44 protein-coding genes and 11 tRNA genes (2 of these 55 cut by a window edge) are annotated in these 57,671 nt (G+C 40.7%); 9 read left to right on the plus strand and 46 right to left on the minus strand.

Going from position 1 to position 57,671, the window contains the following annotated elements; translation table 11 throughout:
* The 5 genes from ACGHEH_RS00275 to ACGHEH_RS00295 form a co-directional block, all read right to left on the minus strand.
* A protein-coding gene (locus tag ACGHEH_RS00275) for a YeaC family protein (protein WP_390440719.1) crosses the window boundary here: on the minus strand, positions 1 to 9 show its start. Its footprint begins 273 nt before the window's first position; the window shows 9 of its 282 coding nt (coding positions 1–9); the start codon lies at positions 7 to 9; the stop codon falls past the left edge of the window.
* A gap of 1 nt (position 10) precedes the next feature.
* A complete protein-coding gene (locus ACGHEH_RS00280; RefSeq protein WP_390440721.1) occupies positions 11 to 337 on the minus strand; it encodes a hypothetical protein in 327 nt (108 codons plus the stop codon).
* Between the two features lie 98 nt (positions 338 to 435).
* A complete protein-coding gene (locus tag ACGHEH_RS00285) occupies positions 436 to 2,112 on the minus strand; it encodes an alanine/glycine:cation symporter family protein (RefSeq protein WP_390440723.1) in 1,677 nt (558 codons plus the stop codon).
* 71 nt (positions 2,113 to 2,183) lie between these two features.
* Complete coding sequence (locus tag ACGHEH_RS00290; RefSeq protein ID WP_390440725.1) at positions 2,184 to 3,311, minus strand: M14-type cytosolic carboxypeptidase; 1,128 nt, start codon at positions 3,309 to 3,311, stop codon at positions 2,184 to 2,186.
* Positions 3,312 to 3,489: 178 nt separating this feature from the next.
* On the minus strand, positions 3,490 to 4,935 hold the full coding sequence (locus ACGHEH_RS00295; protein ID WP_390440728.1) for a glyceraldehyde-3-phosphate dehydrogenase: 1,446 nt from the start codon (positions 4,933 to 4,935) through the stop codon (positions 3,490 to 3,492).
* 243 nt (positions 4,936 to 5,178) lie between these two features.
* Here ACGHEH_RS00295 and ACGHEH_RS00300 point away from each other — a divergent pair, with 243 nt between their 5' ends.
* Complete coding sequence (locus ACGHEH_RS00300) at positions 5,179 to 5,979, plus strand: DUF2989 domain-containing protein (RefSeq protein WP_390440729.1); 801 nt, start codon at positions 5,179 to 5,181, stop codon at positions 5,977 to 5,979.
* 77 nt (positions 5,980 to 6,056) lie between these two features.
* Here ACGHEH_RS00300 and ACGHEH_RS00305 read toward each other — a convergent pair whose 3' ends face one another.
* The 4 genes from ACGHEH_RS00305 to ACGHEH_RS00320 form a co-directional block, all read right to left on the minus strand.
* A complete protein-coding gene (locus ACGHEH_RS00305; protein ID WP_390440731.1) occupies positions 6,057 to 6,899 on the minus strand; it encodes an isopenicillin N synthase family dioxygenase in 843 nt (280 codons plus the stop codon).
* Between the two features lie 234 nt (positions 6,900 to 7,133).
* Positions 7,134 to 7,928, minus strand: coding sequence for a M48 family metallopeptidase (locus tag ACGHEH_RS00310; protein WP_390440733.1), 795 nt, complete (start codon positions 7,926 to 7,928; stop codon positions 7,134 to 7,136).
* Positions 7,929 to 8,057: 129 nt separating this feature from the next.
* The gene (grpE, locus tag ACGHEH_RS00315) at positions 8,058 to 8,648 is read right to left on the minus strand and encodes a nucleotide exchange factor GrpE (protein WP_390440735.1); all 591 of its coding nucleotides are present in this window, start codon (positions 8,646 to 8,648) and stop codon (positions 8,058 to 8,060) included.
* A 54-nt stretch (positions 8,649 to 8,702) separates the two neighbouring features.
* Positions 8,703 to 9,638: an HrcA family transcriptional regulator gene (locus tag ACGHEH_RS00320; protein WP_390440736.1), complete on the minus strand. Its 936-nt coding sequence runs from the start codon at positions 9,636 to 9,638 to the stop codon at positions 8,703 to 8,705.
* A gap of 83 nt (positions 9,639 to 9,721) precedes the next feature.
* On the opposite strand from ACGHEH_RS00320, the gene nadK reads away from it, so the two are divergent.
* The 3 genes from nadK to recN all read left to right on the plus strand — a co-directional run bounded on the left by nadK (position 9,722) and on the right by recN (position 12,973).
* The gene (gene nadK / locus ACGHEH_RS00325; RefSeq protein WP_138480122.1) at positions 9,722 to 10,606 is read left to right on the plus strand and encodes an NAD(+) kinase; all 885 of its coding nucleotides are present in this window, start codon (positions 9,722 to 9,724) and stop codon (positions 10,604 to 10,606) included.
* Positions 10,607 to 10,658: 52 nt separating this feature from the next.
* A complete protein-coding gene (locus ACGHEH_RS00330; protein ID WP_390440738.1) occupies positions 10,659 to 11,228 on the plus strand; it encodes a hypothetical protein in 570 nt (189 codons plus the stop codon).
* 68 nt (positions 11,229 to 11,296) lie between these two features.
* Positions 11,297 to 12,973, plus strand: a complete 1,677-nt coding sequence (recN, locus tag ACGHEH_RS00335) for a DNA repair protein RecN (RefSeq protein WP_390440739.1) — start codon at positions 11,297 to 11,299, stop codon at positions 12,971 to 12,973.
* A gap of 143 nt (positions 12,974 to 13,116) precedes the next feature.
* Here recN and ACGHEH_RS00340 read toward each other — a convergent pair whose 3' ends face one another.
* The 11 genes from ACGHEH_RS00340 to ACGHEH_RS00390 form a co-directional block, all read right to left on the minus strand.
* Complete coding sequence (locus ACGHEH_RS00340) at positions 13,117 to 14,532, minus strand: FAD-dependent oxidoreductase (RefSeq protein WP_390440740.1); 1,416 nt, start codon at positions 14,530 to 14,532, stop codon at positions 13,117 to 13,119.
* Between the two features lie 10 nt (positions 14,533 to 14,542).
* Positions 14,543 to 19,000 carry a glutamate synthase large subunit gene (gltB, locus tag ACGHEH_RS00345; protein ID WP_390440742.1) on the minus strand — a complete coding sequence of 1,486 codons (4,458 nt, stop codon included), beginning with the start codon at positions 18,998 to 19,000 and terminating at the stop codon, positions 14,543 to 14,545.
* A 785-nt stretch (positions 19,001 to 19,785) separates the two neighbouring features.
* A complete protein-coding gene (ruvB, locus tag ACGHEH_RS00350; RefSeq protein WP_138630609.1) occupies positions 19,786 to 20,793 on the minus strand; it encodes a Holliday junction branch migration DNA helicase RuvB in 1,008 nt (335 codons plus the stop codon).
* A gap of 8 nt (positions 20,794 to 20,801) precedes the next feature.
* Complete coding sequence (gene ruvA / locus ACGHEH_RS00355) at positions 20,802 to 21,419, minus strand: Holliday junction branch migration protein RuvA (RefSeq protein WP_130256417.1); 618 nt, start codon at positions 21,417 to 21,419, stop codon at positions 20,802 to 20,804.
* A 5-nt stretch (positions 21,420 to 21,424) separates the two neighbouring features.
* Positions 21,425 to 21,946: a crossover junction endodeoxyribonuclease RuvC gene (gene ruvC / locus ACGHEH_RS00360; RefSeq protein ID WP_390440745.1), complete on the minus strand. Its 522-nt coding sequence runs from the start codon at positions 21,944 to 21,946 to the stop codon at positions 21,425 to 21,427.
* A gap of 56 nt (positions 21,947 to 22,002) precedes the next feature.
* A complete protein-coding gene (locus tag ACGHEH_RS00365) occupies positions 22,003 to 23,358 on the minus strand; it encodes a sensor histidine kinase (protein WP_390440747.1) in 1,356 nt (451 codons plus the stop codon).
* Position 23,359: 1 nt separating this feature from the next.
* Positions 23,360 to 24,763 carry a sigma-54-dependent transcriptional regulator gene (locus ACGHEH_RS00370; RefSeq protein ID WP_390440749.1) on the minus strand — a complete coding sequence of 468 codons (1,404 nt, stop codon included), beginning with the start codon at positions 24,761 to 24,763 and terminating at the stop codon, positions 23,360 to 23,362.
* Positions 24,764 to 24,778: 15 nt separating this feature from the next.
* Positions 24,779 to 27,199, minus strand: coding sequence for an ABC transporter permease (locus ACGHEH_RS00375; protein WP_390440751.1), 2,421 nt, complete (start codon positions 27,197 to 27,199; stop codon positions 24,779 to 24,781).
* Positions 27,200 to 27,209: 10 nt separating this feature from the next.
* Positions 27,210 to 27,917 carry an ABC transporter ATP-binding protein gene (locus ACGHEH_RS00380; RefSeq protein WP_390440753.1) on the minus strand — a complete coding sequence of 236 codons (708 nt, stop codon included), beginning with the start codon at positions 27,915 to 27,917 and terminating at the stop codon, positions 27,210 to 27,212.
* A 27-nt stretch (positions 27,918 to 27,944) separates the two neighbouring features.
* Positions 27,945 to 29,201 carry an efflux RND transporter periplasmic adaptor subunit gene (locus tag ACGHEH_RS00385; protein WP_390440755.1) on the minus strand — a complete coding sequence of 419 codons (1,257 nt, stop codon included), beginning with the start codon at positions 29,199 to 29,201 and terminating at the stop codon, positions 27,945 to 27,947.
* A gap of 185 nt (positions 29,202 to 29,386) precedes the next feature.
* Entirely contained in the window at positions 29,387 to 29,977 is a 591-nt protein-coding gene (locus ACGHEH_RS00390) for a CBS domain-containing protein (protein ID WP_390440757.1), read from the minus strand.
* 282 nt (positions 29,978 to 30,259) lie between these two features.
* Between ACGHEH_RS00390 and ACGHEH_RS00395 the strand changes: the two genes are divergently transcribed.
* On the plus strand, positions 30,260 to 31,219 hold the full coding sequence (locus tag ACGHEH_RS00395) for an FHA domain-containing protein (RefSeq protein WP_390440759.1): 960 nt from the start codon (positions 30,260 to 30,262) through the stop codon (positions 31,217 to 31,219).
* 27 nt (positions 31,220 to 31,246) lie between these two features.
* Here the strand turns inward: ACGHEH_RS00395 and ACGHEH_RS00400 are convergent, their stop codons facing one another.
* The 24 genes from ACGHEH_RS00400 to ACGHEH_RS00515 form a co-directional block, all read right to left on the minus strand.
* A complete protein-coding gene (locus ACGHEH_RS00400; RefSeq protein ID WP_390440761.1) occupies positions 31,247 to 31,759 on the minus strand; it encodes a DUF962 domain-containing protein in 513 nt (170 codons plus the stop codon).
* A gap of 75 nt (positions 31,760 to 31,834) precedes the next feature.
* A complete protein-coding gene (recD, locus tag ACGHEH_RS00405) occupies positions 31,835 to 33,772 on the minus strand; it encodes an exodeoxyribonuclease V subunit alpha (protein ID WP_390440763.1) in 1,938 nt (645 codons plus the stop codon).
* Positions 33,772 to 37,341: an exodeoxyribonuclease V subunit beta gene (gene recB / locus ACGHEH_RS00410; protein WP_390440766.1), complete on the minus strand. Its 3,570-nt coding sequence runs from the start codon at positions 37,339 to 37,341 to the stop codon at positions 33,772 to 33,774. The genes recD and recB overlap by 1 nt, the downstream gene beginning before the upstream one ends.
* Entirely contained in the window at positions 37,328 to 40,612 is a 3,285-nt protein-coding gene (recC, locus tag ACGHEH_RS00415) for an exodeoxyribonuclease V subunit gamma (RefSeq protein WP_390440768.1), read from the minus strand. Before recC ends, recB begins: the two co-directional genes overlap by 14 nt.
* Before the next feature lie 187 nt (positions 40,613 to 40,799).
* A complete protein-coding gene (locus ACGHEH_RS00420) occupies positions 40,800 to 41,831 on the minus strand; it encodes a GGDEF domain-containing protein (RefSeq protein WP_390440771.1) in 1,032 nt (343 codons plus the stop codon).
* A 196-nt stretch (positions 41,832 to 42,027) separates the two neighbouring features.
* A tRNA-Ser gene (locus ACGHEH_RS00425) sits at positions 42,028 to 42,117 on the minus strand.
* Positions 42,118 to 42,218: 101 nt separating this feature from the next.
* Entirely contained in the window at positions 42,219 to 43,262 is a 1,044-nt protein-coding gene (gene nadA, locus ACGHEH_RS00430; RefSeq protein ID WP_390440773.1) for a quinolinate synthase NadA, read from the minus strand.
* Between the two features lie 126 nt (positions 43,263 to 43,388).
* A tRNA-Lys gene (locus ACGHEH_RS00435) sits at positions 43,389 to 43,464 on the minus strand.
* 28 nt (positions 43,465 to 43,492) lie between these two features.
* Positions 43,493 to 43,568 (minus strand) — tRNA-Lys (locus ACGHEH_RS00440).
* Between the two features lie 29 nt (positions 43,569 to 43,597).
* A tRNA-Lys gene (locus tag ACGHEH_RS00445) sits at positions 43,598 to 43,673 on the minus strand.
* 29 nt (positions 43,674 to 43,702) lie between these two features.
* A tRNA-Lys gene (locus tag ACGHEH_RS00450) sits at positions 43,703 to 43,778 on the minus strand.
* A gap of 28 nt (positions 43,779 to 43,806) precedes the next feature.
* Positions 43,807 to 43,882: transfer RNA gene (locus ACGHEH_RS00455), tRNA-Lys, on the minus strand.
* A gap of 26 nt (positions 43,883 to 43,908) precedes the next feature.
* Positions 43,909 to 43,984, minus strand: a tRNA-Lys gene (locus ACGHEH_RS00460).
* Between the two features lie 26 nt (positions 43,985 to 44,010).
* Positions 44,011 to 44,086, minus strand: a tRNA-Lys gene (locus ACGHEH_RS00465).
* A 30-nt stretch (positions 44,087 to 44,116) separates the two neighbouring features.
* A tRNA-Lys gene (locus ACGHEH_RS00470) sits at positions 44,117 to 44,192 on the minus strand.
* Positions 44,193 to 44,220: 28 nt separating this feature from the next.
* Positions 44,221 to 44,296, minus strand: a tRNA-Lys gene (locus ACGHEH_RS00475).
* Between the two features lie 24 nt (positions 44,297 to 44,320).
* Positions 44,321 to 44,396 (minus strand) — tRNA-Lys (locus ACGHEH_RS00480).
* Between the two features lie 150 nt (positions 44,397 to 44,546).
* Entirely contained in the window at positions 44,547 to 45,296 is a 750-nt protein-coding gene (gene ybgF, locus ACGHEH_RS00485; protein ID WP_390440775.1) for a tol-pal system protein YbgF, read from the minus strand.
* Between the two features lie 15 nt (positions 45,297 to 45,311).
* Complete coding sequence (gene pal, locus ACGHEH_RS00490; RefSeq protein WP_390440778.1) at positions 45,312 to 45,848, minus strand: peptidoglycan-associated lipoprotein Pal; 537 nt, start codon at positions 45,846 to 45,848, stop codon at positions 45,312 to 45,314.
* Between the two features lie 38 nt (positions 45,849 to 45,886).
* Complete coding sequence (gene tolB / locus ACGHEH_RS00495) at positions 45,887 to 47,245, minus strand: Tol-Pal system beta propeller repeat protein TolB (RefSeq protein WP_390440781.1); 1,359 nt, start codon at positions 47,243 to 47,245, stop codon at positions 45,887 to 45,889.
* Between the two features lie 8 nt (positions 47,246 to 47,253).
* Positions 47,254 to 48,192: a cell envelope integrity protein TolA gene (gene tolA, locus ACGHEH_RS00500; protein WP_390440783.1), complete on the minus strand. Its 939-nt coding sequence runs from the start codon at positions 48,190 to 48,192 to the stop codon at positions 47,254 to 47,256.
* 2 nt (positions 48,193 to 48,194) lie between these two features.
* The gene (gene tolR / locus ACGHEH_RS00505; protein WP_390440786.1) at positions 48,195 to 48,620 is read right to left on the minus strand and encodes a protein TolR; all 426 of its coding nucleotides are present in this window, start codon (positions 48,618 to 48,620) and stop codon (positions 48,195 to 48,197) included.
* 1 nt (position 48,621) lies between these two features.
* Positions 48,622 to 49,311: a protein TolQ gene (gene tolQ, locus ACGHEH_RS00510; RefSeq protein WP_390440788.1), complete on the minus strand. Its 690-nt coding sequence runs from the start codon at positions 49,309 to 49,311 to the stop codon at positions 48,622 to 48,624.
* Between the two features lie 847 nt (positions 49,312 to 50,158).
* Complete coding sequence (locus ACGHEH_RS00515; protein WP_390440791.1) at positions 50,159 to 50,500, minus strand: Grx4 family monothiol glutaredoxin; 342 nt, start codon at positions 50,498 to 50,500, stop codon at positions 50,159 to 50,161.
* Between the two features lie 240 nt (positions 50,501 to 50,740).
* On the opposite strand from ACGHEH_RS00515, the gene ACGHEH_RS00520 reads away from it, so the two are divergent.
* The 4 genes from ACGHEH_RS00520 (at position 50,741) to ACGHEH_RS00535 (ending at position 56,275) form a co-directional block, all read left to right on the plus strand.
* A complete protein-coding gene (locus ACGHEH_RS00520; RefSeq protein ID WP_390440794.1) occupies positions 50,741 to 51,322 on the plus strand; it encodes a Fe-Mn family superoxide dismutase in 582 nt (193 codons plus the stop codon).
* A gap of 194 nt (positions 51,323 to 51,516) precedes the next feature.
* Positions 51,517 to 53,439 carry a PrkA family serine protein kinase gene (locus ACGHEH_RS00525; RefSeq protein ID WP_390440796.1) on the plus strand — a complete coding sequence of 641 codons (1,923 nt, stop codon included), beginning with the start codon at positions 51,517 to 51,519 and terminating at the stop codon, positions 53,437 to 53,439.
* A gap of 25 nt (positions 53,440 to 53,464) precedes the next feature.
* Entirely contained in the window at positions 53,465 to 54,751 is a 1,287-nt protein-coding gene (locus ACGHEH_RS00530) for a YeaH/YhbH family protein (protein ID WP_390440799.1), read from the plus strand.
* A 15-nt stretch (positions 54,752 to 54,766) separates the two neighbouring features.
* Positions 54,767 to 56,275 (plus strand): SpoVR family protein, encoded by a 1,509-nt coding sequence (locus tag ACGHEH_RS00535; protein WP_390440801.1) that lies wholly within the window; start codon positions 54,767 to 54,769, stop codon positions 56,273 to 56,275.
* 16 nt (positions 56,276 to 56,291) lie between these two features.
* Here ACGHEH_RS00535 and ACGHEH_RS00540 read toward each other — a convergent pair whose 3' ends face one another.
* Together ACGHEH_RS00540 and ACGHEH_RS00545 are read right to left on the minus strand one after the other, a co-directional pair.
* A complete protein-coding gene (locus ACGHEH_RS00540) occupies positions 56,292 to 57,263 on the minus strand; it encodes a diguanylate cyclase (RefSeq protein WP_390440803.1) in 972 nt (323 codons plus the stop codon).
* A gap of 4 nt (positions 57,264 to 57,267) precedes the next feature.
* A protein-coding gene (locus tag ACGHEH_RS00545; RefSeq protein WP_390440805.1) for a response regulator crosses the window boundary here: on the minus strand, positions 57,268 to 57,671 show its 3' portion. 601 nt of this gene lie beyond the right edge of the window; the window shows 404 of its 1,005 coding nt (coding positions 602–1,005); the start codon falls outside the window, past its right edge — the gene reads right to left on this strand; the stop codon is at positions 57,268 to 57,270.

Below are 57,671 nucleotides of genomic sequence, written 5' to 3' on the forward strand. Positions count from 1 at the left end.
TATGTTCATGTCACTTTTTCTTTTTTAAATACACTAAAATAATTCTGTTAACTAAGTACCAAAAACAACCAACTGCGATGGCGGCTCTGGTTAACCACATTTCAATTGAATGTGGTACTGGTTGGCGTGAATAAAGGTATAAGAAACCACCGAGGAAAAGGATCAATGCAAGGAAAGAGTGATTCATAAACATCTGCTGCTTTTTAACTCTTTTACGTGCAGCAATTCGAGCTAATTGCTCTTCGCTGACTTCTCCGAGCTGAAGGTCACAGTGTGGACAAACCTTGTTTTTACTTGAAATAGACTCGTTACAACTTGGACAAGAAACTATTGCCATATTTATGACTCCTGCTGATACAAAAAAGGCGTCTCGAAGACGCCATTTTACTCGTTTTTGTACCAAAAGTCTTTTACTAAGGTACGTTCAAAAACGATTTATTTTTCGTTTGGATGCTCTTTATTGAACTTATCCCAGTATTCAGTGACTGACTCTTTCATTTCTTTACGAAGTAAGAAAATACCGAATAAGTTAGGTAAGGTCATCACAACGATTGCAACTGCTGCTAGTTTCCAAACTAAAGTCGTGTCTGCAAATGATGCCCAGAAAAAGCCTGCAACATAAAATACTCGGTAAGGCATCACTGATTTGCTACCAAGTAGATAAATCATTGCACGGTCGCCATAATAGGACCACGCAATTGCTGTCGAGAAAGCAAATAATAACAAGCCAATTGATACGATATATTTACCATTTTCACCAAAGAAACCTCGGCTAAAAGCTTTAGTTGTCAGCTCAGCAGAATGTACTAAAGATTTACCTGTGATCATAATGTCTTTGTCTACAGGCATACCATCTTTAATCTCAATAGTGCCGGTATAAACATGCTTTTCAGTTAAACCAAAGCGCACATCTTCAGCAATTGAACGAGAGTGAATAATGGTAAAGTCTTTTTCTACCGCTTTACCCTGAATTGAATGAAGTTCACCATTATAAAGCTCAACACCATGGTCTTTTTCATCATTTAGGTAATTGTATAGCGCTAGACGATCTTGTTCGTTATCTTCAGAATACTGACCTTGTAAAATGACCATTGACGAACGTTCAAATTGTGTTTCAAATTTTTCCGTCCACACACCTGAAGAAAGGATTACTAAACCGGTTAAAGTACAGATGATGATGGTATCGATGAAAGGTTCAAGAATTGACACCATACCTTCAGATACTGGCTCATCTGCTTTTGCAGATGCGTGTGCAATTGGTGCAGAACCTTGACCTGCTTCGTTAGAGAATAAACCACGGTTTACACCACGGTTGAAGGCGTAAGCGAATGATGCGCCTAAGAAACCACCCGCTGCGGCAGAACCTGAAAATGCGTCTGTGAACACAGCTGCAAATGAAGGTGCAATGTTTTCAATGTTGTAGAAGATTACCGCCAATGCACCAATGATATAAACCGCTGCCATCAGTGGCACAACACGAGAAGTGATTGCGGCAATGCGCTTAATACCACCTAAAATAACAAGTGCAAGTAAGATAGATAGCACACCACCTGTATGCCAAGGCTCAAAACCAAAGGTAGACTCCATACCCTGAGCAATATTATTAATTTGCGGCAGGCTACCTGTACCAAAAGAACTAATTACAGTGGCAACAGCAAATAATACGGCTAACCACTTCATATTCAAACGACGATCCATGTAATACATTGGACCACCAGCCATCGTACCATCATCAGTTTTAACACGATACTTGTGAGATAGGGTCACCTCTACAAATTTAGTCGTCATACCGAAGAATGCAGTCATCCACATCCAAAATAGCGCTGCTGGACCACCAATTGAGATTGCTAGTGCCACACCACCGATATTACCAGTACCTACGGTGCCTGAAAGTGCAGTCGCAAGCGCTTGGAAGTGCGTTGTATCACCCTCATGACTTTTTTTATCAAACTTGCCGGTTACCACCTTGCAAGCATGTTTGAAATATCTGATCTGTGGGAATTTAAGATAAATGGTGAAGAATAAACCCACACCAAGTAATACGTATGGGAACCAATCTGCCCCCCCCAACATGCCATCTAGAGAATCTAGAAACTGCCCAAATGCATCCATGGAACATCCTCATTATTGTTATACATAAAAGGTAGCACCGTGGCGCTACCTTTTGATTTTATTGTTGATTATTATCTTAGTTTGTCTACAACCGAAACAATTGCAGCAAGCGTATCTTGACCGAATTGATATGAACGTCTGTCAGACCAACCGTAATATGGGTCTGGTAGATTCGCGTTATCTTTAAACGGCATTTCAATTGTGTAAGCCAACGCTTTAAACGACTCACCCACAGCACAAGATGCAACCGTTAAGTTAGCTTCACCTGGCGCATCTTTTGGATAGCCAAACTCATCTTGGAACTCAGGTGTTATAGTAAGTAGTGCTGCCTTAAAATCGTTTTCTAATGACTCTAAACGCGCGTCATAACTTGGAATGCCTTCACTACCAGCAACAAAGTTATAAGGCAATGCTTCGTCACCATGAATATCTAAATACATATCAAGGCCTGCGTCATGCATCTTATTTAACACATGGAAAACCTCAGGTGATTTTTCAAGGCTCGGCTCAGCCCACTCGCGGTTCAGATTAACACCTACTGCGTTTGTACGAAGATGACCTCGTACACTGCCATCAGGGTTCATATTTGGTACAATATAGAAAACCGCTTTAGAAAGTAACGCCGCCGCATGCGGGTCTTCGTCATCTAGAAGCTTGTGAAGTAAGCCTTCTACAAACCACTCTGCCATTGTCTCACCCGGGTGCTGACGGGCAGTGATCCAAATTTTCTTTTTACCTTCTTCAGGTTCGCCAATTGTAAGCAAACTGATATCACGACCGTCTAGCGTTTCGCCAAGTGTTTCAATTTCACATGCATCATGGCTTTGCGCCCAATAGAGTAAATCTAAATGACGCTCATAACTATAAGGAGCGAAATAAGCAAAATAGGTATGACTTTGCTCAGGTTCGAAATCAATCGTAAGAGTACCGTTTTCGTATGCTGTAGGAACACGGAACCAAGTTTGGCGATCATACGATGCTACCGCTTGATAGTCATCCCACCCTTCTGGGTAGGCTGATTTTTCTAACCCACCAATTTGCATTTTATGCTGTAAAAAAGGTGTGCTTTCTAAACGAAAATGAAACCACTGAAAAAACTCAGATTCATTATCATTGTTAATAGCAAGTTGAATATCGAGTGGGTCGTTGTTCGCAAGTACCTTGATATTACCACTGTCAAAATTACTGCTGATTTTCATCCGTAACCTTCTTTTAAAAATTGACGACATAATAGTCGCAGACAAATATTAACCTTTTGTCTTTATCGTTTAGGAAGTGTAATTCACTTGTAAAAATAATTTTTAAAGAGTATCACACCAATTTAAGTTCAAAAACTAAAAAAGCCAGCAAAAGCTGGCTTTTTATTACATTTCGCTATTAGCGAGGTAAGCTTGGGTATTCAACTTCAGCCATATCGTGCATAACACGAATAACCTGACAGCTGTAACCAAACTCATTGTCGTACCATACGTATAATACAACACGATTACCATCAACAATTGTTGCTTGAGAATCAACAACACCTGCGTAACGGCTACCTACTAGGTCTGTAGAAACGATTTCAGTTGACGCTGTGTAATCAATCTGGTCACGAAGATCAGAGTGAAGTGATGTCTCACGTAAGTACTCGTTTAGCTCTTCAACCGTTGTCTCTTTTTCAAGGTTTAGGTTAAGGATCGCCATTGAAACGTTTGGTGTTGGTACACGGATAGCATTACCAGTTAGCTTACCTTCAAGTTCAGGTAGCGCCTTCGAAACTGCTTTAGCTGCACCTGTTGACGTGATAACCATATTCAGAGCTGCTGCACGACCACGACGTTCAGCTTTGTGGTAGTTATCAATCAGGTTCTGGTCATTCGTGTAAGAGTGAACTGTTTCAACGTGACCGTTCTGAATACCGTACTTATCGTTAAGTGCTTTAAGCGTTGGTGTGATCGCATTCGTTGTACAGCTCGCCGCTGAAACGATTGAATCTTCAGAAAGGATGTCTTTATTGTTAACACCATAAACTACGTTTTTGATGTCACCTTTTGCTGGAGCTGTAAGAAGCACTTTAGCAGCACCATTTGACTTAAGGTGAAGACCTAAGCCATCTCTGTCTTTCCAGATACCTGTGTTATCAACGATAAGTGCATTGTTGATACCATATTCATTGTAATCGATTTCATCTGGAGAGTTCGCATAGATAACTTGAATGTAGTTACCGTTAGCTTTAATTGCGTTACGCTCGTTATCAACAGTGATTGAACCATTGAAAGGGCCATGAATTGAATCACGACGTAAAAGACTTGCACGCTTTTCAAGGTCACCGTCACGGCCACCACGGACAACGATTGCACGTAAGCGCAGATCAGTGTGAGAGCCACCACGCTCGATAAGAAGACGTGCTAATAAACGACCGATACGGCCAAAACCGTAAAGAACAACATCGCGAGGCTCTTGATTGTCGCCTTTGTTTACAATGTCAACTAATTCAGCGTTTAGGTATTCTTCAATTGAACGACCTTCGCCTGCATTTTTATGAACATAACCATAAGCTAATTTGCCTAGGTCAATACGCGCAGGTGCTAAATCCATTTTGCTAATAGCTTCTAAGAATGGGAAGCTTTCACGCAAGCGTAATTTACTTTCTTCGAAACGTGCCACAGTCTTGTGAGCTTTGATCACGTCGATTGTGCTTGTATTTACAAGTGGACGACCGTAAACAGCGATTTCAACACCCTTGTTACGGTACAAACGACCAATGATTGGTTGCATGTTTTCTGCATAATCTTGGCGTTCTTGCCAGCTATTTTGATATTCTTGCTCGTGAGATAAGGTCATTTTTTCTGCCTAATTAAACAATTTTTTTGAACGGATAACCCCTTAGGGCAATGCTATTCTAATTTAAACAGCTTCGATTCTCCACTGTTACTGTCTAATTCATTAGGCTAAACTAGGCAGAGTTTTAATTTATGCTGTTTTTTAGTGTAAAAACGTTGAAAACTCATAAAGCATGCATATCAGGCTTATAGATAACAAAGTAAACATGGCCTAACACCATTAAAATAATGAAGAGGAAGCAAGATGGCACTGCGGACGCTGCTCGCACTTAGTATTTTTACCCTTGTAGGTTGTGAACAACCCCTTACCTTGAGTAAAGTGTGCGAAGAAACACCTGGGTTTTGTGAAGATTTAAATAAGGATAGTCACTGTAAAGAACTGCGCTCTGATCTTATATTTGCCAGATATCACGAATACAAATCACCTAATGATGATAACAAATATGACTTACTAAAAAAATTAGAGTCGTATAATTCTTGTGTATCTCTGGCTGCAAAAATAGAACACATAAAGTTAAAGGAAAAGACCACATCTCGTGTTGAAGGTCATTTAACTAGCCTCAAAGAGATGAACCGTATTTTTCAAGATACAAAGCACACTGATCATCCAGGATTACTTTATTACCATTGGTCCAGAAATAATAGTAATTTTGCTATGAATAAGCTTTTGAAAATGCAAGACCAAGACGAAGTTAAGAATGATGCTGAAATACAATTATTTTTAGCAACTTATTTCGCTAAATTTGATGATGAAAAAACAGTAGACTTACTCTATCGAGTACTTGAATTAAACCAAGCTGGTCAACAGCCAAAATTAGAGGTATACAGCAGCCTAGTCAGTATTTTCTTCAAACAAAAGAAATATAAACATGCTTATACGTTTGCAAAAATAGCGCAAATGTCTGGATTTGAAGATATTGATATTTTACCTGTAACACATGAAATCACCAGTCGAGGTCGTCCTCTTGCTCCATTAGATGAACTCGCTATGCAAACCTATGAAGAAATTCAAGCAGGTACGTTCGTTTCACCTCGCGACTTTTAATTGAAAAATATCAGCAAATAAAAAAACCCTAACAAGTGTTAGGGTTTTTTTTATGTCTTGGCTAGTTAAGTACTAGTTTATTTTACACCTAGTTCTTCAAGACGCTCTTGTAAGTAACTATCAGCAGTGTAACGCTCCGATAACACAACTTCAGGTTTTGGGTGTAAGAATAACGGTAAAGAAATACGTGAATTCTTAGACGCTTTACCTGAAGGATTGATTACACGGTGAATCGTTGATGGGAAGTAGCCACCAGATGCTTCTTGAAGCATGTCACCGATATTAATAATCAAGTTACCAAAATCACATGGTACGTCTAACCAGCCACCATCTTGTGTTTGTACTTGTAAACCTGGCTCATTTGAAGCTGGAAGCACAGTAAGTAAATTAATATCACCATGTGCCGCTGCACGAATAGCACCGGGCTCTTCATCACCGGTCATAGGCGGATAGTGAAGCACGCGAAGTAAAGTTTGCTCAGAATCTTTGATCATATCTTTTAGATCTATTGAAAACTTAGCTTTAACGTCTTCTGGTGCCTGTGCTTGAACCCAGCTTAAAAGCTCAGCGGCAAACTCATTCGCAATACGGTAGTACTCACGGATCTCAGCGTCTAATTGTGCAGGAACACGACCTTTTGGATATACATGGAAATATTCTTTGATGTCTTTAACAGTAAAGCCTTTTGCAACTTCTGAAACATCTGGTGGGAAGTAACCATCTTGATTTTCTTTATCGAATAAGAAGTTGTGTTTCTCTTCTGTATAGAAGAACTCTTGCCAATTTTTATAAATTGATTCAACTAATTCTTGTGGGATTGGGTGGTTCTTTAAAACGCCGAATCCTGTATTACGAAGAGATTCAACGAATTGCGCAGCTGCGTCATCTGCGCGGTAATCTACCGTAGGTAATTGTTGCATAATGGTCCACTCAGTTGTGTTTAGTTAAAACAGCTTTTTGATAAGTGTAGCCAATTATTTACTAGCCTTATCAAATAGTGTTGACCCTTGACATAAGAGTGCGGCGAGCATAAGAAAATAGACCGAGCTACATAAGGACTTATGTCCGCCTTTTGCGTAAGTGTTAAACTAAATTGAGATAGATCAATTAATCTAAATACATAAAAAAGGCTGCATAAATGCAACCTTTTCTCTTTATTTACACTCAGGTTTTAGCCCTTTTTGCCATGCTGAACGCTTTAATGTCTCAGCTTCAGGCATTTTACTATTCAAAGTTTGCATACGTGTGTCAGGCGCTGGATGAGTTGATAAAAACTCTGCAGGGCGCTCACCACTGAGTTTATTCATATTTTCCCAAAGTTTCACTGAACCAGTTGGTTCGAATCCCGCTTTTGCCATTAGATCTAAACCAATTACATCGGCTTCACTTTCATGAGAACGGCTAAAAGGTAAAGCGACCCCTACTTGAGCACCAACACCTAAACCTTGCATAATCGCTTGGCGGTATTCCACATTACCCATTTGCAATGCCACATCACTTGCCTGCAAGCCAAACTGCAACAAGCTATTTTGAGAAACTCGTTCATTGGCGTGCTCGGCGATAACGTGACCCACTTCATGGCCCATAACCGCAGCAAGTTGATGTTGATCTTTAGCGACCTTTAATAGCCCTGTATGCACACCAATCTTTCCACCTGGTAAAGCAAAGGCGTTGGCGCTGTCTTCTTTAAAAACGACAACCTCCCAGTCTTGATTTGCATATTGCGTAGGTAACTGAGCTATTAGCTTATCTGCGATACAGCGCACATAAGCATTGGTGTTTTTATCTGTTTCTATGGCTTGCTGCTCTTTCATTTGAGCAAAACTTGCAACCCCCATCTCATTCATCTTTTGTGGTGAGTAAAGCGCAATTTGTGTTCGCCCTGTTGGAGAGGTTTTACAACCTGCAGCCAATAAAGATAAGGCAACTATGCCGATCAGTTTTTTCATAGCGATTCCTTTAAAGGACGTTTTAAGTGTATATGATTATTTTATAATAAAAATTTACGTAAACAATTTAATTCAGGCAACAAAAAACGGGCTAAATGAGCCCGTTTCAATTCAAAAAGCAGAAGCTGATTATTCAGCTGCTTTAGATACCATTACCATCGCAGGGCGAAGTAAACGACCGTTTAAAGTATAACCTTTCTGCATCACAGCTAGCACTGTGTTTGGTGCTACATCATTGCTGGGCTGAATTGACATTGCCTGATGGAAATCTGGATTGAACACTTCGCCTTGTGGATTTACAGTTTCAACACCAAATTTAGCGACAGCGTCTTCAAAACTCTTAAGCGTCATTTCAACACCTTCAAGAACTGGCTTAAGTGTTTCATTCTCTTTATCTGAAAACTCAATAGCACGATGAAGGTTATCGATCACAGGCAAAAGCTCATTAGCAAACTTTTCAAGTGCAAATTTATGTGCTTTTTCTACATCTTGTGCAGCACGGCGACGAATGTTCTCAACATCAGCTGCGGCACGAACAACACTGTCCTTTTGATCTGCAATAGTCTGTTTAGCTGCTTCAAGCTCTGCATATAAGCCTGCAATCTCCTCTTCTGGGCTTAGTTCAGTTTGTACTTCTTCTTGAGCTTGCTCTTGTTCTACTTCTATTTGCTCAAAAGGCTCTACCACTTCTTGCTCTGGGGCATTATTTTGCTCAGACATATTTTTCTCCAAAATCTTACAACTGCGGACATTATGGGGATGGAAAAACCAGTTTCAAGTACTCGCCAACGAAAATTCTTCAATAATTGCTTCGATTGGTGCACAAGTTGAGCAAATCACACAAAATCGGCTCTGATATTCACCATTTTCAAAATAAGGCAGGCTTAAAATCACTGTTTTGCCCAATTGATAACTCGATAACTCATTACCCATGATGAGTGATAAACCATTTTTAAAAGCTAATTTATCTTCAATATCGTGAAGAAACCCAACTCCAAGGTTGAGCTCTTTATTTGACTCTATGGCGTTATATAAATGCCTTTCTCCAAGTAAAATACAGTTATCTGAACCTAGTTGCTGATGAAGTTGAGCAGTCCATTGGGTCAATTGAGCTGTACAAGTTTTAGGTGCGCTATTTGCCATTGCAAACATACGTTGCAAACCTTCTTTCAAAGGCTGTTGACTAAAAACAGTATTCATCCAAGAAGCAAATTGATAACGCTGTGCGTCGGTTTCAAAGTCAGGTTTATCAATCAAAATATTCTGTGACTGCCCAGCTCTATCAATTAACAGTACTAACCATGAACTACTATCAAAACCAAGCACTTCTACCCTAAAAATTATTTGTGAACTCGCTTGTGGTAACCCAACACAACAACACACTTGATATTTTTGACTGAGAGAGTGCGCTAATTCTATGAGTTTAGACTGCTCAGGTTGCCAATAGTGGCCAATATCAGATAAGTTAAAATATTCACTTAGCCAGAACTTAAAACCTGCATCGGTGGGCATTCTTCCTGCTGAAGTGTACGGAGAGCAAAGTAAGCCAATCTTTTCAAGCCGAGCCATGGCGTTTCTTACAGTAGCAGAGCAAACAGCCATGCCTTTTTGTTTCGCTATTTTACTCGACGGCACAGGCTGGCCTTCGCCATTGCAATACATACTCATCACAGCAGTAAAAATTTGCTGATCTCTGGGACTTAATTTCATACTTTATCCACAGGCCATCAAAAAAGTTTTCTCTTAAATGTTTTTCGGTTAGTCTTGCGCTAACTTAATCAAGGAAAATAATCATGACAAGCCCTTTTAAAACCATAGGCTTAATCGGTAAACCTAATCACAAAGGTGCGGCATTGACATTACACCGCCTTTATACCTTTTTGCAAGCATTAGGATACGAGGTACTTGTAGAAGAGCGTGTTGGCGCACAAGTTCAAGAAATCGCACCTGAGGGACTCATTGAACTGGTTGAGCTTGGAAAGCGCTGTGATCTGGCTATTGTTATTGGCGGTGACGGCAATATGCTTGGTGCCGCTAGAGTACTAGCACGGTTTGACGTCGCCGTTATCGGTGTTAACAGGGGTAACTTAGGCTTCTTAACCGATCTTAACCCTGATGGCTTTGAGCCTGCGCTTGAAGAAGTGCTAAGAGGTGAATTCATTGCTGAGTCACGCTTCTTATTAGAAGTCGAAGTCTATCGTCATGATGAATTAAAAAGTGCAAATTCCGCCATGAACGAAGCAGTATTACATGCCGATAAAGTGGCACACATGATTGAGTTTGAAGCATTTATTGATAATCAGTTTGTGTTCTCGCAGCGCTCAGATGGTTTAATAGTCTCAACACCAACAGGCTCAACAGCCTATTCTCTTTCTGGTGGAGGCCCGATCCTTACCCCAGAATTAAATGCCATGGCGCTTGTACCTATGTTTCCTCACACTTTATCAAGTAGGCCGTTAGTTGTAGATGGTGATAAAGAAGTGAGATTAAAACTCAGCTTGGAAAATACAGATAGCTTACAAGTTAGTTGTGACAGCCATGTGGTCTTAGCTGTTTTACCGGGTGATGAAGTGGTTATTAAAAAAGCAGAAAAGTCTTTACGCTTGATTCATCCAAAAAGCTATTCATACTATGATGTCCTTAGACAAAAATTGAATTGGGGCAGTAGACTTTACTAAGCCCATTAAAACATTCAAAATCGGTACATAGCTATCAGGAAGTACACACGTTATGAATTACATTATTATCGCCACAATCGTGCTACTAATCACACTTTTAGGCGTTTATCTTGTTATCGAAAATAATAGAAAAAAAGCAAAAAACGCTGAGAAGCAGGTTTTTAACCAAAGACACAATGAAGTAACACTGCATTTTAAGACTAAAACCTCTGAATTTGTTGCAGCCGGTGCTATAGCCTCAAAATACAGTGGCACAATTAACACCATCGTTAATAACTTTTTTGTTGTGCAAGCACATACAGAAGACAATTTGAATCAACTCGAGCGCATCGTTGAGTTATTTATATTGACTGTGGGTGAGGAAGTGCATAAGCATCGTGAGCATGACACCATGGATACTTTAAAAGACACCATGACTGCTTTTGCAAAAGAGCTTCCGACAAACGGTGTCGCGTATAACAAAGATTTCTACTATGAATCACTGCCTGCAATGATCACTTTATTAAAAACCGCTGACATAGCAGATGTTGAAAGCCAAGACAAAGATGAAACAGATAAAGACTCTGACTCAGATCAGAACAATCAAACTGAAGTGAATAAACTCGCTACAGCACAAATTTAATTTCACGCTTGATTTATTAATAACTACTGTATAAATTGACAGTGTAAACACTGTTTGGATATACATATATGTTGATCAGTCTTGAGATTAGTAACTTCGCAATTGTAAATGATTTAAATATTGAATGGCGTGATGGCATGACAGCCATCACGGGCGAAACTGGTGCGGGTAAATCCATTGCCATAGATGCCCTCTCACTTTGCTTAGGTGAAAGAGCGGACGCAGGTGCGATCAGACCGAGTGCTGATCGCGCTCAGATCGTGGCACAATTCAATATTCAACAACTCCCTAAAGCTCAGCAATTTCTTAAAGAGCATATGCTAAATAACGATGAGCATGATTGTATTTTACGTCGTGTCATTAGCCGAAGCGGTCGTAGTAAAAGTTACATAAATGGTGTTTCAGTTACTGCTAGTCAACTTAAAGAGTTAGGCGAATATTTAATCGCCATCCATGGACAACATGCTCACCAATTACTATTAAAAACTGAACATCAACTTCATCTGATTGATGCATATGCAGGTCACACTCACCTACAAACTGCCGTAAAAAATCAATTTCAGCATTACCAGCAATTACAGCGAGAATATTCAACTCTTTTAAAAGAACAGCAGGCTAAAGCGGCACAACAGCAGCTGCTAGAATATCAAGTGGCTGAATTAGATGAGTTTTCACTTGAAGCTGATGAATTTAAGCAAATTGAAGAAGAACAATATCGGCTGAGCCACAGCCAGACCATTATTAATACCTGTCAACAGGAGTTAATGGCTTTATATGAGCAAGATGGCACCACAGTGTTAAGCCAGCTACAGCATAGTGCACAACAGTTCAATAGTTTAACCAGTGTTGATAGTTGTCTCGCTAACATCGCTCAGTTGCTAGAAGAAGCCGTTGTACAAGTCGAAGAAGCAAGCCGCGAAATTCGAGACTATGCAGACCAAATTGACCAAGACCCGCTCAGATTACAAGAAGTCGAAGATCGTCTATCTAAAATCATGGATCTATCGCGTAAACATCATGTTAGACCTGAAGAACTTTATGAGCATCATCAATCGTTAAAAGCGCAGCTTGATAATATTAGCTCTGATAACGCCCGTATAGATATTCTAGAGCAAGAAATAGCTCAAACACTGTCAGCTTATCAACAAGCTGCGATGGCGCTGAGTAATAGCCGAAGCCAGTCGGCGAAAAAACTACAGAAGCTTATTAGTGCGAGCATGGATGATTTAGCCATGAAACACTGTAAGTTTGCAATTGAATTGCAGCCAAAACCAGAGCTTAGACCTAATAGTGAGGGTTATGATGCCATAGAGTTTTTAGTTTCAACGAACCCAGGTCAACCGTTGCAAGCTTTAGCAAAAGTTGCTTCGGGTGGTGAACTCTCTCGTATCAGTTTGGCTATTCAAGTGATTATCGCTGAAAAAGTGACGACGCCAACGCTTATTTTCGATGAAGTCGACGTGGGTATTTCTGGCCCAACCGCCTCTCAGGTTGGTAAATTACTTCGTAAGCTTGGAAAGTCGACGCAAGTTATATGTGTTACCCATTTACCGCAAGTTGCGTGTAGTGGCCATCAACAGTTTTTTGTCAGTAAAAAAGTCATCAAAGGGGAAACTTTTACTTCGATGAAACCATTAGAAGATGCGCATCGTGTTGACGAAATTGCCCGTCTTATCGGTGGTGAATCGATCAGTGAAACCACCCGAGCCAGTGCAAAAGAGCTATTGGCTATACAAGCAGCATAAGCGAGAAGCGAGAAGCGAGAAGCGAGAAGCGAGAAGCGAGAAGCGAGAAGCGAGAAGCGAGAAGCGAGAAGCGAGAAGAAGATAACAAAAAACCCAGTTTGAAAACTGGGTTTTTTGTAGGTAAATATATTTAATATTGGACTTTACACTTCTAGAAAATCCAGAATACCTTCTGCGGCATTACGGCCCTCAAAAATAGCTGTTACAACTAAGTCTGAACCTCGAACTGCGTCGCCGCCGGCAAAGATCTTAGGGTTACTTGTTTGATGCGTGTAGGCGCCCTGCTCAGGCGCAACAATGCCACCCCAACGGTTAATTTCAACATCGTATTGTGCTAGCCAATCAAGATTGTGTGGTTTAAAACCAAACGCCATGATCACCGTATCAGCGTCAAGCACATGCTCTGTGCCTGGTACTTCTTCTGCACGTTGACGACCTGCCGCATCGGGTTCGCCTAAGCGGGTTTCGACCATCTTCACACCAACAACTTTGCCTTCGGCATTTAATTCAATGCCTTTTGGTTGAACATTAAACTTAAAGTTTACGCCTTCTTCTCTGGCATTTTTTACTTCACGAACTGACCCTGGCATATTTGATTCGTCACGGCGATACGCACAGGTAACATGCGCTGCGTTTTGACGGATAGATGTTCGTACACAGTCCATCGCAGTATCACCACCACCTAACACCACGACTTTTTGATTCGCCATGCTGATATAAGGCTGCTGAGTTTCATCGTACCCCATCACTCGGTTTGTATTACCAATCAAGAAAGGTAAAGCGTCATATACGCCCTCAGCATCTTCGTTCTCTAGGTTACCGCGCATACTTTGATATGTGCCCACGCCAATGAATACTGCGTCATATTCAGCAATGATTTCATCAAGACTGATATCTTTGCCAACTTCTGTATTTAACTTAAACTCAACGCCCATCTCAGTGAAAATTTCACGTCGATTTTCCATCACTGATTTTTCAAGTTTGAAAGATGGAATGCCAAATGTCAGTAGCCCACCAATTTCTGGGTTACGGTCGAAAACAACCGGTTTAACCCCATTGCGTACTAGAATATCTGCACAGCCTAAACCTGCAGGACCCGCGCCAATAATGGCGACTTTCTTGTCAGTCCAAACTACATATGACATGTCCGGCTTCCAGCCTTGAGCAAAGGCTGTATCTGTGATGTATTTTTCGATATTACCGATTGTTACAGCACCAAACTCTTCATTGAGCGTACATGCCCCCTCGCATAAACGGTCTTGTGGACACACTCGACCACATACCTCAGGCAAGCTGTTGGTGCGATGTGAGAGCTCAGCGGCTTCTAAAATACGACCATTACGGATCAACTTTAACCACTGTGGAATATAATTATGAACCGGACACTTCCATTCACAATATGGATTACCACAGTCCAAACAACGATCAGACTGAGAATTCACTTGGTTTTGTGAAAATGGCTCGTAAATCTCTACAAATGATTGCTTACGTGATGAAATTGGTTTTTTTCTTGGATCAACTCGTTGCACATCGATAAATTGGTAAACATTTTCGCTCATACTCTTCCCCTTACTGCGCCTGTACTCTTAATTCAGCGCTACTGCGAGCACGATGACCTAATAGGCTCTTTACATCACTTGAGATTGGTTTAACTAGCTTGAATTTAGGTAGATACAATTCAAATTCAGCTAGGATCTGTTCTGCCCGAGCTGAGCCTGTAAGCTCTAAGTGCTCAGCAATCAAACCGCGTAGGTGCTCTTGATGTGCATTAAGCGCTGACAGCTCAACAATTTCAACTAACTCCGGGTTGATTCGCTTTTCGAAGTCTGCTTTTTCATCTAGTACATAGGCGAATCCACCTGTCATGCCTGCACCAAAGTTGATACCTACATTGCCAAGTACACAAACAACACCGCCCGTCATATATTCACAGCCGTTGTCACCTAAGCCTTCAACTACAGACGTCACACCTGAGTTTCGAACCCCAAATCGCTCACCCGCTTTACCTGCTGCGAACAACTTACCGCCTGTCGCACCGTATAAGCAGGTATTACCGACAATACTTGCTTGATGTGACTCAAAGCTTGAACCAACTGGTGGACGAATTACTAGTTTACCGCCAGCCATGCCCTTACCGACATAATCGTTAGCATCACCGACTAAAGTCATTTCAAGGCCACCGGCATTCCAAACACCGAATGATTGGCCTGCAGTGCCGTGTAGTTCAATTGCCACAGGATCTGCTGCCATGCCTTGGTTGCCATGTAAATTGGCTATGTAACCAGATAGCATCGCGCCTACCGAACGATCGGTGTTGCTAATACGATTCACCAATGAAATACCTGATTTGCTCTCAATTGCAGCTTGTGCTTTTGATAGCAGTAGTTCATTTAGCTCTCCCTTATAATGAGAGGTATTCGCTGCAGAGCAGTATAAAGTCTCATTGGTTGGGTTATTCGGCTTGGCTAACAGGTCTGATAAATCTAGCTTGCTTTGCTTGCTCGTCTTGCCTTCGATCATTTCTAGTAAATCAGTGCGACCAATTAAATCTACTAAACGAGTTACGCCTAGTTGCGACATGATTTCACGGGCTTCTTGAGCAATAAACTTGAAGTAGTTCATCGCCATCTCAGGTAAACCATGATAGTGCTTCTGACGAAGTGTATCGTCTTGAGTTGCAACACCTGTTGCACAGTTATTTAAGTGACAAATACGAAGATATTTACAGCCAAGTGCGACCATAGGGCCAGTACCAAAACCGAAGCTTTCTGCTCCTAAAATAGCTGCTTTGATGATGTCTAAGCCTGTTTTAAGGCCGCCATCTGTTTGCAGGCGAATGCGATGACGAAGACCATTTTCAACCAAGGCTTGCTGAGTTTCAGCAAGACCCAACTCCCAAGGGCTTCCGGCATATTTAACCGATGTCAGTGGGCTTGCCCCGGTACCACCGTCATAACCCGCAATCGTGATTAAATCAGCATACGCTTTGGCAACACCCGTTGCGATTGTGCCAACGCCAGGCTCAGATACTAACTTAACTGAAATCATCGCTTCCGGATTAACTTGCTTTAAGTCGAAAATAAGCTGGGCTAAATCTTCAATTGAATAAATATCATGATGTGGTGGTGGCGAAATTAGCGTCACACCCGGTACCGAGTAGCGCAATTTAGCAATGTAAGGCGTTACCTTTTCACCAGGTAGTTGACCACCTTCACCAGGTTTTGCACCCTGCGCAACTTTGATCTGAATAACATCGGCATTTCTTAAATAATGCGGAGTAACGCCGAAACGGCCCGATGCCACTTGTTTAATACGAGAGTTTTTCTCTGTTCCAAAACGCAGTTTATCTTCACCGCCCTCACCAGAGTTCGAACACCCACCCAAGCGGTTCATGGCAATTGCCAGCGCTTCATGAGCTTCTGGTGATAATGCACCGATACTCATGGCCGCAGAGTCAAAACGCTTATAAAGTTCTGTTGCAGGCTCTACATCATCAAGGCTAACAGGTGATACGTCAGACTTAAGCGCCAATAGGTCTCGAATGTTTGTCACTGGACGATTATTAACAAGATCCGCGTATTTTACATAATCTTGATATTCACCCGATTTAACAGCAACTTGCAGTGATTGTACCACATCAGGGTTGTAAGCGTGATACTCACCACCGTGAACAAATTTTAATAAACCACCATGAGACAACAGCTTACGCTTACTGAAGGCGAGCTTATGAAGTTGCGCTTGTTCATAAGCAAAATCTTCAAAATCTGCGCCCTTGATACGGTTAGCCACGCCTTTAAAACACATTTCAACAATGTCATTTGATAAGCCAACAGCTTCAAATAGCATAGAGCAACGATATGACGCGACCGTACTGATCCCCATCTTAGACATGATCTTGAATAGACCCTTATTGATGGCATTACGATAAGCCAGCGTCACCTCGCGGTAGGTTTTATCAATCACTTTACTGTCACACATGGCGACCAGTGTTTCGTATGTCAAATATGGGTAGATCGCGGTCGCACCAAACCCTAATAACACGGCAAACTGATGCGGATCTCTGACACTGCCTGTTTCAACTATGATGTTGGCATCACAGCGTAAATTAGTATTTACCAAACGCTGTTGTACCGCGCCCACTGCCATAGCTGCAGGAATTGGCAACATATCTTTGCTGATATTTCTGTCACTCAAAACCAGCATGACACACCCTGAACGTGCTTTTTCCTCAGCCTCGTCACAGACTCGTTCTAAGGCTGATTTTAAAGACTCTGTTTTGTCATAGTTCAATTGAATTTTACAGGCACAGTAGTGTTCATCATCCGCATTCACTAACTGCTGCATATCAGAGAATGTGAGCACTGGTGAGGCAAACTGAAGACGCTTAGCATGACCAGTTGTTTCATTGAAGACGTTTTGCTCACGGCCGATACAGGTTGCCAATGACATTACGTGATTTTCACGAAGTGGGTCGATCGGTGGGTTTGTCACCTGCGCGAACTTTTGACGAAAATAATCGTACAAGGAGCGATGACCTTCAGACAATACAGCAAACGGGGTGTCGTCACCCATTGAGCCTGTTGCCTCTTGGCCATTTTGACCCATAACACGAATAACGTTATCTAATTCTTCATTGCTGTATCCGAATAGCTTTTGATAAGTCAGCAATAATTCATCGTCAAAATCGCGTACACCCGCATCCTCTTCCGATAAATCTTCAAAAGGCGTAAGACGTTTTACATTTTGCTCAAGCCAAGTTTTGTAAGGATGACGTGATTTTAAGTCTTGATCGATTTCATCAGACTGCCAAATCTTACCATGAAGGGTATCGATGACCAGTAATTCTCCTGGGCCAACACGGCCTTTTTCAACCACTTCATCGGCTGTGTAATCCCAAATACCGACTTCAGATGCAAGCGTGATAAACCCATCTTGGGTGATCACGTAACGCGCTGGACGTAGACCATTTCTGTCTAGGTTACATGCCGCAAATCGACCATCTGACATGACGATACCTGCGGGGCCATCCCAAGGTTCCATATGCATAGAGTTAAAATCGTAGAAGGCACGTAAATCATCGTCCATAGCTCGGTTTTTTTGCCATGCAGGCGGCACAAGCATGCGCATAGCACGGAAAATATCCATACCTCCGGCAAGGAATAATTCAAGAATGTTATCTAGGCTTGATGAATCTGAACCTTCTTCATTTACAAATGGCGCGGCCGTTTGTAAATCAGGTAACAATGGTGAAGAAAACTTATAAGCACGCGCTCTCGCCCACTGGCGGTTACCAGCAATAGTATTTATCTCACCATTGTGCGCCAAATATCTAAATGGCTGAGCTAACGGCCATCGTGGCTGCGTGTTCGTAGAAAAGCGTTGGTGGAAAACACAGATAGCACTTTTCATGCGCATATCTGCCAAATCTAAATAAAAGTTTGGTAGGTCCACTGGCATCATAAGGCCTTTGTAAACCGTTACCAGGCCTGAAAGACTCGAAATATAAAACTGGTCGTCTTCAACTAAGCGCTGCTCAATACGACGTCTTGCGATATACAAGCGACGCTCTAGATCTTTTGGACGCCAGCCTTCAGGTGCTGATACAAACACCTGCTCAAATTTAGGTAGTTGCTTTAGCGCAATTGGTCCCAACATATTCGGTTCCGTTGGCACGACTCGCCAGCCAACGAGTGTTAACGTTTCTTTTTCTAATTCTTCGTTAATCACTTTTCGGGCTTGAGATGCAAGCGTTTCGTCCGCATTCAAAAACAACATACCGACAGCGTAATTTTTACCTAAGTGCCAACCGTTTTCAGTGGCAATGGCTCGAAAGAAGCTGTCAGGTTTTTGCAGTAATAAACCACAGCCATCACCTGTTTTACCATCTGATGCAATACCACCACGGTGTTGCATTCGGTCTAACCCTGTAATTGCATTGCGGATCAGTTTATGACTTGCTTGCCCGTTTATCTGAGCAATTAAACCAAAACCACAATTATCTTTTTCTAACTTAGAGTCATATAGCATGCACCCCTCCCCCTGCTACATCTATGGCCGGAAATGAACAAGACGATTGTTCCGACAGATATTCAAAACTAGCTTTGTTTTAAAATGGAGTCAACAAAATTATGAATAGATATTCACTAACTTGAATATTTCTCATTGGTCTGACAAATTCACCAAAAAAGTAAAAAACAACAGAAATGTTAAATTATGACAAACAAAAAACAAATGACACCGGTAACATTTTAAAGAATATTTAATAAAGGTTGCGTTAAGTCACTTAAATCACCACCTTTACGTTTACGTAAACTGAAAATCAACAGAATAAATATTCACAATAAGCAGCATTAATAGATGTTTATGAAAAGGAAAATATTTGCTGGTGAAACTGAATCTAATCGGGCTTTATATTGCTAACTGATTAAAGCATTTGAACATGAGAAAAGAATAAATAACGGAAATAAGATCAAGACTTATAATATAAGCATGAACTACTAATGAATGCATAACTGTAAATGCCGATCAAAGCTAAGAGGTGATATTTTTTAGAGAAATGTATGAAATATCTATTATAGGCGCCTGTTCCTTAGAATATTTCAAAAAATTAGTACCAGTTTTAGGCAAACCAAATAAGATTTAAACACTTTAGTAAAGTTAATTAGAGAAGAGTCAGAGCCTTCTGTTCATGCAGTTTGGTCCCATAAAAATGTTGAACACCCAGACTATCCGACTCCTGCAGAATTAAGGTAACTATCAAAGCGAAGTGATACGAAATCAAGCTCTCTACTTCGCCATGACAATGTGAATTATTAATCCTGCTTTGGTGCCAAATCAAAATGCAGGTAAGCAGCATTCGACGCTATACGACCTCTCGGCGTACGCTGAATAAAACCTTGTTGAATTAAGAAAGGTTCGATGACATCTTCAATGGTTTCGCGCTCTTCACCAATAGCTGCGGCAATATTGTCGAGGCCGACTGGGCCACCAGCAAATTTTTCAATAAGTGCAAGTAGATACTTTCTGTCCATGTAGTCGAAGCCGCATTTATCGACATCGACCATATCTAGGGCTTGCTTGGCAATATCTTGGCTGACTTTACCGTCGCCTTTGACTTGGGCAAAATCTCTTACTCGGCGCAGTAAGCGGTTGGCGATACGTGGTGTTCCGCGTGAACGACGTGCCACTTCATCGGCACCTTCTGGGCTAATAGCTAGGTCTAGATAGTATGCCGAACGAGAAATAATAGTTGCTAAATCTGCAGCTGAGTAAAACTCTAAGCGCTGCACAATACCAAAACGGTCACGCAGCGGTGAAGTCAATGAACCAGCGCGCGTGGTGGCACCGATCAGTGTGAATGGCGGCAAATCGAGTTTAATCGAACGGGCTGCAGGTCCCTCGCCTATCATTATGTCAAGCTGATAGTCTTCCATTGCAGGATAAAGAATTTCTTCTACCTGTGGGCTCAAACGGTGAATTTCGTCAATAAACAGCACGTCACCCTCTTCTAAATTGGTAAGCAATGCTGCTAAGTCACCGGCTTTTTCGAGTACAGGACCCGAAGTAGTCTTAATATTCACTTCAAGCTCGTTAGCAACAATATTAGCAAGGGTTGTTTTGCCCAGACCTGGAGGACCGAAGATCAAGAGGTGATCGAGTGCTTCTTGACGAGATCGAGCAGCCTCAATGAAAATTTCCATCTGTTTTTTTACATGGGGCTGGCCTGTGTAGTCGTCTAATAATTTTGGACGAATGGCTCTGTCTATAACTTCTTCGTTGCCTTGAACACTTGGCTCAATCAGTCTATCAGCTTCAATCATAAGGGTTATTACATCATAGATTTAAGCGCTTCTTTGATCAGCGCTTCGGTATTCATATCTGGCTGGCTTACTGCCTTCACCGCTTTTTGTGCTTGCGCTAGTTTATAGCCTAATGCGAGTAATGCAGCAACTGCATCATCGGCTGGATTATTGGCAACCGTCGGATCTTCTTGTGGCGCAATGACCGCATTATCGCTAAATGGCGTGAGTAAATCATTGCCGAAGTCTTTTAAGCGATCTTTCATTTCTAGCACTAAACGTTCAGCGGTTTTCTTTCCGACACCCGGAATTTTCACCAAAGTGGTCGCGTCTTCGTTATTCACACAGTGGATGAATTGCTCAGCTGACATACCCGATAAAATCGCTAAACCAAGTTTTGGACCTACACCATTGGCTTTTATCAATTCTCGAAATAAAGCACGCTCTTTTTTATGATTAAAGCCAAATAATAACTGGGCGTCTTCACGTACCACAAAATGCGTGTAAATCGCTGCTTGCTCGCCAATATTAGGTAACTCGTAGAAACAGGTCATTGGCATTTGAACTTCGTAACCTACCCCATTTACATCAAGTAAAATTTCTGGCGGTTGCTTTTCTAACAAAGTGCCGCTTAGTCTTCCAATCATGTTTATTACCTTAATCTTCGACGAACTGTTTTGCTGGCATTACCAGCTAAACGAATTAAATTTTGCTCAGAATGTGCATGACAAATGGCAATGGCTAATGCATCTGCGGCATCGGCTTGCGGTGTACCCGGTAACTTCAAGATACGTTTCACCATTTCTTGAACTTGCTCTTTTTTAGCACCACCTGTGCCTACAACCGCTTGTTTTACTTGCCTAGCGGAGTATTCATAAACAGGAACATCTTGCATAGTCGCGGCAACAATTGCAGCGCCTCGGGCTTGCCCTAGTTTTAATGCGGAGTCAGGATTATGTGCCATAAACACTTGCTCAATGCCAAAACTTTGTGGGTTAAATTGCTCAACCAGCTGGGTGACACCTTGGAAGATCATTTTTAATCGGGTCGGAAAATCATGCTCCCCAACTTTAATACAGCCACTGCCTAAGTAGGTAAACCTACTTCCTTGATGATCAATAACGCCGTATCCAGTAAACCTTGAACCGGGATCTATGCCTAAAATTACTGCCAAAGCACATTCTCATTTATTTTTTTGGCATAATGCCAAAATACTGTATGAATTACCAGTTATTCATTATCTCTTTGTAACGCTGGCAAAATTACGGTTGCGATTGCACCTTGCTCAAGGTGATTCTCTAATTGTAATTGCCCGTCATGGTTCAGCATTATCTGTCGACTTAATGCTAAGCCTAAACCAGTGCCTTGCTGTTTAGTGGTATAAAAAGGCACAAATAAGTTATCAAAATTAGCGATCCCCTGCCCAAAGTCTCGGATGCTAATTTTCAACATGTCATCACTTGCTTCAAGTTCTAGTTCAATGCCTTGCTGGTTATTTACTGTATTGGCTTCAATGGCATTTTTTATCAGATTGATAAGCACTTGCTGAAGCTGTTTTTTATCAACATTCAGCACTAACTGTGAGGCAGGTTTTGGCCAATTTTCGCTATAAGTAAATTCACAATCAAACAAAGGCAGAATAGGACCAAACAAACTTTGTACGGTGACCGCTGATTTACTCGGCTTTGGCAATTGAGCCAACTCTCGGTAACTGGTAATAAAGGCTTGCAAAGAACTTGCCCGCTCAGAAATGATTTCAAGCCCTTGTTGAAACTGAGGTTGTTTAGGAAATTCACATTGTTGAATTTTCTTATTAAGGCTACGACTGATTGTCGCTATTGGCGTGAGTGAATTATTAAGTTCGTGACTTAATACGCGCAATAGGTCTTGCCATGCTTGCTGTTTTCTCTCATCTAGTATTTGTTCTGCTTTTATTAATAGCAGCAGCGTATGTGGGTTGCCAGCGCTTAAATACTTATCTTTAAAAGCAAAATACTCGCCTTGTAACTCCGTAGTCTTTAACGTCACAACTGCTGAATTTTTCTCAGTGATTGATTTCATCCAATGGAAATCTTGAAGTGAACAAACTTCTAACTCTTGGCCTAAAAATAATTGGGTAAGTGCGGCATGATTTGCCATCACGATATTTTGCTCATTGTCGTAAGCAAAGCAAATAGCTTGAACCTGATCTAAAATTTTATCGATCAGGATCTGCTTTTCAGATACTTGGCGACTCTTTGTTTGTAAATTATCTGCGAGCGTATTGATTAGTTTCAACAGTGGCGCGATGGCGGCATCTTGCTGTAAGTTTCCACGCATTGTGTAATCTTCTTCAATCAAAGCCGCCAATAAGTTACTGATGAGCTGTTGTTGTTTGTCTATGTTATTTCGTGTGGTATACACCACATAAAACAACCCTAACAATGCGATGATGCTGAAAAAGGCCAATAAATAGATGTTGAACCCTGCGTAAAGTAAACTAAAAAAAGCCACTAAAACCGTAGGGATCGAAAGCCCCAATAATAACCGAGTCTGCTGCTGTTTATGATCAACCGCTTTCGTTTTGGAGCGTGCGAAAAATTGCATGCTATTGCGCTTCGTATTTAGCTAAACGACGGTAATAGCCGCTGCGACTAAGACCCAGAGATTTGGCTGTTTCGGTGACATTCCCAGCAAAGTGTTTAAGTCTTTGCTCCATGGCCTGAAACTCTATTTCATCTAAGGTTAAAGTGGCTTGGCTGGTAATACTGTCTTTTGGCATCGATGTCAGTGCATTTTGCTGAGTGAGACTACTGGTTACGTTGAGATTCAGGCTCTCAGCTGTGATACTTGTTTCACTTAAAAACAGCGCGCGCTCAATACAATGACTTAACTCTCTTAAATTGCCCGGCCAGTGATATGCGAGTAATGCAGCTTTAGCACACTCAGACAAACAAACATCGTTTTTGCCATAATGCTTACTTTGCTTTGCAACAAAGTAATTTGCCAATGGTACTATGTCGTCTTTGCGCGCTTTTAACGCAGGCATGTGCAAGGTAACCGTGTTTAAGCGATAAAATAAATCTTGCCGAAATGACCCTGCTTGAATCGCAGATTCAAGATCTGTATTAGTCGCAGACACTAATCTTACATCAGCACATTGGGTTTTGCTTGAACCCACAGGCTCAAATTGTTTTTCTTCTAATACGCGTAGCAATTTTGCCTGCTGAGCGAGCGGAATATTACCTATTTCGTCTAAAAATAATGTACCATGCTGCGCCATTTGAAAGCGCCCTGCACGATTTTGTTTGGCATCTGTAAATGCGCCTTTTACATGACCAAATAGCTCGCTTTCAAATAAACTTTCTACAATCGCGCCCATATTTGCACTAACAAAGGGCCCTGAAACTCGCTTTGAAAACTGATGAATTTTACTTGCAAGTAAGCTTTTACCTGTGCCGTTTTCACCTGTGATCAAAATGTTCATATCACTTTTTGCTAAACTTTGTGCTTGTTTGAGCAGTTGCTGCATCACTGCAGATTCAGCAATGAGATCGTCATGTTGGAGATATAAGTCTTGTTTAAGTTGACTATTTTCGTCTTGCGCAAGTTCGAGCTGTTGCTCGCGCTCGGCCAGTGTAATTTGAGTTTGAATGGTATTGATGAGTGCGTCGTCTTGCCACGGCTTTTGCACAAAGTCTTTTGCACCGGCCTTCAAAGCTGAAACCGCGATATCTATGGTCGCCCAGCCTGTCATAGCAATTATTGGCGGCAGTTTATCGGCCAAAAATTCATTCATTTGTTGAATAAATTCAATACCTTCACTGCCTGATGTGGTATCACGATGGAAGTTCATATCCAGCATGACAAGATCAAATGTATGTTGCGTTAATTGGGTTTTAGCCGCTTCAAGAGACGTTACCCCTTGCACATCAAAACCATGATCATCTAGTAAAAATCGTAGGCTGGCGATGATGTTAATATCATCGTCAGCCACTAAAATATTTGCCATTATTATTGTTATTCCTTACTCATAGCGAAGCACCTGGCTTGGCTCCAATACTACCGCATTTCTAGTCGGGAAATAAATGGCAAGTAACACCGCACTGGCAACTAGCACTGTTACGACGCACGCAAGTATCGGATAAATGTAAGCCGGAACTAGCTGCTCTGTAAAATTATGAAATACATAAGCAATCAAGACAAAAAGTAGTAAGGCTAAGCCACTCCCCAGTACCAACAATTTACTACCTTGTTTTACGAATAAACTGACTATCGCTCTATCTGTCGCACCGACAGAGCGGCGGACGCCAATTTCATTGTAGCGTTGGAAAACTGTACCCGCACTCAAGCCATAAATACCTGTTAATGCTAAGAACAACGCGAAGAAAGCACATCCAAAAGTAATAAAGAACGCTGTTTTGGCCATTTTATGCAGCATGCCAAAGTCATCTTCTTTCGATCTAAAATAACCAGGATCAGACGCTGGATCTAATCGATAAAATACATGATAAAAATCGGTCTGAGCTTGTTGGTTATCTCCAAAGTGCTTTAATGTCACTCTTAAAGGCACGACTTCACCTTGTAACGCCGATGTATAAATTTCGTCTTCTTTATCAAGTGAAGCAAATAGAGACGATGCATTCATTCTGTTTGTCACAACTCCCACAATTGTGTGTGTCTCTTTTCCTGATTTAAGTTCAACGTCTATTTGCTCCCCAAGCGGGCTGGCATTCGGCCAGTATCGTTTTGCCATTGAATCTGAGATCACAGTTGTTCGCATTGCATTGCGATGATCTTGTTCGTCAAGGTGACGACCCTCTAGCAAATACGGACCGTAGCTTTGTGTGTTTCCAATCAGCTCAATCACATCTACTTGTGGTTTGTCCTGATCTCTTTCAATGATTTGGCCTGCTGGGTAGACAGGCTTTTTACCCAAGTAGGCACTGAGAGAGACATCACTGATACTATCTTGCTGTTCAAGTTCAGCTTTTAGTAATTGATAATAAGTAAGTTTTTGTTCTGCAGAGGTATAGCGGTTTTCATCTAACGTTAAATTCACATCTAGACTATTCTTGAAGTCGACGCCCATATCCATATTAATAATAGTTTGGGATAAAAACGCAGATAACCCGCCAATAAGCATTAGGGTAGAAATTAAAAATATTTGTGCGGTCAATAATACTTTAGAAAGTCGACCCGCTTTTTTACCTTGAGCTCCTCGTGTACCATCTCGTAGAGTGGCATTCACATCTTGTGTTGCTGCTTTACACGCAGGTAAGAAACAAGCAAAGAAAAGCGTCACTATTGCAAACACTAAGGCTGCGAATAAGGTGTCAGTATCCATTCCCCAATGCCACCAGAATGCAAGGTTATCAGCCATATGACTTTGTAAAACGATTTCTGTATAACTCAGGGCAGCTCCTGCTAATAAAACCGCTAACACAGAACCAAGAATGGTTAAAATGCTCCCCTCCCACATTAACTGAGAAATTAAACGCTTTGTGGGGGCACCTAACGCAGCACGGATCGCCGTCTCTTTATTTTTCTCTAACGCTCTAGCAAGCAATAAGTTACCAACATTGATACAAGCGAGTAATAATATGCATAGTGCAACACCATTGATAAAGGTAAAAACAATACCACCCGCACCATTTACTTGTGCACTCGGAAACGATGTAATCGCAACTGTTCTTGGCTCATAGTCACGGCCCAGTGCTTGCTGCTTCTGAGAATAAAACCCTTTTAACAAGCTAGATAATTCAGTTTCGGCTTGCTCAACAGACGTGCCTTTATTTAAACGACCGTAGGCACTAAGCCACTCATCGTTGCTCATTTGTGGCTGTCTATATTGCAAAGATAAAGGCTGCCAAGCTCTACCTGCGACTGGAAACGCAAAACCTTCAGGCATAACGCCTATAACCGTCGTTAATTGATTATTAAGATTTATAATTTGACCAACTATATCTTGCTGACCATTAAAAGTGCTCTGCCAAATAACATAACTTAACACCACCACAGACTCTGCACCGGCTTGGTAGTCTTCAGCTTGTAGTGTACGTCCCATTAATGGTTGAACTTTTGCAAACTCAAAGAAGTTACTATCCACTTTTTCTAAACTAAGTCGTTTAGATGTTTGTTCAAATAATATATGCCCAAATGTTGATACATAACGACCTATCTGCGCGAAACTGGTTTGTGATTCGATTAGATTCGCGGTTTCCCAAGCCGGCATAGGATCTAGGTCTGCATCTTCTTGTGATTGAGAAGATATATGTAAAATGGTATCGCCTTCGGGTAAAGGTAAATCTTTGTATAGCACTGAATTCAAAAATGAAAAACTATACAAGCTGACAAATAGCCCGCCAATAAGCACCAGCAGCGTCAAGGCTGAGAATTTAGGCGACTGAAGTAATTGTCTTAGTGCATACTTAATATCAAGCCACATACTGTGCTCCTTACGCTGGTACTTTTTCGACGGAATGAAGCATGACATCATTGACTAATGTGCCATCAAGAATACTAACTTGTCGCTGCGCCATCTGAGCACTGCGAGGGTCGTGCGTCACCATGCAAATCGTGCTGCCATCTCGATGTAACTGGTCAAATAACGCCATCACTTTTTCTGCATTTTGACTGTCTAAGTTACCTGTTGGCTCATCGGCAAAGATAATTTTAGGATCGTTCACCAAAGCTCTTGCAACGGCCACTCTTTGCTGTTGACCACCAGAGAGCTGAGAAGGAAAATGATACGCACGATGTTGCATACCAACACGTTCCAATACTTCATCCACCTTACTTTGCATCAAGCTCTTAGAGACATCATTTTGGTAAGTCAGCGGCAACATGATGTTTTCACTGATTGTGAGACTAGAAATTAAGTTAAAAGACTGAAAAACAAAGCCGATGTCATAACAACGGATCCTGGCCCGTTTATCACGACTAAAACCCGTGACATCCTGACCATTAAATAAATATTGTCCGCTGGTTGCGGTGTCGAGCAAACCTAAAATAGACAACAAGGTAGATTTACCACAGCCAGAAGGGCCAGACAGGGAAACATACTCACCTTTTGCTATTTCAAGATTAATATTACTTAACGCATGGGTTTCGATGTCTTCAGTTAAAAATGATTTATTGATGTTACTTAAACTTAATAATGACATGAGAGATCCTTTTTAAACCTATTGATATTATTGTATTTTGACACTGCTATGAGATGCCCATGCGCTGGTGTCAGAGATAATAATTTGATCGCCGGGGTTAAGACCAGAAAGAATTTGAATATATTTGGCAGTACTGGTGCCAAGTTTGACTTCATGTTTTTGTGCAAACGCGCCGTCACTGGTCGTTTTGAACAGATCTACCGTACGATTTTTTGGTGCAAATGCAGGGCGTTTTACATAAAGCGTGTTTTTGATGTTTGTCACTTCAATGTAACCATCAATATTAAGCTCTGAGCGCGCTTCCTTAGGCAGTTCAGAGATAATCCCCACCTCCACTGTTACCAGGCCATTTTCAGATAACGGGGAAATACGCTGCACTTCACCCACGAGCTTATTAAAACGGGTATCTATGGTGACGGGTTGACCCATTACAACGTCTTTAACTTGTATTTCTTGTACGTTTATCTCGGCAAATAGCGAACCAGGATCTATTACCAAGGCTGCGTTTTCACCGCTATTAAGTTGCTGACCAAGCTCAATTGGCAGCTTTTGTATTACGCCAGAGATACCCGCTGTGATCGATAAACCACTTACCTGCTGTTGTGCTTTTCTGAGATTATTTTCGACCTGCTCAAGACGTGCTTGTCTTGCTAATTCGCTGGCTTGGTAGTTTTGTTGCATTTTATCAGCACGTTTTATTTGTGCCTGCCAGCGAGCATACTGTTGCGTAACCACAAGTTGAGTGCGTTTAAAATCTAACGCAGATAATGAGCCTTTACCTTGATCTAGTAACGATTGCTCTGCATCTAGTTTTAGTTTTGAGCTTTTGTAATTAAACTCAGCTTCCATAACGGCATTTTCAAGATCAAGTTGTTGAGCTTGTTGCGCAACTGCAGCAGCATTATTCTCAGCCTTAATGGCTTTAAGTTCCCATTGAATTTTCTCTAGTTCACTCAGCAGTTCAACATTTTCTAACACCGCAATTTTCTGTCCTTGCACCACACTGTCGCCGGGTTTTGCAAGTAACTGCTGAACTCTGCCTCGAGATTGCGCTGCACTCCATTGCAATGATTTTGGCTTTAAAACCCCAGAGCCCCTAACCTCAATTTTGAAGTCTCCCTGCTGCACATTAGCCATTTGTAATTTATCTCGTGCGACAAAGTAAGACGCATCACCTAAAAACTGCTTTGATAGGTAAATCGCTAGAACAATCAAAGATATAACAGGTAAGTACCAATATCGTTTAATTGCAGGTTTTGATTGTGGGGTTCTCTTCGTATCCATAGCTGACTCCAATAGTTGAACTAAGTAACTTAAATCAACTATCGAGCCAACACTTATCTTGTTGTTATTTAATGATTTTTATATTCTTAAAGTTAAAGACGGTACTAAATTGTGTCGAAACTGAAACAGCTTACAAAATAAAAGTGTCTCAATTATGAGACACTTTTATACTATTTGAATTGCTTTTAAGCTGTGACTTCTTGGTGATCATGGATAATTTCAAATATTTCTTTAAATGAATGGGCTGTTTGAAGAATATTAACTGGAATATGTAACGCCCTAGCAATATCACTGGCTGAGATCATACCTCTTAAGCTACCTTTTTCATCAACTAACAAGATGTGTTGATGACCTAACCCTCTTAGCGTTTCGAGTACATCGCCTATTTTAGAATTTTCTACCATTGAGTAAGGCATCGCACGTAGATCAGATTTCTTTGTCATTATATCTTCAACAGTCAGATCATTGCGCGACTGGTTGCGTTTTTGCGCCACAGTCAGTACTTTTATACCCGTTAAATCACGAGAGTTAATAACTCCTAAAAAAGTATCGTCATGGTCTATTACTAACTTAGACCTAACATGACCATTTACCATCATAAATAAAGCATGATCAACATCTACGTCTTTTAAAATAACTTGCGGCGTTCGTCGGGTAAAATCTGTCACTATCTTAAGGGCACTACTCTTAAGATCTAACTTTTCTGAGTCGAAATGATCGCAGAATTGATACACCCCTTTTAACTCAACAGTGTCTATTTTTTTAAATTCACCCATCTGTTACCTCGCAAATTACCATTCACTTTATTGCAATAATAAAAATATGGTTCAGTACGCTCGAATATGCAAGCTAGTGTAAGTGGCTGTAATCGCATATTACAAAAAAAAAGCTTAGACTTTATTTGGGTTAATACAATTTGAACTTTTCCAAATTTCATTATTCGTGCAATGTGTGCATTAACAAGTTAAATCATATTGTGCTGAACAACTGGACAGTTTAGTATCAGCCGATTGTTTCAACGGAAAATTTTTGGTTTTAATTAAGAAAAGGAAGCATGTATGGCTTATCTCATTGATGAACAAAAGCTTGAAAAGGTCTATCTAAAAAGCTACCACACCATTGGGCGATTTAAATATAACGTTGATACCCTTATCAACTCGCCTGAAATCTCTCGTCATCACGCAATTATCGAACATACCCAAGGTAACTGGTTAATTCGAGATGTGAGCACCAATGGTATTTGGATCAATGATAAGAAAATAAGCAAAAACCTTCCTTATCAATTATGTTTAAACGATAAAATTGATTTTGCGGCACCTGGTCGTAGCTCTTTTGTTGTCGGCGACCTAAGCACTGATTGCCAATTTTTAGTGTCTCAGTCTGACAGCAATAAAGTGATCGAAATAAAAGATCAGTTATTACTGCCAAACGAACAAGAAGCTACTCATATCGCATATTTTGATAGCATGCTTAATTACTGGTTTTTAGAAGACTTATTCACAAATGACAGGCAAGTTTTGATTGATGGAGGACTGATCAGTATTTTTAATGATCAGTGGCAATTTTACTGCTCAAGCCCGTCGACCATTACCAAGCAACTTAAAAGCGAAATAGCACAAAATATTGAATATGCCTTATCTTTTAACGTGAGCTTAGATGAAGAAAACACGCAGCTTACATTAAATGTTGCAAGCAAAACATTCGATTTAGGGACGCGTTCACATCATTACCTACTATTATTACTAGCACGCACTCGTATTCTTGACAAACAAGCAGGCTTAGAGCCTGAATTACAAGGTTGGATGTATAGAGAAGAGCTTGCTAAAGCGCTAGGCATACAAATGAACCATATGAATATAATGGTTCACCGAGCCAAAAAACAGTTAGGAGATGCTTGTATGGAAGTATGTCCTGAATTTGCTTACATGCTTGAATCAGAAAATGGTAAAGTCAGAATTAACTGTAATGACATTACTATTGTCAAAGGCAGTAAACTTGAGACCCGTATCTCTATCTAGAGCAAGCCTCACAGTTTCATCAAATTGCTAATTTCTGTAGGGGCCTGCATGTTCAATTATGCGGGCTTCTAAGCTTTTAAGTAGGCCAAATTTAAAGAGTAACTCGACCACAACAAATAACGGTCCAACCAATAAGCCAATTAAATCATCAACAAATGCAGGCTTCTTGCCTTCATAATAATGCCCAATAAATTGCATTATCCACCCAACAACAAACAGCCCCGCAAATAAGCCATAAAAATTCGCCGTGTGCGCGTTCATGCTTTCAAAAATACTGCCTACCCCCCATAACCCTAATAGATATAAACCACTCATGAGCAGGCCTAATTTAATATCTAAGGCTAAGTAAAACAACATAGCGAGTATCGCAATGATCAATGCTGGGGTGATCAGAAGGCTGTTGACTGACATTAAAGGAAAATACAGCAAGCCAATTACAGCAAATACTATCAGCGGCACGCCTACAAAGTGGGTTAAAATATTGCGCTTATCACGATGGTAGAGCGCATATTTAATTAAGTGTTGGTCTAATTTTTTCATTTTAGTTCTACTTATAAATAGAGTCTTAACACTAAATTAGAACCACACTTCTTACATCATTGTCAATCTAAAGGGCTAACTTGTCTGCAATCTCTGCCTTAAACCAGAACAGCGTTGCAACTGTCTAGACATTGAAAGAGTTAAAACCGACATTTGTGCCACCAGCTCAAATTTTTGTTTTGCTCGCGTGATCCCAGTATAAACTAGCTGCCGGTTGATCCCTGAATGTGCTCTTTGCATTGGTGGTAACAACATTGCGGTATGTGCAAACTCAGACCCCTGAGATTTGTGTATGGTCATGGCGTACACTTTCTCGTGCCTAGGTAGTCTATTCGGGTAGAAGTCCCGAACATGACCTTGCTCATCAACAAACACAGCTTTTAAACTCGCCGATGCTGAACTATTTGATTGATAATTGACTAAAATCCCAATATCACCATTGAATAAATTCAGCTGATAGTCGTTTTGGGTGATCATAATTGGCAAGCCCGCATATTGGCGCTGCGTTAAATCAATTAAACCACTTTGATGCAGTCTCTGCTCAATACGTTGATTTAGTGCGTTTACCCCGTAAGGGCCTTCTTTCACCGCTGCAAGTAACTGGTACTGGCTAAAAGCATGATGCACTGCTTGCACATCTTCGGCATTCAAGATGGATTTACCTTGAATAAGGCGTAAGTAGTTTTGGTAATGCCCTGTTGCTCTGTCGATTAACGCGTGATAGGCATCATTACTGAAGTCATACAATTCTAAATCTTCAAAGCCATGTTGAATTGTCTGCTGTAAATGCTTCTGATCGTTATTGTTCACCGCTTGTGCCAACTGACCAATACCACTTTGAGCATTAAATCTATGGCTCTGTTGTAAAAATGCAATGTTATCAGAGAGTAAAAAGTGACTCGGCTTTTCGTGCAATTTTGTCGCATTACTAAAACAAATTTGATTAAGTGCGTTTACACAGTTTTGTGAGTAATGGGGCTGCTCGCCCAACTTTAGATGCTCACATAAATCCCCTAGCACATTACCGGTATCGACTGAGGCCAATTGGTCTTTGTCACCAAGTAAAACTAAGCGCGCATGAGATGGTAATGCTTTGACTAATTTGCTTAACAAGGGTAAATCTATCATCGACGCTTCATCGACAATAAGTAGGTCTAAGTGCAGCGGATTGTGCTCGTTATGCCTAAAGTGATGAGTATGTGGCACAACCCCAAGTAAGCGATGAATGGTTTGCGCTTGCTCTGGCAACAAATCAAACAACTCGTCATCTATCATGCCGCTTTCGATTAACTTTTTCTTCGCGCCTATCATAGATTCAGTTAGGCGAGCAGCAGCTTTACCGGTTGGCGCAACCAGCTTAATACTCAGCGGTGCACTGCGATATAATGACTGTAAAATTGCCAACAACTTAGTGACTGTAGTGGTTTTACCTGTGCCTGGGCCGCCAGTGATCACACAAAAACGATTTAATGCAGCCATCGCACACGCCACTTTTTGCCAATCGATATCATCTTGATCATCAAAGAAGTGATTGAGTAATTCAGTCAGTGTGTCTAGGTTCAAGGTCACTTTGTTGTTGTTCAACGCTTGGAATGCTTCAGCAAGGCTTGCTTCATAGTCAAAATAACGGGCTAAATATAAGTTATTATTCAATAACCTCATTGGTTTAGCGTCACCCACAGCAGTGTGTGATGCTAACGCTTTTATCGCAGCTTGTTTGTCTTCAGACCAAGGGGCGGTTAACACATTTTCGCCTTGTAATTTTACTGGTAGCGAAAATGGGTTTTGCCAATCAATCTGCTCTAACTCCAAGCAGCTATGTTGTTGTCTTTGTGCTCTAAGTAGCAGCAAGTTTAGATAAAATGCGTCATCAATTTTCGACGCATTGAGTAATTTCGCCAGCGCAAGATCGCTGTGCAGCAGTTTTTCATGCTCGATTAAAAGCCCGATAAAACTTTGATGATCAAAAGGCGCTGTGAATGCGGGTTGAGCAAATAAATCGGTTTGTTCCATTATGCTGCTCCTTGTAAAAATAAGGCATCTAACTGTTCAAGTTCACTGAGAGATAGCTGTTTAAAGAACACCCCTTCTCCGTCACCCATGGCGCGTAAGAAAACATAATAGACGCCACCTAAATGTTGCTCTGGCTCATAGTTAGGTAAGCGCGCTTTAAGTAGGCGATGTAATGCCACGGTATAAATCATATATTGCAGATGATATTGGTGTGCGTTCATGGCTTGCACTAGGTTATCGCTGGCATAGTCGCTCGGTGCATCGCCTAAATAGTTGGATTTGTAATCAAGAATATAATACTTGCCTTGATGCTCGAAGATTAAATCTATAAAGCCTTTTAGAAGCCCTTTGACATTATCAAATTTAAGGCTACTCGGATGCTGAGTGATGTTTGAGACAATATTATTCAGAGTCACTTGATCTAATGGCGCAAGAGGTAAATTAAACTCCATCTCCACTAAACGCTGCGCAGGCGTTATGTCTTTAAGCGCTAAATTATTATTAAGTTTACATGCGAGACACGCTGACACCCAATGCTTTACTGGCGCTTGCCATTTATCTTCAAAACCGAATTTATCTAGCGTCTGTTTTACTGCTTCTTCTAGTGTCAGGTTCGGTGCTTGCGGCGTTTCTGGCTCGCTAAAATCAATTAATTCAAAAATTTCGTGTAAACAGCTACCCGCTTTGGCTCCTTTTGGAAAGGTGTAAGCATTTAGGGTTTCTTGGCTTTCTGCCAATGGTAGATCAAGCAAGTGGTTTTCATCAATTGCACCTAATGGTCTGTCATCATGATCTTGATGATAGGTTAGCTGGCTAAAGCTGGTTGCTCGCCAGTCGCGCTCAATACTCGCTGACACCGCTTTTACAGCGCAATCAATCGTCTGCGCTTGTTGAGCTGGTGTGTAGCTTTCGCTTGGCAAACCACTAATATCAAAATAAGCGACCTTTAAATTCGCATCATTTGTACAAAGTGCGTCAAGTCGCGCGTGCCATTGTTCTGCAGAGGTCATAATATCTGGAGCAAAAAGCACGTAGCCTAGGGCTGTGCGAGTAATACCCGGCTTTTTACTGCGCCCTTCGGCTAAGTTATACATGCCTACATCACAGTGGTGTACAGCGCGTGTCAATGCCACATATAACAGTCGAATGTCTTCAGCTAAACGCTCTTTTTCAGCCTGCTGCATAGCGTCATCGGATTTAGATAAGTCATACACGAGTGCGTCGTCTTTGTGATAAATCGCTTCGCTCGCTTCACGATAGCCGCTGGCAAACGGTAGATACACTATTGGATATTCCAATCCTTTTGAAGCGTGCATGGTGATGATTTTAACTAGGTTCTCATCGCTTTCTAAGCGTACCTGTGCAGTATCGCTTAACGACTCGGTATATTGTTTTTCATACCAACGTAAAACCCGCTGCGTGCCTTCGAGTTCAATTTGCTTATGTTGTAAGAGCTCTGCAAGGTGACGGTAGTCCGTTAACCAGCGCTCTACGTGATGGCCTTTTTGCTGCCAAAGCAAAGGTAGGTCGTTCTCAACCAACAATTGCTCAAGCATCGCCATCACGCCCTTTTTGTACCACAAGGCTTTTAGCTTAGAAAACTGTAACAAGTACTCCTGCCAGGTTTTATGCGTTACATGATTTTGGGATGATTTAAGGCTATCTGACTCGTTCTGCAATGCAAAAATTTGCTGGTAATTCAAACCAAATAAATCACTGGCCAAAACACCTCTTAGCAGAGCTTCGTCGTATGGACCATGCAGCACCAACAAAAATTGCATCAAGGCTTGACTAACTGGCTGCTGGAAAACGCTTTCTCTGGCAAGATACACACTGTCGATGCCTTTATTGGTTAAAGCACGTTTTATCAAAGCCGCTTCATTTCTATCTCGTACTAAGAAGCAAATATCTCCTGCAGCTACAGGTTTGTCTGCGATTGTGGCTGCACCCTGCTGTACTTGGTTCAAAAGCGTTGCGGTTTTACTAGCATAAAGCTCAGCCAGCGCTGGATGCGCCACGCCTTTACTGGTTACCTCAGAGGCATCTTTTAAAACGCTAAAACATAATGGCGCTGCTGGTTCATTGCTTAGCTCGAAGCCTTCGCCGGGCTTTTTGCCATTTGCAGCCACGGCTTCAAACGGAATGTCTTTATTATAGATAAAGCTATTTTCATTTTGTTTGAAAATACTGTTAACTGCATCGACCACGCCTTTTGCAGATCGGAAATTAGTCGCAAGGGTATATTGATGTGTATCTTGCACCTGCTTTTTGGCATGGATATAGGTGAAAATATCTGCGCCCCTAAACCCATAAATTGCTTGTTTTGGATCGCCGATCATGGTCAATGTAGTCGCTTCGCGGGTGCCGTAAATCGATTGAAAAATACCATATTGAATGGGATCGGTATCTTGGAATTCATCGATCATCGCCATTGGGAAAAGCATGGCAATTTTCTCAGCTAAAAGCTCGCCTTGCTCAGCAGCGAGTGCAGCATGTAACTGAGTAAGCAAATCATCAGGCGTTAAAACCCCTTGCTTTCGTTTTTGTTTTTCTAGTAATGATGCAACTTGTTTCGCCGCTTGTTGCACTATGGCCAGCGGTAACCCTTCTTGTAACTTTTGGTGTAGTGCAAACATCTCAGAAAACGATTTAAGCAAGGGATGCGACATCGGCGCTTGCCCTTTCTTGTAATACTGACTGTCTGACAGCGTTTCTTCACTCCACAAGTTGAATGAGTGCTTCGCAGAGCCAAATTCAAAATACCAGTTATCCGATTGGCAGTAGTCAATCAAAGCTGCAATATTGGCTACTCTCCCAGGCGCTTTATTTTTCGCAAGGCCCGAATTATCTAACGCGGTAAAGAAGTCGCTTGCTAACAACGCACTTTTAAATGTATGTGCTTGTTGCTGGTATTGCACTTTAGTAGCCAGTACATCATCTAAGTCATAACTCGGTGTGATGGTGATATTGCCCTTACTCAGCAGTTTACTCACTTTACTATTGAGAGATTGAGGGTTTGGCACATGCTCTAAAATAGTCTGAGTGGTATCGGTATCGAGCGGGTAAATAAAACTGCGCCAGTAGTCTTTTACTGCTTGGTCGATTAAATCAGCACTGTCGAGGACAAACGTTTGGTTAAAACCCATATTCGACTCAAAAGCATGCTGTTTCAGCATTTTCTGGCAGAAACCGTGAATGGTATAAATCGCAGCTTCATCCATCGACTTAGCCGCAGCATCGAGTAACGTAAAAGCCTGCTTTTTGTCTTTAACGTCTTTTAACACTCGCAGAATGAGGTCATCTTTTGATTCTTTACCGAGTAACACATCGCGCGCTTCGACGATGCGCTTTCTTACTCGGTCTCTGATCTCAGCAGTTGCTGCATCAGTGAAGGTTACCACTAAAATTTGCTCAACATTTAATGGCGTGCTCTCTTGCTCAGGTACGGTCAAGCCCAGTAAGCAACGTAAATACAAACCTGTAATTGTATAAGTTTTACCCGTCCCTGCACTGGCTTCAATTAAGTTTTGCCCAACCAAAGGCATAACTGTTGGATCAAGCATTTGCATATTTTTCTTCCTTCGCAAGGTCTATCAGCTTACCAAATAGTGATTTACTTAAGCTGACAAACTCAGCTTCAAAATCAAATAGGTTTTTAAAATCGAGCGCCACATAAGGGTTTTCGCTGTCGCCCATGCCGATATATTGGCCACCGTTAAATTTATTGGCCGCTTTGTTGATGTTTTCAGTGAGCGCATATTCATAGCTAGATGCAACGAAGAAAGGTTGCGGACTGCTCATAAGCGAAATATAAAAATTGACCCATTTTTGTAGCTCGGTTTTTGCCTCTTCTGCCTCTAACGGCGCAAAGCTAACTTGCTCGTCTAAACCATAAACAGAAGTCGTGACCGATTGGCCCATACAACTCGCTGCGCAGTGGTAAATAAACGCTCTTAGTTTATCTTTGGCTTTAATACTTGCTGGGCGATAAAAGATTTGTTCTGATTCAAAGAGTTTATCGAGCCACCCTTGTAGTTTTATTGCACCGCAGTCGATATCAATTTCAACTGGCTCTGATGGTGATGTGAGTGTTGTTTTTAAACGCTCAGCTAGAGGGGTGATCCTTTGCTGTAATTGACCAAGTTGCACTTTACCCACTTCGGCTTGCGGCAAGTCGCCTCGTTGTAAAAGTTGCTCAGGCGCTTTTTCTGAATCATTCAGAGAGTCTGTCAGTAACTCATCAAGATATTGATAGCGAGACAAAGCATCGAGAGCAAATGGTTCATCGTCGTCAATCACTTCTTCCGCATTGTATAAACGCACACCCACACGTTGCTGATAAAACGCTGCTTGAGGGTTTAAAACGGCTCGGATTAATTGATTAATATCTACTTCATGATCTGTTGTATCAAACGGATTTGGCAGGTCTTCGTTAAAACTTGTTCTGTCTTCATTGTTCTGCTGTTCTTTAGCAGCCATTGAAATCAACCAAGTGGGGTTAAAGCTTTGATGCTCGCTCTCAATATAATTTAATGTAGAAAATGGCTGCAATGTGGCTTGATTTAATAAATGCGCAGAAGGTTTACACGCTTTACCTTCGATATAAAAACAACGGTCAATGTAGTCAATAAGTTCGCTGACCAAAATTGAAGGTACTTGCGGCTCGTTGTTGTAGCATGATCGACCCACGTAGCTCAGAAATAGTTGTTTTCGCGCACTCAATAATGCTTCTAAAAATAGATACCTGTCATCAAGTTTACGTGAACGGTCACCTTTTTTACGCTGACTTTGCGATACAAGGTCAAAACCTATAGGCTGAACACTTCGCGGATAGTCACCGTCGTTCAAACCAAGTAGACAAACGACTTTGAACGGCACAGCACGCATTGGCATTAGTGTACAAAAATTCACTGCCCCCACCAGAAAACGTTGTCCTACCCCTTTCTGTGCGACCCCTTGCTTAACCCAATAACTGATGATTTCAGGGCTTACCGCTTCAAGCATGTCTTTATTGTCAAAGTGGGTCTGTAAAGTTTCAATCACTTTATTGAGCACTTGCAGATCCCAGCTTTGATCTGAATCTGGGTGATAAAAAGTCTTTATCAGTGATTTGAGCTGTTCGGCTTTGATATCAAGTGGGTTATGTTCACTCAAGGTGTTTTTGTGACTTATTAAATCATCAATAAAGTGAATCAGTTTACTGAGTGACTCAGTGGCCATGCCCTCAACTTGATCGCTTGGGAAAATGCCTTCAAATTCTAAAGACTCATCGCTCATAGCAATGCCAAGCAATAAACGATTTAAGCCCTGTTGCCAGGTATTAAGCTGCATTTTTGGCAGTTCATGCTCGGCCTTATGCTCTGCGTTAATACCCCAGCGTACCCCTACTTCTTCAAGCCAAAATCTGAACTGCTCAAATTCATCTTCACTACACTGATATTGTTTCGCAATTGGCTCAACAGCAAATAAATCTAAGATATCTGATACGCCAAAGCGGCTAAAAGGTAAATCAACCAAAGACAAAAATGAATTGATCACGGGCTTTTCTTGATCAATGGCTAAGTCTGCCAATGAATAAGGTATGTAGCGCTCTGCAGTTGCCCCGCCAAATACTGCCTCAATATAAGGACTGTATTTAGCTACATCTGGCATCATAACAATAAAGTCTTTCGGCGTAAGGCTTGGATCTTCGTGCATCAAAGCTAATATATGGTCGTGTAAGCGTTCAATTTCACGAAGTGGCGTATGGCAGTCTTGAAACACAATAGAGTTATCATCTTCTTCGATGGATAATTGACCCTCTTGGTTTATAAACCACTGTGTGTTTTCGACTAGGGTTTCGCCTTTAAACGATAAATCGAAAATTTCTTTTTGTACTTTACCCAATAAGTTATCGCTAAAGTCTTCGACAAAACCGTCTATCCATGAGGCGTCAAGTTGCAGTAGCTGTTCGAAGTAATCACGGCCTAACTTACCCCATGCCGATAGAAGAGGATTACCGATTTGGAAGTATTCCCCTGATTGCGCTTCGAGCTCTGGATATTTTACAAATTTAGCGGCTATTTTAGCCTGTGTTTTTTCATCAACCACATCGCCCCAATAGTGTTCACTCGGATTGAACAAGAATAGCAACACATTGGTTTTCTGAGCTAGTGCTTGGAAAATCTCAAGCTGGCTACTTGGAATGGCTGACAGACCAAATAAGCTTATTCTCTGGGGTAACTGCTCTGCAGAGGCTCCAGCTAGTGCTTCGAGTAACATGCCGTGCATGTTGGCTCGGTGATAAGGACTTTGTCCTAAGTCTTCAGTTAATAAAACAAGCTTTCGCCATAAGTCAGGCTGCCAAGGCGCAATAGAAACATCCACGTCTGGCAACTCGTCCATGCCCGACTCCCACGTGTCTAACCATTCAGGACGATACATTAAATATTGGTCAAACACGTCGGCAATTTTTTCACACAAAGCAAAACGCTTTTTGCCAGCTTCATCATCTTCTAAATAACGTTTAAGAGGCTCATACACAGATAAACCGAGTTGCTCAGGCAACAACGTCATTAGCTTCCAAGTTAGGTTCGCTTTGTTAAAAGGCGACTCTTTTGGTACTTGCGGTAGAAAGGTCTGATATAGCTGCCAAATAAAACTTGAAGGCAATGGAAAATCGAGTTGCGCAGCCAAACCTGAATGTTGGCTCACCCCCAGCTTTAACCATTGCGACATACCAGGTGACTGAACAAGAATAATCTCTTTACTAAAAATACTGTCTAAAGGCGCGGTGTCTAATACTTTATGGAGTTGCGCTTGCAACGCCTCCATGCGATTTGACTGAATGATATGTAACATGATGACAAGCCTCTGCGTTCCAATGCATGTTTAATACAAGGTAAATATAACACAGGGCTGAGTGTAATTTATTTATGAAAAACAATATAGTGACAAGGATCTAGTAAACAATATTTATCTAGATAAAATTAAACCCCATAACAAGTTATGGGGTTTAGCGATTAAAAAACTGATACGAATTTAGTCTTTAAAATAAGTCTATATCGTTACTTTCATCACTATTTTTTTCATCAATCAGTTGTTCGTCTATCAGTTGCTCAAAGAAGCACAGCTTATCTCGGCCATTCTCTTTTGCGAAATAAAGCGCTTTATCAGCTTGTTCTAAAACCGTTATAGGAAAGTCATAAGGGCTGATCCTAGACATGCCTATGCTAACAGTCATAGTTTTTACAAATGGGAAATGAGTTTGTCTAATTAGCTCCATAAACTGATCTATTTTAGCTTTCATTGCATCAAAGTCACATGGCTCAAAAACTAAAACAAACTCTTCACCACCGAAACGGAATATCAAATCACTGGAGCGAAAGTATTGACGCATTTTTTGCGCTAACAATAATAAAACTTCATCACCGCAGACATGACCATAGTTGTCATTAACTTTTTTGAAATGATCAATATCTACCATGGCAAGCCATGAAGTCGCACCTAAAGTTCTTTTTCGATTTTCATTTGGAAAGCTTGACTTGTGATGGTCTATTAATTGTTTTTCTAACAGCTGCTTTAGCTTCTTTTCAAACGTTTGTCGGTTGAGAAGGCCTGTTAACTTATCTCGTTCATTTTCGTGCAAGATACTTAAATAATTTTCAAAGATACGGCAAAAAGCATTCAATAAGACCTGATCTGAGCTGCTTAACCCCTTACTCACAATTGCAAGTGCGCCAATTGGTTTCTCTTGCAACGTAATAGGCAACCAGCGTCGCTCTGTGCCATCTGCAGATTGAACAGTGATGATACATGCAGATTGTAAACAAGAAACCAGCTCTGATGGCGGCTCTTGAACTACGTCTCTGTCTTCCCAAAGAAAGTCATCATGTGGTAGTACTTTTAAACATAAACTGCGTTCAATTACTAACTTCCCCTGAACCTGCAGATCTTTATAAATACCAACTTCTTCACATCCAATAAACTCTTGAATAGTAGAAATCAAACTATATTCGAGAGAATCAACATCTCTAGTTTTGGTTATTTTTATGACTGAGTTAAGTAGCTCTTCTTGCATAATACTTCCAATCGATCATCGACTAGTACGAAACAACCTAAATATGTCAATTAGTTAGCAAGTATTCGCTCAACGACATTTAAGTTAATTTAAAAGATGGAAGTTATTCTAATCGAAAGCCATTAAGATAGGAATAAAGAATTTAACACATTGTACCAATGTAAGGGAATAAAACAGAACTTAAATAGAAAAGAAATGGCGGAGAGGGAGGGATTCGAACCCTCGATAGGGGTTAGCCTATACACGAGTTCCAGTCGTGCGCCTTCAGCCACTCAGCCACCTCTCCACTGCGCCTAAGCGCGAAGCTATACTAAGTAAAGCACCACACTTAAGCAAGCTTTTTTACCGATATTCTAAGCTAACTGCTTAACATATCGGCAAATTTGATTACTTCTTCAAGTTCGAAGAGAAATCTAACATACGATTTAGAGAGCGCAGCGCCCCTTCACGTAAGTCCATATCAACAAACACTTCTTTACCTTCAGGACTCACAAGTGCCTCTTCGATTGCTTTAAGACCGTTCATTGCCATCCAAGGACAGTGAGCACAGCTTTTACACGTTGCACCCTCACCGGCTGTTGGTGCCTCAAAGAACTCTTTCTCAGGACATAACTGCTGCATTTTGTAGAAAATACCGCGGTCAGTAGCAACGATGAACTTTTGATTGTCCATCTCTTGTGCTGCTTTAATTAGCTGGCTTGTTGAACCTACTGCATCAGCAAGATCTACTATTTCTGCCGGTGATTCAGGGTGAACTAACACAGCTGCATCTGGATGAAGTGCCTTCATATCTTTTAGCGCTTTAGTCTTAAACTCATCGTGAACGATACATGCACCATTCCACATGATCATATCAGCACCCGTTTTCTTCTGAATGTAAGAGCCTAGATGCTTATCAGGACCCCAAATAATTTTTTCACCTTCAGAGTCTAGGTGTTCAACAATTTCTAAAGCACAAGAAGATGTTACGATCCAATCTGCGCGCGCTTTTACAGCTGTTGATGTATTCGCATAAACCACTACTTTGCGATCTGGGTGTTGATCACAAAACTTTGAGAACTCATCAATTGGACAACCCACATCGAGTGAACAGGTTGCTGCAAGTGTTGGCATAACAACGGTTTTGTTCGGCGTTAAGATCTTAGCCGTTTCACCCATGAAGCGAACACCCGCTACGACGATAATGTCTTTATCTTCTTGATTTGCACCAAAGCGTGCCATCTCTAAAGAATCTGCGACACAGCCGCCCGTTTCTTCAGCTAATGCTTGGATCTCAGGATCAGTATAATAATGCGCAACTAATACAGCATTTTTATCAATTAGAAGTTGTTTAATACGTGCTTTATATTCAGCTTTTTCGGCGTCGTTAAGTGGCGCCGGCTTTGGAGGAAAGATGTAATCCTCTGGCATGATTTGTTCTGCTAAACTCATTTCTCGACCATCAGTGCACATTGCAAAATTGAGGCGAATTATACGTAATTGCTGAGCAGAATCCTAGTCTGTGACGAGAATAGTAAAGGATTATTAAAGTTTAATGAACTAAAGAGATTAAGCGTATGGTGGGTCATGATGGACTTGAACCATCGACCAATGGATTAAAAGTCCACTGCTCTACCAACTGAGCTAATGACCCATACAGAAAGGGATGAAGAATTTTGAGATGGTGGGTCATGATGGACTTGAACCATCGACCAATGGATTAAAAGTCCACTGCTCTACCAACTGAGCTAATGACCCGCTCAAAGGATATCTATATTTAAAGTAAGTGGTGGGTCATGATGGACTTGAACCATCGACCAATGGATTAAAAGTCCACTGCTCTACCAACTGAGCTAATGACCCGCTCAAGGGTTCCCGATACTTTAAATAAGTGGTGGGTCATGATGGACTTGAACCATCGACCAATGGATTAAAAGTCCACTGCTCTACCAACTGAGCTAATGACCCGCTCGAGGATATCAGATACTTTAAATAGTGGTGGGTCATGATGGACTTGAACCATCGACCAATGGATTAAAAGTCCACTGCTCTACCAACTGAGCTAATGACCCGCTCGGATATCAGACTTATTAAGAGGTGGTGGGTCATGATGGACTTGAACCATCGACCAATGGATTAAAAGTCCACTGCTCTACCAACTGAGCTAATGACCCGCTCGGATATCAGACTTATTAAGAAGTGGTGGGTCATGATGGACTTGAACCATCGACCAATGGATTAAAAGTCCACTGCTCTACCAACTGAGCTAATGACCCGCTCGGGGATATCTTACACTTATCAAAAAGTGGTGGGTCATGATGGACTTGAACCATCGACCAATGGATTAAAAGTCCACTGCTCTACCAACTGAGCTAATGACCCGCTCGGATATCTGTTCTTAATTAAGTAATGGTGGGTCATGATGGACTTGAACCATCGACCAATGGATTAAAAGTCCACTGCTCTACCAACTGAGCTAATGACCCGCAAGGATATCAAAACTTAATAAGTGGTGGGTCATGATGGACTTGAACCATCGACCAATGGATTAAAAGTCCACTGCTCTACCAACTGAGCTAATGACCCACTTAGTGCAACAAGTAATTTGAATCAATCGCCTGCTGCGGGCGCTTATAATACTTATTTAAAAAATGAGTGCAACTGAAATGCGTAGTTTTTTTCAGTTTTTACGTCTAAGCGCCTAATTTTAAACCATAGTGGCAAAATATTATGCCATTACATCTTCCCAAGACGTTCTGTGGCCAATTTTGCAGCAGTTGTACTTGGGTAATCTTTAATAAGAGTATTTAGCAACTCTTTGGCTTTTTCAAAGTTATTTTCTTTTTGGAAGATAATACCTAGCTTTAATAAAGCATCAGGACGTTTATTTGAATTCGGATAATTACTTACAACATCTTGGAAGTGAATTCGCGCTTGTGCGTCGTTATTCTTGATAGAAAATAACTGTCCTAACCAATAATGCGCATTTGGCATATATACAGAATTAGGGAAAGCGGTTAAAAAGTTTTGTAATTCTGGAATAGCAGCATCATAACGCTTGTCCTTCATGATCAAAGCAACTGCTCGGTCATAGGCTTCGTTTTCTGATAAATCGCTGCTGATCGCTTGAGAGTTATCAACCACAACATCGGAAGACGTCGTCGCACTTGATTGCTCATAAACTTTAGACACACGATTTTCAATTTCTTGATACAGCTCTCGTTGTCTTTGTAACACTTTTTCAAGTTTATAGCTTTGCTCTTCTGTCACACCTCTTACTTGAGATACTTCATCTTGCAACAAATTAAGTTGTTGCTGGAGTTCGACTTGTAGCAAGTTACGCGTTTTCATCATGCTTTCTAGCTGAGCTAAACGCTGTTCAATTGTTTGGGTTGAATTTGCAGCCTCAGATACAGGAGCGGGAGCAGCCCATACATGGGTGCTCCCGCTCATCATTATGGCTGCCAAAATATATTTCGGCTTCATAATCACTCTTTCAAATTAGTAAACTAGAACCGCACGACGGTTTTTAGCAAAAGCTTCTTCAGTGCGAGACTTAACCATTGGCTTCTCTTCACCGTAGCTCACTACAGAGATTTGGCTGTCAGAAACACCTAGGCTTTGTAGATATTTAGCAACTGACTTACCACGGCTTTCACCTAGTGCAATGTTGTATTCTGGCGTGCCACGTTCATCAGCATGGCCTTCAATTAGTACTTTAACGCTTGGGTTTTTTACTAAGAAATCAGCGTGTGCTTGAAGTAACTCAGCATACTGACCGCGGATACTTGATTTATCGAAGTCGAAGTATACGATTTGCTCTTGACGGAGCGCTACATATTTCTGTTGTAGTTTCTCAGCTGCAGCTTGCTCTGGTGTTAAAGTATTAACTTCTACATTGCTACCAGATTGTGATGCGTTAGCACCATTAGTTTGATTTGGAGCACTTTCGTCAACGCTCGAAGATGAGCTACATGCTGCAAGTGTCATTACTGGTAAAGCGACCAATAAAGCTTTTAAGGTTTTGTTAAGTTGCATCGAGTATATTCCTATATCAAAAATTTATACCAGTAAAACTACTGTAAAAAAGGTGACCATGCTGGTGCCTTAACCTGTCCATCAGTAACAGGTAGACGCGCTTTGAATCTGCCGTCCATCGAAACCAGAGCTAGTACCTGCTTGTTATTGTACAAGGTACTATACATAATCATAGAGCCATTCGGCGCAATACTTGGTGACTCGTCTAAACGAGTTCGCGTTAACACCTGGAATAACCCTGAATTTAATTCTTTTTTCGCAATATGGTACTTTCCTAATGTTCTATTCACCATAACAAGTTGCTTGCCATCTGGTGTAATTGAACCCGCTAAGTTCATATCGCCATCAAAGGTAGCACGCTTAGATCTACCAGTTTGTAAATTTAACTTATATATCTGAGCATTACCACCCCTTTCCGATGTATAGACAATTTCTTTGCCATTCGGGTGCCAAGATGGTTCAGTATCTATACTTCTGTGCTTTGTTAAGCGCGTTTCTTTTCGTGTTTTTAAGTCTAATAGGTAAACCTCAGTTGCACCACCTGCGTCTTTAGAAAGTACAATAAGTAACTTTGTACCATCAGGAGAAAACTGTGGCGCACCATTTATACCAGGGTAGCTAGTTATGATATCTCGCTTACCCGTATATAGGTCTTGCATAACGATTTGAGATTGCCGGTTTTCAAAAGTGACATAAGCCAGTTTAGTACCATCTGGAGACCAAGCTGGCGACATTAATGGCTCATTTGAGCGAAGCAATACTTGCTCGTTATAGCCGTCATAATCCGCTACAACCAGTTGGTAAGGCTTATCTGTATTTTCTCGTACAATGACATAAGCAATTTTAGTTCTAAACGCCCCTTTTTCACCTGTTAGTGATTCATAAACTACATCACTGATTTGGTGCGCATAACTTCTAAAACCCGCTTCATTAATGATCGACTGGCGAGACTCTTGAATATGATCCTGACTTTTCATTAACTGACCATTGGTCATCATACGCGTTTCGCCACCGGTGATTTGCGCTCTGATCACATCAATTAACTCATACTTAACCAAGTAACGACCACCCGGTTGTTGAGTGATAGAACCGACTAAGACTGCTTCAACGCCTTTAGATACCCAGGCATCGTAGTCAATGTCTTCATCTGTAGAAGGCAATTGAGGCAAATCTGCAAATGAAAGAGGTTTAAATTTACCACTTCGTGTTAAGTCAGCTGCAATAACATCGCTTAATTGCATAGGTAACTCACCTACACCTTCGAATTTAAACGGAACGATGGCAATAGGCCTTGCACTATCTACCCCTTCGGTAATGACAATTTCAAGAGCCGCAAAAGCATAATTTTGAATAGATAAAACTAAGCAAACTAATAATACTTTGAATCGCTTGAGCATAGTTTTCCTTATAGTTCTGGTTTAATTGTTAAGTTGATATTCTTGAGTTGTTCAAACACATCTTTATCTTTGGAAACAGGTAAAGTATCCGCTAAACGAATAGCCCTAAGTGCAGCATCACAAACAAGTTTGTCCCCCCCTAGAGGTTTTACACTTGTTACTAAGCCATTAAAAGCAAGTCGAATATTTACACGACACTCTTTACCTCTCATCGCTTCATCGGTCAATAAATTTGACTGAATGCGTTGCGAGATTAGTGCCTGAAATTTTTCAACTTCGCCCATCACTTGCTGCTTTCTTAGTTTATTTCGAGCAGCTTGTTCTTGTGCTAGTTGCTCTTGAAGTAGTTGCTCTTCAAGAGCCTTCAAACGTGCTTTTTCAGCTTCTTCTGCTCTGCGCTTTTCATCTTCTTCACGTTTTTTACGTGCAATTTCAGCTTTGCGCAATGCATCTTCTTCGGCTTTTCGCTTATCTGAAGCAGCCTTCGCGGCTTTTTCTGCAGCGAGCTTTTCAGCGCGAGCTTTTTCAGCATCCGCTCTTTGCTTCTCTTCAATCTTTTTGGCTTTCTTTGCTTGAGCTTCAGCTTTACGCTTTTCTTCTAGCTTAGCTAACCTTTGCTGCTCCAATTTTTTGATTCGACGCGCTTCAGCTTCTCGCTCTTTTCTGGCTTGTTGCGCACGTTTTTCGAGATCTCTGATACGTTTTTCTTCAGCACGTTTTTTATTGTCTTCTTGCTGCTTGAGTTCAGCAATCTTTTGCTCTACTAGTTTCTGGTCAACTGATACAGCAGAGACCACTTTTTCTTCTTGTTCCTCAACAACTGGATTTAGCTGAACCTGCATGACTGTAGGTGTCGGCATTTCAAAATTTGCCGTAGCAAACAAAAAACCACCTAAGGCAATATGAAGTAGAAACGACTTAACAAATCCGCTGGTTAATGATTCCATCACTACTCCTCAAACGACTTGGTCATTAACCCTACTGACGGAACGCCTGCATTTTTCAAGAAATCCATTAATAGAAGCACTTCTTGATAAGACACACGACCCGAGCCTTTTATTAAAACAGGGGTTTCAGGATTTTGCTGAAGCTTAAGTTTGATCACAGCAGCAACCTCAACTGCATCCATAGGTGCCTCAGGATCAGTGCCTACACTCAAGTAATAGCGACCCTCTGCATCAATACTGGCTATAATAGGTGGTGCTTCTTTTGTTTCCACCAAATCAGACTCTGACATCTTAGGCAAGTCGACTTTTACACCATGAGTAATCAGTGGCGCTGTCGCCATAAAAATAATGAGAAGTACCAACATAACATCGATGTACGGTACCACGTTTATTTCTGCAACCGGACGTCGTTTTTTACGTAAGTACATATTACTTGGCCTCTACCGAATTTGCAGCTTGGCGATGAAGAATATTCGCAAACTCTTCCATAAAGTTAATGTAATGACTTTCAAGCTTTTCTACATTCTTTGCAAAACGGTTATACGCCATAACAGCAGGAATCGCAGCGAATAAGCCAATAGCTGTTGCAATAAGTGCTTCAGCAATACCTGGCGCAACCATTTGTAGTGTTGCTTGCTGCACTTCACCCAATGCAATAAAGGCATTCATAATACCCCACACTGTACCGAATAAGCCGATGTAAGGGCTAATTGAACCTACTGTTGCCAAAAATGAAAGACTTGATTCTAGTTTCTCTACTTCTCTTGAAAGTGCCACGCGCATTGAGCGGTGAGTACCCTCAATGACAAGGCCCGTGCTTTGATTCGAACTTTTCTTTTGTCTTGCAAACTCTTTAAAGCCTGACAGAAATAATGCTTCTAAACCTGCTGGACTACCTGTGCGTGCACTAATTTCGTTATACAACTTACTAAGTTCCATGCCTGACCAAAATTTTTGTTCGAACTTTTTAGTATCATGCATGGCTTTTGAAATAATTGACTTGCGCTGAAAAATAATTGCCCAAGAAGCTATCGACATACCCACTAACGTCAACATAACCAGTTGAACCAATAAACTTGCTTTTAATATAAGATCAATGAAATTTAGACCCGATTCCACGTTGTAATACTCCTAAAATAGTTGTGTTTGGGCATTCAGCGCCATTAGCTTATTCATCGACAATGCCACAAGCCAATAGTTCATTTAGTTTACCCAGACATTGCAGCGCTGACAATCTGATTACTACGAATTGAAGTGATTTAACGACAAACTGTTTTAATAGCATTTTTATCTTACTAACCTACTGGTTTCCTTTCTCAAATTTGATGCTTACTGTTCAAAAACCACTTTAGAATTAACTTATATGTTGTCGTCAAAGTTTTAATTAAGCGTAACTCATAGTTATTCAGTCAAAATCAAAGCTACATAATAAAATAGCAAAATGAATAGGCGCTTATTTATGAGAAGATAATGCATAAATCGAAGCACTTATTCAAAATAAATGAATAAACCCTCAAAACCTAAATGGTAATACCAATTTCCAACAATAAAACTAATTACAAAAAACTTGTTCAAAATATATCTTTTTCTTTTAAATCATATGAATAACAATTTTTAAGCAGATTTAAGCTAGAGTGAAAAACAAATAAAACCCCTATCACATTAGATTTTTTTATCTGAAAGATATAAATTTTCTAGTTTGATAACAAATCCTAGAACTCGTATTATATCTCCCGTTCCAGTAAGACAGCTTACCGAAACAGTTTTTAGCAATATGATTTCTGATTGTCGTATTGCTTTTTTAAATACAACCTTATGTATTTAATGTTCCCTTATTACTTCCTTCAACTTGTTGTTTTGCCCGCTTTTTTAGCGGGCTTTTTTTTGCCCATATTTTCTTTTAGTAAAATTTAGACAAAAAAAAGCCCGAACATTAGTTCGAGCTCTTGGTATTAATTAAAATAGATTAAGCTTTTTCGCTTTCATCTCTATATTTGTCAGCAGTTTCTTTAATTAACGGCTGTAACTCACCCTTTTGGAACATTTCTAAAATAATGTCACAACCACCGATTAGCTCACCTTCAACCCAAAGCTGAGGAAAAGTTGGCCAGTTCGCATAGTGAGGTAACTCAGCACGAATATCTGGATTTAAAAGAATATCAACATAAGCAAACTGTTCACCACAAGCCATTAATGCCTGAGATGCTTGTGAAGAAAAACCACAGTTAGGCAGTTTAGGTGAGCCTTTCATATATAGAATGATTGGGTTTTCAGAAATTTGTTGCTTAATTTTATCAATGGTTTCCATTTATTAACCTCTATGTGACGATGCGTAGCCATGAAAAATCGAATTCATTGCGTGGTAAAACACGCATTTTTGGCAAATAAAACAAATAGTCTCTATCTACGCCATTGCTGTTTGCCTAAACTTGAGTAAAATACTCAGGAATTATAGTATCACTATAAAGTTAATTCGTATAGAAATCTGGACTTCAGTAGTCTATGTTTCAGTCGTAATTAGCAAAATACATAACAAATGGAGATAACCATGGCTTTTGAACTACCGTCATTACCTTATGCAATCGATGCGCTAGAACCACATATTTCTAAAGAAACTTTAGAATTTCACCACGGTAAGCACCACAACACTTATGTAGTGAAATTAAATGGTTTAGTTGAAGGTACTGACTTTGCAGATAAAACTCTTGAAGAAGTAGTACGCAGCTCTGAAGGCGGCGTTTTCAATAACGCAGCACAAATCTGGAACCACACTTTTTACTGGCACAGCCTTGCACCAAATGCAGGTGGCGAGCCAACTGGTAAAGTTGCTGAACTAATTAATGCGAAATGGGGCTCATTCGCAGCATTCCAAGAAGCTTTTAACGATAAAGCAGTAAACAACTTCGGTTCAAGCTGGACTTGGTTAGTACAACTAGCTGACGGTTCACTAGATATCGTAAATACTTCAAATGCAGCGACTCCTCTAACAGAAGAGGGTGTAACGCCTATCCTTACTGTTGACCTTTGGGAACACGCTTATTATATCGATTACCGCAATGTTCGTCCTGAATACCTAAAAGGTTTCTGGGCTCTAGTTAACTGGGAATTTGCTAACAGCAACCTGGCTTAATATCTCTTTCATTGCAGATAACTGATCAAAGGCGTCTATGGACGCCTTTTTAAAACTTCTCTCTTTGCCATTCATCAATTAAATATCTGGATTTTTTAGGCAATTTCCTAATTTCATGTCTAAGCTTTAGTTATACCTTTTACTATTAAATAGTTTCTCATTCTAAAGCTCACACAGGTTATTTGGAGGTCGTTATGACAATATTCGAACATTATCAAGCCAGATATGAAGCTTCCCAAGAAGAAGAATATTCAATCGCTGAATTTCTAGAAATCTGTAAGAACGATAAATCGGCGTATGCAAGTGCGGCAGAACGTTTACTCATGGCTATTGGTGAGCCTGAGATGGTTGATACCTCAACAGATGCAAGGTTAAGCCGTTTGTTTTCAAACCGTGTCATTGCTCGCTACCCAGCTTTTAGTGAATTTTATGGCATGGAAGAAGCCATTGAACAAATCGTTTCATACTTAAAGCATGCTGCACAAGGTTTAGAAGAGTGCAAACAAGTACTTTATCTTCTCGGTCCGGTTGGTGGTGGTAAATCGTCGATTGCAGAAAAACTGAAATATCTAATGCAGCAAGTTCCGATTTATGCCATCAAAGGGTCTCCAGTTAACGACCACCCCCTTTCTTTGTTTAATCCTGTCGAAGATGCAAACTTACTAGAGAAAGAATATGGTATTAAGCCTCGCTATTTAAAAACAATCATGTCTCCTTGGGCGACTAAACGCTTACATGAGTTTGGTGGAGACATCACTCAATTCAAAGTCGTTAAACGCTATCCGTCTATTTTAGATCAGGTTGCGATTGCGAAAACTGAACCAGGTGATGAAAACAATCAAGACATTTCTGCTCTGGTTGGTAAGGTAGATATTCGAAAACTTGAACATTACGCACAAAATGATCCAGATGCTTATGCATATTCAGGCTCACTGTGCATGGCAAACCAAGGTCTAATGGAGTTTGTTGAAATGTTCAAAGCACCTATTAAAGTGCTTCACCCTTTGTTAACTGCAACTCAAGAAGGCAACTACAACGGTACAGAAGGCATTTCAGCGCTTCCATACAACGGCATGATATTAGCGCACTCCAATGAGTCTGAATGGCAAAGTTTTAAAAACAATAAAAATAATGAGGCATTCTTAGATCGTGTATACATCGTGAAAGTGCCGTATTGCTTGAGAGTGTCTGAAGAAGTCAAAATTTATCAAAAGCTTTTAGATAATAGCGAACTCTCTTCAGCGCCCTGTGCACCAGGCACCCTAGAAACCCTTGCAAAATTCGTGTCGCTCTCAAGATTACAAGAGCCTGAAAACTCCAGCATTTATTCTAAAATGCGAGTGTATGATGGTGAGAGCTTAAAAGACACAGATCCAAAAGCTAAGTCCTACCAAGAATATCGCGATTATGCGGGCGTCGATGAAGGCATGACGGGTTTATCTACTCGCTTTGCATTTAAAATTCTATCTCGTGTGTTTAATTTCGATCATGCTGAAGTTGCAGCCAACCCAGTTCATTTATTCTATGTACTAGAACAACAAATTGAACGTGAGCAATTTAATGCAGAAGTACAAGAGCGTTACCTAAGCCACCTAAAAGGCTACTTAATTCCTCAGTATGTGGAGTTCATTGGCAAAGAGCTACAAACCGCTTATTTAGAGTCGTACTCAGAATACGGTCAAAATATATTCGACCGCTATGTTACTTATGCTGATTTCTGGATCCAAGACCAAGAATACCGTGACCCTGATACAGGGCAGCTGTTCGACAGAGCGGCCTTAAATGCAGAACTTGAGAAAATAGAGAAACCTGCTGGCATTTCGAATCCGAAAGATTTCAGAAATGAAATAGTTAACTTTGTATTAAGAGCGAGAGCGCACCATAACGGTGAAAATCCTGTTTGGACAAGTTATGAAAAATTACGCACTGTCATAGAAAAGAAAATGTTCTCGAATACTGAAGATCTTCTACCTGTGATTTCATTCAACGCCAAAACGTCTGCTGAAGATCAGAAGAAACACGAAGACTTCGTAAATCGTATGGTTGAAAAAGGTTACACAGAGAAGCAAGTTCGCTTGTTATCAGAATGGTATTTGAGAGTTAGAAAATCTCAGTAAAGCGTGAGTTCTTGGAGGGTGATTTATGGCACATTTTATAGACCGTCGCCTGAATGGGAAGAATAAGAGTACGTTGAATCGTCAGCGCTTCATCAGACGGTATAAGAAGCAAATTAAAGAAGCAGTATCAGATGCGATTAATAAGAGAAGCGTCACAGATATAAGCAGTGGTGAAAGTATTTCAATACCACAGCGAGACATCAGTGAGCCTATTTTTCACCAAGGCAAAGGGGGGGATCGTGACATGATCCACCCTGGTAATGATCAATTTAGTACAGGCGATAAAATACAACGCCCTCCTTCTGGTCAAGGAGGAGGTGGTGGTGAAGGTGAAGCAAGTGATCAAGGTGAAGGTCAAGATGACTTTGTTTTTTCAATCTCGAAAGATGAGTATCTTGACCTATTGTTTGAAGACCTAGAACTGCCTAACCTTCAACAAAGTCAACTTGATAAACTAGTGCAAATGAAAACCCACAGAGCAGGGTTTTGTAATGACGGCATGCCAAGCAATTTAGATATTGTTCGTTCCTTGCAAGGGTCGTTAGCAAGAAGAGTTGCAATGTCTGCTGGAAAAAAACGTCGATTAAAAGAGGCTGAAGAAGAGCTTGAGGCATTGTTAAATGAAAGCGTGCCTCCAGAGCATCAAATTAATAATCTTAAGTTAGAAATCGAAGAGCTTAAACGTAAGATCGCGACCGTACCTTTTATAGATAATTACGATCTGCGTTTTCGTAATTTCGAAAAACGCCCTCACCCAACAAGCAAGGCAGTTATGTTTTGCTTAATGGATGTCTCAGGTTCAATGGATCAGGCTACGAAGGATATGGCAAAGCGTTTTTATATTTTACTTTACCAATTTCTAACTCGTACCTATAAAGATATTGAAGTCGTTTACATTAGGCATCATACCCAAGCAAAAGAAGTCGATGAACAAGAGTTTTTCTACTCTCAAGAAACGGGCGGCACCATTGTCTCTAGTGCACTTAAACTCATGGATGAAATAGTAAAAGAGCGTTATTCACAAGGTGATTGGAATATCTATGCAGCTCAGGCTTCAGACGGAGACAACTGGGCTGATGATTCGCCACATTGTACAGATATTCTTACCAATAAACTGCTTAAAACGGTACGGTATTACGCTTATATAGAAATAACAACTCGCGCTCACCAAAGTCTTTGGCGCGAATATCAGGGCATTGCGCAAACGCACAGTAACTTTGCCATGCAGCATATTCGAAGTGTTGAAGATATTTATCCAATCTTCAGAGAATTATTTAAAAAGAACCAAAAACAACATCAAGGCGCTGCTTAGTCTTAAGGAGGGGTTATGACATATAATCCGATCAATGATGGTCCTGACTGGACATTTGAACTACTTGAAGAATACCAAGCTGAAATTGCTCGTGTAGCTGAGTTTTACCGTTTAGAAACCTACCCTAATCAAATTGAAGTGATCACTGCTGAGCAAATGATGGACGCGTACTCAAGTGTTGGTATGCCCATAGGCTATAGTCATTGGTCTTATGGCAAAAAGTTTATTCAAACTGAACAAAATTATCGCCGAGGTCAAATGGGCCTAGCGTATGAGATTGTTATTAACTCGAACCCTTGTATCGCTTATTTAATGGAAGAAAATACTTTGCCCATGCAAGCGCTGGTAATGGCGCATGCATGCTACGGACATAACTCTTTTTTCAAAGGCAACTACTTATTTAAGACCTGGACAGATGCATCTTCTATCATTGATTATCTACTATTCGCCAAAAATTACATTTCTGAGTGCGAACAAAAATATGGTATTGATGAAGTAGAAAACCTAATTGACTCTTGCCATGCATTGATGAATTATGGTGTTGATAGATATAAACGACCCCAACAAATTTCAATGTATGAAGAACAAAAGCGTCAAAAGGAGCGAGAAGACTACTTACAATCTCAGGTAAATGAGCTTTGGCGTACAATTCCTAAAAACCAACAAGAAGAAACGATAGATCAACCACGATTCCCTACTGAGCCACAAGAAAATATTCTTTATTTTATTGAAAAAAATGCGCCATTACTGGAGTCATGGCAACGAGAAGTTATCAGAATAGTTCGAAAAATATCGCAATATTTTTATCCGCAAAAACAAACTCAGGTCATGAATGAGGGATGGGCTACATTCTGGCATTACACTATTTTGAATCACTTATATGATGAAGGAAAATTATCTGACTCGTTTATGCTAGAGTTTTTGCAAAGTCACACCAATGTTGTTTTTCAACCGCCTTACAACAGTAAATTCTACTCTGGTATAAACCCCTACGCACTTGGTTTTAATATGATGACAGATATTAGGCGTATTTGTGAAAATCCGACTGAAGAAGATAAACGTTGGTTCCCAGAATTTGCTGGTGCAGATTGGCTTGATACACTGCATTTTGCTATGCAGAATTTTAAAGATGAAAGCTTTATTAGTCAGTTTTTATCCCCGAAACTTATTAGAGACTTCAAACTCTTCACCATTATCGATAAACAAAAAGCGCCACATTTAGAGGTAGGAGCTATTCACAATGAAGAAGGTTACCAAAAAGTAAGATCTGCACTCTCCGCACAATACAATTTAAGTAACCATGAACCAAACATACAAGTCTATAATGTTGATGTAAGAGGTGATAGATCTCTCACGCTTCGCTATGTGCCGCAGAATGGTATTCCACTGCATGACTCAAAAGCTGAAGTGATTAAACACCTGTATAGACTTTGGGGTTTTACTGTTCGACTTGAACAAATGAATGAATCAGACATGGTTGAAACAATTGCACAATGCCCTAAAGAAGAAGATGTAAAAAAGTAAGCTGAACTTAATCAGCTTACTCTTTCATTTCTTTACTAAAACAAGCAACGCGGTTACGCCCTGTTTCTTTAGCGTGGTATAAGGCAGTATCAGCCGCTTCAATCCACTCCTCATGTTTTTCGAAATCGCTTGAAAAAGTAGCGACTCCAATACTGACAGTGACTTTAATAACTTTATCATCATAAAAAATTGATGATTTTTCGATTAAAGAACGCAGTCTATCAGCAAAAACCACTGCCCCCTCTTGAGGGGTATCGACTAAAGTAACTGCAAACTCTTCGCCACCATAACGACCAGCAGTATCCGATTCTCTTAACGTTTTCTTAAGTAGATCAGAAATATGTCTGATTGCTTCATCGCCACCACCATGACCATATTCGTCATTGATTTTCTTAAAGAAATCAATGTCAAACATTAACAAGCTACTGGACCCTTGGTTTCTTTGTAATCTTAGAAACTCTTTTTTAAGTTGATCTTCCCAGAAACCTCTGTTTGAGAGATTAGTTAAGCTATCTGTACGGCTCATTTTCTCAAGCTGACGATTAGCAAGCTCAAGGTCTTGCTTGTTCACCGCCTCATCAGTCACATCGTATATTATTAGGCAAATATGGCTTACTTCACCTGTAAGTGTAGTCAGTGGTATTATGGTTGAGTTCTGATACATGTGTTCAGCTTTACCAGTGATCGGGCGGTAATTTTTAAACCTAAAAATATAAGGTTGCTGTTCCCAAATAGTAAAGGAGCGATTTTTTAAAACAAAAACTGGTTCTGTTTTACTTCTGAACCACTTCTCATCAAGGCTTGGAAATAAATCAAAAATATCTTTGTCTTTTACCGCACTCGGTAATAGCCCTGAATGGTTTTCCATGAAGCCATTCCAAACACAGACCTGATAGTTTCTGTCTAACACAACTAGACCGACGTCTACTGTGTTGAACATATCCATCAGCCAGTGAACTTCATTCATGTCAAAATCTGCAGCAGGCATACGATTATTCTTCTAGTAAATAAGCAACTTTGTATTTGAGGGTTTTAATTGAATCCTCAGTAAATAACAGCATCAGGTCACATTTAATATCGTGATCTTCAATACCGTAGCTAATCTCAATCGCTAGTGTTCTTTGCCAGCGACCTTTATTAGCTTTAACCAGATCTGACACTTCACAATGTTGACCCAAAACAACCGGGTGTCCTTGACTAAATGGCATATCTAGCTGGCGAGACAGTCCTGACAAAATAGCACCAATCAGTATGTTGCTAATATCCATCAAAAGCTCTAATTCAACCTTATTATTTAATTCCCCTGAATAATTCATTAGTGAGGCGATTTCTTTAAAGCTCGAATCATTTAATAATAACAAGGCTTCACCAGACACGCCGCCGCCGATAAACCCTT

The sequence above is a fragment of the Pseudoalteromonas sp. MTN2-4 genome, from assembly GCF_042848605.1.
In the GTDB taxonomy this organism is placed as follows: Bacteria; Pseudomonadota; Gammaproteobacteria; order Enterobacterales; family Alteromonadaceae; genus Pseudoalteromonas.

What these genes read in the sequence shown, in the direction of transcription:
- ACGHEH_RS00280 (WP_390440721.1), bottom strand. Translation starts at nt 337, where the DNA reads ATGGCAATAGTTTCTTGTCCAAGTTGTAACGAGTCTATTTCAAGTAAA.
- ACGHEH_RS00285 (WP_390440723.1), bottom strand. Translation starts at nt 2,112, where the DNA reads ATGGATGCATTTGGGCAGTTTCTAGATTCTCTAGATGGCATGTTGGGG.
- ACGHEH_RS00290 (WP_390440725.1), bottom strand. Translation starts at nt 3,311, where the DNA reads ATGAAAATCAGCAGTAATTTTGACAGTGGTAATATCAAGGTACTTGCG.
- ACGHEH_RS00295 (WP_390440728.1), bottom strand. Translation starts at nt 4,935, where the DNA reads ATGACCTTATCTCACGAGCAAGAATATCAAAATAGCTGGCAAGAACGC.
- ACGHEH_RS00300 (WP_390440729.1), top strand. Translation starts at nt 5,179, where the DNA reads ATGGCACTGCGGACGCTGCTCGCACTTAGTATTTTTACCCTTGTAGGT.
- ACGHEH_RS00305 (WP_390440731.1), bottom strand. Translation starts at nt 6,899, where the DNA reads ATGCAACAATTACCTACGGTAGATTACCGCGCAGATGACGCAGCTGCG.
- ACGHEH_RS00310 (WP_390440733.1), bottom strand. Translation starts at nt 7,928, where the DNA reads ATGAAAAAACTGATCGGCATAGTTGCCTTATCTTTATTGGCTGCAGGT.
- grpE (WP_390440735.1), bottom strand. Translation starts at nt 8,648, where the DNA reads ATGTCTGAGCAAAATAATGCCCCAGAGCAAGAAGTGGTAGAGCCTTTT.
- ACGHEH_RS00320 (WP_390440736.1), bottom strand. Translation starts at nt 9,638, where the DNA reads ATGAAATTAAGTCCCAGAGATCAGCAAATTTTTACTGCTGTGATGAGT.
- nadK (WP_138480122.1), top strand. Translation starts at nt 9,722, where the DNA reads ATGACAAGCCCTTTTAAAACCATAGGCTTAATCGGTAAACCTAATCAC.
- ACGHEH_RS00330 (WP_390440738.1), top strand. Translation starts at nt 10,659, where the DNA reads ATGAATTACATTATTATCGCCACAATCGTGCTACTAATCACACTTTTA.
- recN (WP_390440739.1), top strand. Translation starts at nt 11,297, where the DNA reads ATGTTGATCAGTCTTGAGATTAGTAACTTCGCAATTGTAAATGATTTA.
- ACGHEH_RS00340 (WP_390440740.1), bottom strand. Translation starts at nt 14,532, where the DNA reads ATGAGCGAAAATGTTTACCAATTTATCGATGTGCAACGAGTTGATCCA.
- gltB (WP_390440742.1), bottom strand. Translation starts at nt 19,000, where the DNA reads ATGCTATATGACTCTAAGTTAGAAAAAGATAATTGTGGTTTTGGTTTA.
- ruvB (WP_138630609.1), bottom strand. Translation starts at nt 20,793, where the DNA reads ATGATTGAAGCTGATAGACTGATTGAGCCAAGTGTTCAAGGCAACGAA.
- ruvA (WP_130256417.1), bottom strand. Translation starts at nt 21,419, where the DNA reads ATGATTGGAAGACTAAGCGGCACTTTGTTAGAAAAGCAACCGCCAGAA.
- ACGHEH_RS00365 (WP_390440747.1), bottom strand. Translation starts at nt 23,358, where the DNA reads ATGCAATTTTTCGCACGCTCCAAAACGAAAGCGGTTGATCATAAACAG.
- ACGHEH_RS00370 (WP_390440749.1), bottom strand. Translation starts at nt 24,763, where the DNA reads ATGGCAAATATTTTAGTGGCTGACGATGATATTAACATCATCGCCAGC.
- ACGHEH_RS00375 (WP_390440751.1), bottom strand. Translation starts at nt 27,199, where the DNA reads ATGTGGCTTGATATTAAGTATGCACTAAGACAATTACTTCAGTCGCCT.
- ACGHEH_RS00380 (WP_390440753.1), bottom strand. Translation starts at nt 27,917, where the DNA reads ATGTCATTATTAAGTTTAAGTAACATCAATAAATCATTTTTAACTGAA.
- ACGHEH_RS00385 (WP_390440755.1), bottom strand. Translation starts at nt 29,201, where the DNA reads ATGGATACGAAGAGAACCCCACAATCAAAACCTGCAATTAAACGATAT.
- ACGHEH_RS00390 (WP_390440757.1), bottom strand. Translation starts at nt 29,977, where the DNA reads ATGGGTGAATTTAAAAAAATAGACACTGTTGAGTTAAAAGGGGTGTAT.
- ACGHEH_RS00395 (WP_390440759.1), top strand. Translation starts at nt 30,260, where the DNA reads ATGGCTTATCTCATTGATGAACAAAAGCTTGAAAAGGTCTATCTAAAA.
- ACGHEH_RS00400 (WP_390440761.1), bottom strand. Translation starts at nt 31,759, where the DNA reads ATGAAAAAATTAGACCAACACTTAATTAAATATGCGCTCTACCATCGT.
- recD (WP_390440763.1), bottom strand. Translation starts at nt 33,772, where the DNA reads ATGGAACAAACCGATTTATTTGCTCAACCCGCATTCACAGCGCCTTTT.
- recB (WP_390440766.1), bottom strand. Translation starts at nt 37,341, where the DNA reads ATGCAAATGCTTGATCCAACAGTTATGCCTTTGGTTGGGCAAAACTTA.
- recC (WP_390440768.1), bottom strand. Translation starts at nt 40,612, where the DNA reads ATGTTACATATCATTCAGTCAAATCGCATGGAGGCGTTGCAAGCGCAA.
- ACGHEH_RS00420 (WP_390440771.1), bottom strand. Translation starts at nt 41,831, where the DNA reads ATGCAAGAAGAGCTACTTAACTCAGTCATAAAAATAACCAAAACTAGA.
- nadA (WP_390440773.1), bottom strand. Translation starts at nt 43,262, where the DNA reads ATGAGTTTAGCAGAACAAATCATGCCAGAGGATTACATCTTTCCTCCA.
- ybgF (WP_390440775.1), bottom strand. Translation starts at nt 45,296, where the DNA reads ATGAAGCCGAAATATATTTTGGCAGCCATAATGATGAGCGGGAGCACC.
- pal (WP_390440778.1), bottom strand. Translation starts at nt 45,848, where the DNA reads ATGCAACTTAACAAAACCTTAAAAGCTTTATTGGTCGCTTTACCAGTA.
- tolB (WP_390440781.1), bottom strand. Translation starts at nt 47,245, where the DNA reads ATGCTCAAGCGATTCAAAGTATTATTAGTTTGCTTAGTTTTATCTATT.
- tolA (WP_390440783.1), bottom strand. Translation starts at nt 48,192, where the DNA reads ATGGAATCATTAACCAGCGGATTTGTTAAGTCGTTTCTACTTCATATT.
- tolR (WP_390440786.1), bottom strand. Translation starts at nt 48,620, where the DNA reads ATGTACTTACGTAAAAAACGACGTCCGGTTGCAGAAATAAACGTGGTA.
- ACGHEH_RS00515 (WP_390440791.1), bottom strand. Translation starts at nt 50,500, where the DNA reads ATGGAAACCATTGATAAAATTAAGCAACAAATTTCTGAAAACCCAATC.
- ACGHEH_RS00520 (WP_390440794.1), top strand. Translation starts at nt 50,741, where the DNA reads ATGGCTTTTGAACTACCGTCATTACCTTATGCAATCGATGCGCTAGAA.
- ACGHEH_RS00525 (WP_390440796.1), top strand. Translation starts at nt 51,517, where the DNA reads ATGACAATATTCGAACATTATCAAGCCAGATATGAAGCTTCCCAAGAA.
- ACGHEH_RS00530 (WP_390440799.1), top strand. Translation starts at nt 53,465, where the DNA reads ATGGCACATTTTATAGACCGTCGCCTGAATGGGAAGAATAAGAGTACG.
- ACGHEH_RS00535 (WP_390440801.1), top strand. Translation starts at nt 54,767, where the DNA reads ATGACATATAATCCGATCAATGATGGTCCTGACTGGACATTTGAACTA.
- ACGHEH_RS00540 (WP_390440803.1), bottom strand. Translation starts at nt 57,263, where the DNA reads ATGCCTGCTGCAGATTTTGACATGAATGAAGTTCACTGGCTGATGGAT.